Genomic DNA, 57,671 nt, shown 5'->3' with positions numbered 1-57,671 from the left:
TTCATCTCGCCAGATCAGACCAACAAGAAAGAGGTTCCGTCGGTAGAGGATCCGTCTAATGGCTGAGCACCGTCGCAAGCTCAACGCGTCAGGTCCGGGCCTTCCGGAGCAGATACAGCCCTCTACCTGTCCTGGCGGCTCATCATTAGCAGGTTCTGGCGAACAGACGAACCTGGTCGAGCTTATTCCAGCACTGCGGGCGTTCGCACGCTCGCTCAGCGGCAGCATCGACGAAGCTGACGACCTTGTCCGAGAAACGCTGATGAAAGGAATTGCAGATCTCGATGGCCTTGATGGGAGCCGGGTTAAACCGTGGATCTTCGCTACGATGCGCAGGGCTTCCTTGGCCAGGCTTCAAGGCACAGCCTCTCAACCTCGAGAACCCGCTAGTTGCTTGTCGCAACCCTTTGCCGCCGATCCGCGGGGACAGATGGAAACCGGCCCAAAAATCGCTCGTGCCATTGACGTCCTGGCGAGCCTGGAGCGGCAAGCCATCGTTCTGGTTTGCATGCTCGGGCTCTCATGTGAAGACGCCGCCGACGTCTGCGATTGCGACACAGCCACTATCAAAGGCCGGTTACAAGACGCGAGGAAAGGAATGGCTGTCCTGTTGGGCAGCCCCACTAAGCCGGAGAGGCCGAATTGACGACGGGCAAGGCGGGACGGCTTTAGAGCAAGTTGAGTGCTGTCAGACAGCCGTCCTTTAGTTACCCAGGTCGCCGATTGCTCAACCGCAGTTTCATATGCAGCCAGGGAACCATCAGGGAGCCGCCGAGTTCGACCAAGGATAAGCTTGGGTTCCCAACATGGAAGAAATCGGCAAGGCCCAACAGAGGGCCATAGCCCGTCTCATACGTCAGTGGATTTCCTCGGACGCCAGCCGTCGCCAGCTTCGGCAGTTGCTGGATCTGCCGACAGATGCGGACATGCCCCGCGAACATCGGTCATTGCTCGACGAACTCGACCGCAGGGTCGACGAATGAGTGCATGCTTGCTCGCACGAGGGAAATTCCGACAGACACCCGGTCGCGGCGGAGTATTTTCTCGGAGCCCCCGGAACTGCAATTTGCAGTAATCGTTGGTTTATCTCAGCAGCGGATAGTGCAATGCAACGAGCAGCAAAAGAAGCGGGCCGAGTGGCAAAGGGCCAGGAACTTGAGGTTGAACACCTGGTTGAGATCACGGAGATCGATCCCAAGCAGGCGCGAAGGCTTCTTCGCAGGCATGGGGCCGACTGGCCGAAGCTCAGAGACGAGGCGGAAGCTCTGAAGACGGAAGATTAGTCGTCACCTTCCCAGCGGCTGCCGAGAAAGCTGTTCAAGTTCGTTCTCGTCCGTAATCCCGGCTTGATAATAAGCAAGGATGCGCGATGCGCGCCGTTCTCTCTCGGTTTCGGTTTCGTTTTTGATATTGCTGCGTGCCAGGACGCGGCTCAGTACGGCAAGTTCTGATGGGGTATAGGCGTCCCTATGCATCGCATCTCAACTCCCGCGCGGCCCGCCTCCGGAAGGGCCGAGGTGGCCTCAGCTGGTGTGCCAGCTCCGACGCCAAAGAAACAAGAAATCGTAAACAAGCATTCTCCGGCGCGGCCTAACGCTGAACGGGAAAGAATGTTCCGCAGGTTTCGTGGAAGGAGGAAAAACGAAAAACGATGGGGCTTGCTGTGCATTTTGAAGTTGAGAAACGGCGGTTGTGATCCGCGGTAGAAAGAAGACTGTCGCCACTTACATATAGTCGGGTTGGACCTCCGAAAGCCGAGCGACGTCCGATTGTCCCGGCCCCAGGCGATGTCGGTGAACGCGGCCTTGGGATCGGGTCGAAAGCCGCGCTTGAGCAGCATTTCGACCGCCGACGAACTGGAACCAAGCCTCCTCCAACCCTGACTCGAGGTCGAGCAGTGTCATCGGCTCATCTTCGACGAAACGGCGCCATCGTTCACCGCTACCTCGGCGTCAACTTGGTTCCGTCTGATACCCATCGGCGGTGGGTGACTCCGAAGCGTTACGCCACCGCGACATCCAAGCGGAGTGATGAAGGCCCGCCTCGGACAAAACCGAGACGGGCCGAAGCTGCTTTGACAGCCTTGAGGCCAAGACAATGAGGGAGGATTGTAGGCCTGCAACCAAACATTGAGCAGCGGTAAATGTTCCTCGGGGGGTAAGCTCTTTCTTTGATCGGTCTCGGCGGCGGCCCACTCGACCTGTGCATCTTGTTTGCTCAAGATTTCTCCTGATCTGCGGAAGCTTGCTGGATTTGCGTCATCACCTGCCGGGGATCGACATTCTCGGCCAGTTGCGGCAGCTCCTCATCGGCCGGCGTCGAGACATTCAGACGGCCTGTCAAGGCGGCCACCATTTCGATGAGCCGCGTGGTTTCGTGCTCGTTGAGAAGGCTGATCTGGAGGTCCAGTTCCGCTCGGCGCTCGCTGTGTTCGGCCATTCTGTTTTGGTTGATCAGCACGAAAGTGGACAGGAAGATTGCCTCGACCGAGGCGACCATGGCCAGGATCACAAAAGTTGGGTCCCAAGCTGGGATGGCGGGTATCGCGTCAAGGTTGGCAAGAATCCAGGCGACGAGAATTGCGAGATGCAAATAGACAAAGGCCATACTTCCCGCGAAGCGCGAAATGGCGCCAGCAATTCGCGCTTGAACGCCTTGGTCCTCCTCCTGCTGTCGCCTGTGGTCGATCAGGGCCTGGATGTTCTGGTGAAGGACCGACTGTATGTCGGCGGGATGTTGATCGTTCATTTTTTTAAAGCCCGGTTTGGCGGGGATATCATCTGCGGGCCCTCATCGCCGGCTGGTACCTCCGGCGAGACCGAACTCGTCGGCTGGCCTAGGTCGCGGCCGACGGCCCCTTGAAACGAGGAGTGCCGTCCTGCAATCGCGTGGACCATGGCCACCACCGCCTGAGGGGCGCTCTGGTGAACCATATGGCCGGCGTCCGCAACGACGTTGAGGAGGGACCCGCTGACCTCCGCATGCAGGCGTCGTGCTTCCTGCTCCGCGTCGAACAACCGGTCTCCAGAGGCGGCCACGATGCCGGTCGGCACGGCAATATCCCTGTAGCTGGCCTTCGTCAGCAGGGCCGCGGCCAGCATCGATGCCGACTCCGAGCACACGGCGCGCAGTTGGGAGGGGCGGCTGGCGACCTCTTTTGCGCGAGCGGCGAAGTCGGCAGCGACAACCGCCGGGTGAAAGATCTTCTGCATCGCCCACGGCCAGGCAAGCCTCACAAGCGGCGGCAGCAAGGTGTGGCGAAACGCTGTGCCGGCGACCGGCAAAGCCGGAAGTGCGGCCAGCGCAAGATCAAGCCGCGGGGGCGGATAATAATAGCCCGAGACCAGCACGATGCCGGCAATCGAAGGAGAATGCCTGCGCGCCAGTTCGAGGGCTATCCAAGCGCCCCAGGAATGTCCAAGCACCAGATATTTCTCGATGCCCAGCCTGCCGGCGGCCGCATGTATGAGATCGGCTTGATCGCGGGCAGACCACCGCCGGCCGCGCGCCCGTGTGCTTCGCCCGAAGCCCGGTCGATCAAATGCGAGCACCCGATAGCTCTTTGCCGCCTGATCGAAGATGCCACTCGACTTGAAATCCTGCGCCATGGATCCGTTTCCATGCAACAGAATGAGCGGCATGCCAGTGCCGGCTTCGAGAAAATGCAAGCGTATACCGTCAATCTCCATCAAACGCCCGTGCGCCGCCCGGCCGGCGAGCGCACTCTTGGCGCGGACGTGGTTGTATCCGGCCAGTGCCGCCAACGCGGCGACAAGCAGCACGGTCGAGAGCTTCGGTCCATCTCTGTCGAACGCCATGCCAATGCCTGCCAGGAACTGTCTTGCTCGGTTGCCCGCCGTGTCGAACCTTCCTGGCGACAGCTTGTTCCGCCAGACAAAGACAATGCTTTGTAGCCGGCTGAAACGGCTTAGGCGGTAAGCTCTCTATGGGCATGTGACGCGGCAATGGCAGCCTGTCCAAACGCGACGGCTATCTGGTTCAGCGCTTTTACAACGTCACCGATCGCGTACATGCCGTCGACGGACGACTGCTGGTGCTCATCGACCGTGACGTAGCCCTCCGCGCAACATCTCGCGCCGAGGCCCAGGGCGAGTTGGGACCGCACCTTGCAGCCCAATGCCGCATAGACTGCATCGAAGCGGCATGTCGTTCCGTCTTGCAACATCGCCGTACACCCGTCAGCAGCCGGGCTGAGCCTGTCGAGAGTGTGATGGATGAGTATCCCTCTTTCGCCGGCCGCGCGACGCGTGCTGGTTGAAAAGTCCGATGCGTGGGTCCCCAGCATCGTTACATGTGGCGTGAATCGGCTAAGGAAAATGGCCTCGTGCAAGGCTCTGTCGCCCTGCCCGACGACCGCTATCTTCCGGTCGATCACCTCGTATGCGTCGCACACCGGGCAAAGCCGAATGACACCTGCGGCAATTGCCTCCGCCATGCGAGGCAAGACGGGTGTCGTGTCGATAATTCCGGTCGACAGGAAGACCTTACGCGCGCGGATTGTGCCGATCGAGGTCTCAGCGTCAAAGCCTCCGTCGGCAGAGGCCAGCGAAAAGACTTGCCCCCGCATCACGGTTGCTCCGTACAAGCTCGCGTGACGTCGGAGCCGATCCAGAAGATCGGGGCCACTTATCCCTTCGGGAAAGCCCGGACAGTTATGGCTCCTCGGGATCAGGGCGGCACGGGGATCGCCGGCATCGACCACCAGCACGCGATGGCGGAAGCGGGCAAGATACTGGGCCGCGGTCAGTCCCCCCGGCCCGCCTCCGACGATCAGCACATCTTCGGCCTCGGCGTTCGGGTGACTGGCGTGGCTGTCATGCCTGGTTTGTTCCATTGGTGGTGAACTATCTGGATTGTTCGATGTTCCAGCACGACACGACAAGCCAAGCGATCACGCGCCAGTCTGGATCGAACTTGACTGGCGGCCCGGCTATTGAGAAATCCGGGCTTCAGAGCGATTGTGCGCACCTGACCGTCAACATCAGGCAGCGTTGCTGTCTTCCGTTTTCCAATCGCCCTGCCAACGCGCGCGCACGGCAATCATCAGCATGGCCGGTTCCGTCATCCCGGTTTGGAAAAGCCTGATCAGCTCTCTCGAGATGGAATGTGCTGCCGCGGTGTCCGGGAGAACGTCAAACTCCTGGCACATCGCGTCGAAGACCGCACGGAGCGTATCCAGATCATTGGGGTAGAAGGTGTCCGTGCGAATGGGTCGGTAAAGCATCAAGCGTCTCCAACGAGCGAGAGTGCGATGGTCTCCCAAGCAGCGGAGCATTGCCCGCTGACCTCGCGTTTATGCGGCACAGCGCACGATGTGTCGCTAACCTATGATGTACCAAGCAAGTTCGCGTACAAAGAGTCAGGCCCGTGCTCATCCGCTGCCGCGCTCAAACCGCACGGAGCGGTTTCCGGGTCGAAGCACCCTCCAGAAATCGTGTTGGTCGCCTCGATGAGTGCTGATTAGAGGGCTCGCACGCCACACTTGCGAGCAGCGGGCGAGCCCTATCCGCGCAGGAAGGGACATAGCTGCGCGGATCCCATTGGCCGCCCTCGTCAACCAAGGGCTACGCCGATTGCCAGGAGAGTAATCGCCATCGCGAAGACCGGTGCCAGCAACCAGCCTGCCTGGCCAATACTTTTTTCCATGACGCTTTCTCCAAATTTGCGGCGGTCAACGGCGCCGGTCATGTGACGGTTCCTCGATTTTGCTGACGCAGACCTTTTCAGCATCATTCCAAGCCCAAAGTCCGAGACGCAATCGAACTTAGGTACGGGCTCGGAACGTTTCGGATTCGGACACGTTGGGTCCGGGGCGATTATGCCCGAGCTCACAGGAAGGCTGTCACATGAGAATGCATTTCACCGCCGCCGCTGCTTCGTTTCTGCTCCTTGCCGGTGTCGGCGTCGCTGCAGCCCAGGACGTCGTTATCGCGCCTGAACAGGACACGGTCATTCAGGAGTACGTGCACAAGCAGCCCCTCGCGTCCGTGGAAGTCCCCGGCGTCGAACTCAGCGTCGGTGCCGCGCTTCCCGACACCGTCGAGCTTCGCGAAGTTCCCAACGTCAAGTACCGCTATGTCGTGGTCCACAACCGGACAGTTCTCGTGGACCCGGGCACCCGCAAGATCATCAAGGTCTATAACTGACCAAAGTGCGGGTAGGCCCGTCGCTGATTGGGGCGACGGGCTGTACCGATCCAGGAATGGCGATCATAGTGAGCTTCTCGCCATAGGCGAGGTTTGCGACAGCATCGACCATGACCGCAAATGCTGTCAACTTCCTCCCCATTCCGATATCCCGCCTTCACGGCATCCCGATCACGCGTTCACCGGTTCGGCCGAAGCGCCGACTCGGCGACCGCTGCGGTGAACCCAAATAGGAAAGCTAGCGCTCACCTGGCGAGTTGCGCGGCAGACCATTGTGGGCGCGCTCTCCGGCGGTGAGCGTCAGTGGGAGGAAGGCCGGTGCTTTCTCAGCCTGGTAATGGCCGAGCGTCCGACGGTGATCACGCCGCCGCAGTCAGTCCGCACCGTCAACTTGTCGGCTTTGCGATCGATGCGGATGATGTCTCCAACAAGAACGACCTTATCTCCAGCACGGGTTTTAGGTGGAGGGTCAACCGAATAGGGTCGGTCATACGATGGAATGTTTACTTTGGCGCGTCCGCTAGGCAGCATCGTGCTGACCGTACCCGTCAAGGTGACCTCGTCACCGATCTCAAATTCCCGGGGCACGCTATAGTGTAGCATAGACCTCCTCCGGCGCGTTCCTGATATTAATGCCGGCAAACTGACTTGGTTGCGTGAAATCGCAAGTCTCTGCCCCGTTGCCTCCATCAGGCCGAGCACCCCTGTGCCAATGAGGCGGGTAGGAATTGCCGACGCCGCCGATGAAGCATGGATTGATCGCCGCCCATCCAGCGCGCCCCTCAGGGCTGGCTATCTTGTCGAGAACCGCGGCTCGTGACAATTCCCTTACGGAACAAAAGGAGATCAGAGACATTCTTTCCTGCTCAGACAGGAGACCTCAAATGCAGAACCTAACGGACAATGCTGATGTTTCAGCCAATATAGACAAGGACCCTGATGAATGGGTTAGTGGAGACGATCCAATGACGCCATCGCAAGCCTCATACTTGAAGACCCTGAGTGAGCAGGCCGATGACGCCGCGAGCTTCGAACAAGGGCTTAGTAAGGCCGAGGCATCCAAGCGCATCGATGCGTTAAGGGCTAAGCTGAAACTCTAACCGAACCTCCCGCGCTAGCCGTTCAACGCTGGAGACGGCGCAGCGCGTCACTTTGACGGCGCACGATTGCGACTGCCCCACGAAAGCGGAGAAGGCTATTAGCCCATGTACCGTGACGCTGCTATGAGCGAGTCCGATCCTTCTTGCACGCGTCCCGGGATAGGGGCAGCACGTTCGATTGAGTCGCTTCCTCTTCGAGCATCACTAGCTTTGCCCGGATCTCCTCGGGTTCGGCGTGCTCTAACCCGACAACATCGTTTCTGGTCTCTTTCAACGAAACGACGATCTCATCGAGCTTGGCATGAAGGGCGGCGGTGTCCCGATAGCCTTGGATGAGGACAACGCCAGTGATCACGATGGCCGCTACCGACAGGGCATAGGTAACGGCATTCGTTAGGCCGAACGGTACCAGCGCGGTACACAGCACCATCGCTACAACCATGACATAAAAGCCAGGTGGGCGCGAAAGGAAGTCGGCCGTCAGAAAGAGGATGCGATTCATGAGGGGATTCCTGTCGCGTACTCCTTCACGGTTGCGCCAAGGTGAAGAGGGCAACCAGCGCAGCGATAGCAACACAGATCGGTACAGCCGCGAACAGTCCAATCTCAAGGATACGCGTCTCATTATTGCTGAACATCGTGTAACCTCAGTGTATTTGAGGGAACAATGACCAACGATGAGGTCGGTTCCGAATGTTCACATGGGATAGGACCATTGCGGAATTCCATACGACCAAGGTCCAACTCATCAGCCCTCGGCCATGCCTGGAACATCAAACTGCAGTTAAGCGATCGTGTCGAAGCTATGCGGATTTCAAAGGGCGGGTGAAACTGGCAGCCCCGATACGCTGGCTGCACGCGTGGGCAAGCTCAGGGCCAAAATGAAGGCGGCCGAGATCGGGAAGGCGAATTGAAGGGCTTTCAGAAAGTCGTAGCCATCCTCATCCTAAAGGGTGGGCTGGGATGGATGCAGGCGACGATCTGATCCCTGCTCCTTCGTCAATGGTCCGCCAGACGACGCCGTCCCGCAGCCTAAACATTCACGGCAATCGTGCACAGCGAAGTCCGTTAACGATAGTGCCGATTTCGCCGAGGCTTAGGCGTGCACTGAACCAGACCCGCAGCTTGAGCGCTCTTGCCGATCGAAGCTGACTGCCATGGTCCTACATTGCGAAATTCACGATCGCGGCGGTAAGGGCTTCGTCGGTATCATGGGAATGATGCGCAAGGGCGCACAGCAGGCCTCACGGACCGAGATGATTTCGCGTTCGCGACAATCCGCGATGCAGCATCAACCAACTCCTGGGTAGCAAGGCTAAGTGCAAGTGGGCGCTCGAGACTGCCCATAGATGTCCCTCGAAACGGTACGCTCCCAAGCCAGCGCAAAAATTCAGACCAGGCATACGGCCGGAGAGCTAAGTTCGATCACATTCTATATTAGAAGGTGTTGATAAGTTACATTAGAAATATGTTAATAGGGGTTAACCTAGCCTCACTCTCGCCTAAAAGGGTGGTAGGGTCGCTGGTGTGATGTACAGCGTCCTCGAACCATCGATCATGTAGGTAAAAGACGGCGTGTGTGCGTTAAAGTAGGAAGCGGGGACGCCTGTGCTTGCTTAGGAGCGCGGGTGGAATGAAAACAAAAAATACGCGATGAACTAAGGATTCACTGTGGTTATACTACACGGCAAACTCGGCGACGTGTTCGCTGGGAGGGATGCCCTCAACGTCAATTCGGCTGCGCCTCGACCCGTTGAACACCTTAAGGTCTTTGGCTGCAACACCGGTTATGGGTTCCAAGGCGCAGGCCCAACGAGCACTCCCGTCGAAAGAACTCATGTTCGATGGCGAGTTCCACGTTAATCTCACTCGGCGATATCTGGGGCGAGAACATCAAAATCTCCGCTATTTGAAGTCCGTTCGCGGTGCCTAGCTGCGGGGATGATGCATCATGTCGCGCACCGCCGCGAAGCGCGGCAGCGGAATTCCCTATTTCAACCCCAAAGAAGGATCACGGAATGGCTCTTTCCGCACCCACAGGCTTTAATTCTAGCAACCTCGTCTATGAGGAAAACTTCTCCGATTCGGCTCTCGGCAGCGACTGGCGTACCTACATCACAAGCAATGCCGCCAAGGGCTGGGCATGGAATAGCAATGGGTCAGGAGGCAGTACGCCGGGCGGCCCATATAACGCCGACTATGATATGCCGAGCCAGGTGACCCTGAGCAACGGGGTCTTGGATCTCACGGCGGTGCGACAAGCCATCAGCGGCGTGAATCAGGGAGGGACGACACAGACATTCCCGGTCACGTCCGGCGCCGTCAGCAGCTACGGCAACGTCGAATTCAATGGCGGCTACCTTCAGATTGCAATGAAGGCGCCGAGTGGTGACGGCGCATGGCCGGGTCTCTGGCTGATGCCTGGCCAAGGGGCGGGCAGCAGCGGGGACAATTTCGAGCTCGATATACAGGAGGGTGGATTTACCGGTTCAGGGCCGGCAGACCAGAATTTCTCGTGGCACCTCCACGGCCCATCAGGGTGGGTCGGCGGCACCATCGACAGCGGCACGGACCTCACCGCCGGCTTTCACACATACGGCATCAACTGGGATCCCGGCAAATCGATCACCTGGTATCTCGACGGGAAGCAGATGGCGCAGGTGACCAGCTCACAGGTCGCGATCCCGGATGAACCGATGCAATTGATGATGAACAATGGGGTCGCGAATTCGAACGCGGCCGGATGGCATACGGCTCTGAATAGCTCGACCCCTTCGTCAATGCAGATGCAGATCGACCAGGTTCAGCTCTATCAGAAGGCGGGCAGCGGCGACACCGTCACTGGTGCCAACGTCACTCCCGCGACCACGCTGACGACCGAGCCGGCAGTGACGCAGGTCGCAGCTTCACCGGCCACGGGAATCGAGCATACCGACGACTCCATCATGTTGACAGTCGGCTTTAACGAGGCCGTGACCGTCACGGGTACGCCGTCCCTGTCCCTCAATGACGGCGGAAAGGCCAGCTACGTCAGTGGTTCGGGCACGAGCGCGCTCACCTTCCGCACCACGGTCGCGTCGACGGACACAAATACCTCGGCGCTCGCCATTACCGGGGTCAATCTTCCGGACGGGGCAAGCATCAAGGATGGATCTGGTACCGCCGCTAACCTTTCGGGCGCGGTGAAGACGTTCTCCGGTCTCCAGGTCGAGACATCATCGGCAGCCCCAACAACCCCAGTCACCCCGCCATCGACGGCCACTACCACCCCGCCGTCGACGGCCACCACCACCCCGCCATCGACGGCCACCACCACCCCGCGATCGATCGCGCCGATCCTCACCGTCGCAGATCCCACGCTTGACGTGAACGGGCTAGGCGGCAGGGTCGACCTCGGGGTCCAGGTGACAACGACCGACCCCAACGATGTCGTGACCGTTAACGTGACGGGCCTGCCAAAGTACGAGACGATCACCGACAAATTCGATGGTAAGATGTTTAGTGGCAACAACATCACCTTGACGGCCGCGCAGGTCGACAGCGGATTGACGCTGCAATCGAACTACAAGGGCGCGGCTCATCCGGTGGCGACACTCACGCTCACTGCGACGGCGAAAGATCCTGTCACCGGCGCCGTGGCGACAGCCTCGCCGCAGACCATGACCATCACGGATCCTCGGCCTGCTGCCACTACGACCGCAACATCGCCGCAGACGATCACGCAGGCGGATCCTCAGCTTGCTCCCACTACGTCGCTGAGTTCGAGGGCAAGCCGGGGCTCCTCGCTGCTGAACGAGCATCGGGATCTGGTCGCCGGCGCCGCTAGAACCTTGGGGCATCAAGGCGTCGCTAGGGCGGATCATCGGCATTCGACCGGCTCTGCGCTGCTGAACGAGCATAGGGACCGGGGCGCCAGCACCGTTAAGGCCTTGGGGCACCAAGACCTTGCTGGGGCGGATCGTCGGCACGCGACCGTCTCTGCGCTGCCTAACGAGCATAGGGACCGGGTCGCCGGCGCCGCTAAGGCCTTGGGGCATGAAGACGTCGCTAGGGCGGATCATCGGCATGCGACCGGCACGGCCACAGCGAGCCTGGCAAGCCAAAGTTTTGCGCTGCTGAACCAATACCTGGCCGGTCACTCCGGCCGGGTCGATCCCGGTCAGATCGTGGCGTCCTTGTCGAATGGAACCAGCTGGAATCAAGACTCCTATCTGACCAGACCGCATCATTGATCGCCTCCGCACCCAGGGGCTTCAGCCGCTGGGTGCCGAACCCTCAAGTTTGTGAATGCCGAGGAGGAACATTGAACGCGGACGTACCATCCACGAAGGGTTAGCCAGAATGGCGATGCAGAACGAGAATGCCCATACCGCAGACCTTGGACTTCAAGCCCTGGCTCTGTTCCTGCGCGTTCATGGCGTAAATGCTAAGCCCGATCAGATCCGTGATCGCTGCGGCGCCGGCGGTGCGATCGGGATCCGGGCGATGGTTCGCTGCGCCCGCGGGCTCGGGCTGGAGGTCGGCTCGCGCACAATAAACTGGAAGCAACTTGCGAGTGTCCAGCTCCCTGGCATCGCATCGCTGCGGAATGGCGGGTTTCTGCTCCTTGGAAAGGTCAACGATAAGGCAGCGGTTGTGCTTGATCCAACCTCGACCCGTCCGAAGCAGATCACGCGCCCTGAATTCGAAGCAATCTGGGATGGCCGTTTGGTCTTGGTTGGATCAGGGACTGTCGTGAATCGGGTGGTTCATGCATTCGTCGGAATCGGCATGCGCGGACGTGATCTGGCGCGAGGTGCAGGCCATGCCCTGATGCACGCTCGCCATACCTTGATGCGAGCACGTGTCGCCGATCGATGCGATCCACCGCCTCAGGCCGCGAGCGACGATTCCGATGACTCAGGAATACTTGCTCTGGCGATATTGCTGCATTGCCACGGTATCGCGGCCGATCCGGGTCAGATTCGCCACCGCATGGGCGCGGCGCGTGCAGGTGTCACTGAAATCCTGCGCTGTGCAAGGGAGTTCGGGCTCAAGGCCAAGGTACAAAGGACGAGCTGGGTTCGGCTCGCGATTACTCCGCTGCCGGGGATCGCCGTGCTGCGGGACGGTGGATTCCTGATTCTTGGCAAAACCCTAGACGACAAGCTCATAGTTCAGCGCCCATCGTCTCCGCAACCCTATTCATTGACGCAGGCGGAACTTGAGGCGATTTGGGACGGCGACATCATCCTGATGACACGGCGCGCAGCCTTGGCGGACCTCTCTCGGCGATTCGATATCGGCTGGTTCGTGGGCGCGGTCCACAAGTATCGCCATCTTCTCGGCGAGGTGTTGATTGCCTCATTTTTCCTTCAGGTATTTGCCGTCATTTCACCGCTGTTTTTCCAGGTCATCATCGACAAAGTCCTCGTGCATCAAAGCATGAGCACACTCGACGTTTTGGTCACTGGCCTTGTCACCGTGACAGTTTTCGAGGCCATTCTCAGTACGCTGCGCGTCTATCTCTTCGCGCACACGACAAACCGAATCGATGTCGAGCTCGGCGCCCGGCTGTTTCGCCACCTGATGGCATTGCCGATCGCATATTTTCAAACACGCCGCGTCGGCGATTCAGTTGCACGCGTGCGCGAGCTCGAGAATATCCGCCAATTCCTGACGAGCTCGGCACTCACCCTCGTCATCGATCTCCTCTTCACCGCCGTTTTTATTGCGGTGATGTTCTATTATTCCACGCAGCTGACACTGATCGTTCTAGCCTCGTTTCCATTCTACATCGGCATTTCTGCGGGCGTCGCGCCGCTGTTTCGCCGCCGCCTCGATGAGAAGTTCGATCGCGGCTCGGAGAATCAAGCTTTTCTGGTCGAGGCCGTCACTGGCGTCGAGACACTGAAGGCCATGGCAGTCGAGCCCCAGATGCAGCGCCGCTGGGAGGAGCAGCTCGCCGCCTATGTGACCGCAAGCTTCCGCGTGCTGAGCCTGAATAATACAGCAAGCCAGTCGGTGCAGATGATCAACAAGCTCGTCGCCGCCGCAACCCTCTACGTCGGTGCCAGGCTGGTGATCGGCGGCTACCTGACAGTCGGTGAGCTGGTCGCATTCAATATGCTGGCTGCGCGCGTCAGCATGCCGGTGCTTCGGCTCGCGCAGATCTGGCAGGATTTCCATCAGGCCCGCCTGTCGATCGACCGTCTCGGCGACATACTCAACACGATCCCCGAGCCAAGTTTCAGCCCCGGCCGAGCCGCACTGCCGACCATCCGCGGGCAGGTCACATTCGAGCATGCCGCTTTCCGTTACCGCATCGACGGCCCCGAGATACTGCACGACGTGTCGTTCAGCGTCGAGCCCGGTCAGGTCATCGGTATTGTGGGCTCCTCAGGGTCAGGCAAGAGCACCATCGCCAAACTGATACAGCGGCTCTACGTGCCGGAGAGCGGCCGGGTCCTGGTCGATGGCGTCGACCTGGCAATGGTCGATCTAACCTGGCTTCGACGCCAGATTGGCGTTGTATTGCAGGATAACGTCCTCTTCAATCGCTCCATTCGCGAGAACATCGCCCTCGCCGATCCGGCTATGCCCATGGAGCGTGTCATTGCGGCGGCATCGCTCGCCGGCGCTCACGATTTCATCTTGGAGCTGCCCGAGGGTTACGACACCATCGTGGGCGAACGCGGCAGCAGTCTTTCCGGCGGGCAGCGCCAGCGCGTCGCAATCGCTCGCGCACTCATTACCGATCCGCGCATCCTCATCCTCGATGAGGCGACCAGCGCGCTGGACTATGAAAGCGAGCGCGCCATTCAGCAGAACATGAAACGGATTTCTGCCGGCCGAACCGTCTTCGTCATCGCTCATCGGCTCTCGACCGTGCGCCACGCGAACCGGATCATCACGATCGAGCATGGCCGCATCGTCGAGGATGGTACCCATGATGACCTAATCCGCTCGAATGGGCGTTACGCAAACCTCCACTATCTGCAAGCGGGCATCCATGAAGTCCGCTAATCGAAATATCGTCGAGTTCCCCAAAGCCCCGCTTCGGCGCCGCGAGTACGAAATTGCGTTCCTGCCGGCGGCGCTCGAAATCACTGAATCCCCTCCCTCACCGATCGGGCGCGCTATCGGGGCGAGTATTATCGCGATCTTCTGCCTCGCGCTCGTGTGGGCATCATTCGGCACAGTCGATATCGTCGCAACCGCGACCGGCAAAATCGTGCCAGACGGGCGTACCAAGCTGATCCAGCCATTGGAGTCGGGCGTTGTGCGCGCCATTAACGTGCGCGATGGACAGAGCGTGAAGGCCGGTGATGTGCTGATCGAGCTCGACCCCACCATTACGGAAGCCGACGAGGAGCGCCAGAAAAGCGATCTCATTTCGGCTCAACTCGACGTCGCCCGGCTGCGCGCGGCGTTGGCCGAGGATCCGCTTGCGGCCTTTCGCCCGCCGCAGAGCGCGGACGGCGCGGAGATCCAGATGCATCGTCAGTTTCTGATCAGTCAGCTCGCCGAACAGAACGCCAAGCTGGCGGAGATCGAGCGCCAGCAAAACCAGAAGGAAGCTGAACGAGCGACCACTTTAGCGAGCGTCGCAAAGCTGCAGGCGACGACACCAGTGCTACAGGAGCGAGTAGACATTCGCAAGAAGCTCGTCGACCAGGCGCTTTCTTCCAAGATCGACTACCTCTCCGAATATCAGGAGTTGGTCGGTCTTCAGCAGGACCTTAATCTGCAGAACAGCCGGCTGCGGGAAGCCGATGCAGCCATCACGTTGCTAAAGGAAACGAAAGAAAGAACCGTCGCAGAGTATCGGCGCGCGACCTATGACGCACTCGCGAAAGCCGACCAGAGGGCTGCGAGTGCTGAGCAGGAGGAGATCAAGGCAGAGCGGCGTACGAAGCTCCAACGATTGACCGCGCCGGTCGATGGCGTCGTGCAACAACTCGCCGTTCACACGGTGGGAGGCGTGGTTACGCCTGCTCAGCCGCTGGCCGTGCTAGTTCCGAGCGAGACCCATCTCGAGATTGAGGCCATGCTCTCAAACCGGGATATCGGATTCGTCCATCCGGGGCAGAAGGCCGAAATCAAGGTCGACACATTCAACTTCACCCGCTACGGGCTTCTTCATGGAGAAGTGCTCAGCGTGTCATCGGACGCCATAGCTGGCGAGAGGCAGAGCGAGTCGAACGACCGCGTGACGGGCGCAGCGGAGAGCGGGAGGGAACCGAGAGGTCAGGAACTGGAATATGCCGCGCGTGTTTCACTCGACCGTGCGTACATGCAGGTGGACGACAAGCCCGTCAAGCTCGGTCCCGGCATGGCGGTGACGGTCGAGATCAAGACTGGCGCGCGCAGTATCATCGGCTACTTTCTCTCACCGCTGGCGAAATATGAGCAGGAAGCTCTACGGGATCGCTAAACGCGCACGAGCAATCTTGCGGCCCTCGGCAGACATGCTCCATTGGGTGCAATCGGGGCGTTCGGGTTACCCCTCTTCATGAAGGGCGCCCGGGCTCGGCAGCGTGATAGGATTGCTCCCGTGCAATTGCGGAGCGGAAACCGTGACGCCCAACATAGTCGACCAGGCCAAGTCGAACAGGTTCGCCTTCGAAAGCAGTGCGCTCATCAAGGCGGCTGGCTTTTGGGAATACGACGCGCGCTGGTGGTTCGGACATCCAGGTTCAGAGACAGAACCCGAACTCAACCTAATGGACGTGCAGGCGCTCGGGATCGGGCTCGGCGCCTTGATTCAACGAATGGGCGTCGGCCCTGACATCGTCCCTGGGCATGATTTCCGCAGCTATTCCATGGCGATCAGGAAGGGATTGATCTCCGGTCTGATGCCGGCGGGCGGGCGCGTGAGGGATATCGGCTTTTCATCGTGCCCCATGGTCTCTTTCGCGCAGTTCGCGCTCCACGTCCCGTCCGTGGCCATGGTGACGGCGTCCCACAACGACAACGCCCAACGTGGCACTTGGGGTTGGTCAGTGCCTCGTCGAACAAACCGGAAATCGTCGTAGTGGTGGAAAGCCCTGTCTCACCGGAGCGACGTCGCGAAATGGGTCCAGGGTCTCGATGCCGTGCTGCGCCCCAATCGGAGCCTACAACCAGACATTCTAAGGAGCAGCCATGGCACACCGGATGGTAAATTTTGTCATGAGCGGTGGCGTCGGCTCACGATTGTGGCCGCTGTCGCGCGAAGACAATCCTAAGCAGTTCCACGACCTTTCGGGCGACGGCTCCATGCTTGCAAAGACGGTCCGACGCCTCAAGGCGCGGCCGGATAGCGAGACGCCGATCTATCTGATAGCTTCCGAACGACATGCCCACCGGGTTGTCTGCGACATCGTTCCGCTCGGCTTGAACGGCGGCAGACCGATCTTCGAGCCGGTCGGCCGCAATACCGCCGCCGCAGTTGCCGTAGCCACCCTGCAAACGATCTGCGAACATGGCGTCGACGCCCTTGTGCTCATCGTTCCGTCCGACCATGAGATTTCGACGGAATCGCAATTTTGGGAAACCGTCGAGGCTGGCATGCCGGCGGCCGGTTCGGGAAGCATCGTCGTATTCGGCATCAAGCCCACACATTCTGAAACCGGATACGGCTACATTCAGGTCGCCTCAGATGGTGCCGGAGTGCACGCCGTTTCGCGCTTTGTCGAGAAGCCCAACGAGGAGACGGCCCAAAAGTATGTGTCTTCGGGAAAATTCTACTGGAACGCGGGCATCTTCCTATTTCGTGCCGACACCATGCGGAAGGCATTTCTCGACTTCCGGCCGGACATCTGGGAAACGGCCGAACGGGCTTACCAGGCCGCTCGGAGGGACGTCTCGGGAATTTACCTGCCCCAGGTATTCTATTCAGCTGTCCCCTCGACGTCGATCGACTTTGCGGTCATGGAGCATGCACGCGGCATCGCCATGGCGACGGCTTCCTTTCGCTGGAACGATCTTGGATCGTGGCGATCGCTGCTCGAAGCCAGCCCAACGGACCGCGACGGCAATGTTGTCGCGGGCGACGTCGTCGCCATGGATTGCGGCAATTCCTATCTCAGGAGCCAGGACAGGCTGCTGGCCGTTATTGGAATGAAGAATGTGGCCGTCGTGGCCACCTCGGACGCGGTATTCGTCGCCCCGGTCAGCCAAAGTCAGAATGTGAAGAAAGTCGTCGAGCACCTAGAGAAGAGCGGCCGCATCGAGACGAAGTTCACGGCGTCGGAAGACCGGGTCATCACCAGCGGATCATGGCGCAAGCGCGTCGAGCACTGGCTGTTTAAGGAAACATTGCCGCTGTGGTCCACTGCAGGTGTCGACGATATATACGGCGGCTTCCATGAGGCTCTCGGTTTCGATGCAAGGTCGTTGGGCAAACCCAAGCGCATGCGCACGATGGCTCGCCAGATTTACGCTTTCGCGGTAGCCAAGGAACGCGGCTGGGCCGGACCGAGCGACCAGCTGATCGACCACGGCATTGGTTTCATTGCGAAACGCGGCCGGACCGACCGGGGCGGCTGGGTTCGCGCGCTGAACGCCAATGGCGGCGTGGCGAATGCTATGGAAGATGCTTACGACCAGTCCTGTGTGTTGCTGGCCCTCGCCCACGCCCATCGGTGTGGCCATCCCGACGCCCTGCAGCTTGCCCAAGAAACCCTCCACTTCATCGACACCCATCTCGAGGACGGCAGCCTGAATGGTTTTCTCGAAAACCCGGGCTGGAACGGCGTGCGGTGTTCGAACCCCCACATGCACATGCTGGAAGCCTTTCTTGCGTGGCACGCCGTCACCCGGGATCGCTCACACCTGCGCCGGGCGGCACGCATCATCGATCTGTTCCGCTGCCATTTCTTCGACGGGGAAAGCTGGACGCTCGGAGAGTACTTCGACGCGGACTGGCTGCCGTTGCCGGGAGAAAAGGGCCAGTGGACGGAACCCGGCCACCACTTTGAATGGGCGTCGCTCCTGGTTGAGTTCGCAAGGGAAAGTGGCCAGAAGGACTTGATAGGGTATGCGAGGAAGCTCTATTCGTCGGGGATCGCCAGTGGCTTGAACCGCGCGACCGGCCTTGCCTACGCAGCCGTGTCAAGGCAAGGCATCCCACTCGATAGGCTCTCCCGAAGTTGGCCACAATGCGAAGCGGTCAAGGCGGCAGTCTCCCTCGACGGCGTAGGTGGGCCGGATTTAAAACCCGAGATAGAGGCCCGCGTCGCACGCCTCTTCAGGTGGCATATCGATTCCGCACCGCTTGGCCTTTGGGTCGACAGGATAGACGAGCGTGGGAGGTCAGTTGCGACGGAGGTTCCCGCGAGCATTTTCTACCACCTGGTCACAGCCTTGGTGCAGTACCTGGACAAGACCGGTGGGCAGGTAGAAGCTTTCCCGCTGCCAGTCGCCGAAACAGGCACCCCCTTTGCAGGCAGGTCTGCGCCTAAATTAAACGTTGCATAGCTTGCGCCACGACAACGGATCGCTCAGCCGGAGCTGATCTATTTGCCAGAGGGGGGGGCACGCCACCGCTGCCGGCCGCCCGATGGCGCGATGGAACGAACTCACGCCAGGTGCTCATCACCACGGACTTTGAACCGACAACAGCACGCCGCCGGCGGCAGCGGGTGGACTGGTTGCGCACGCGGTCATGTGACGGTGCCAGCTCTGGCAGCGTCGGCGTTTCACCATTCGGTCACCAAAACGCAGGGCCGGAAGCGGCGATTATCTTCGCTGCGACTGAACCCGTGGAAGGCTGTCGAGCTTCCCCGCGATCAACTCCAGGATATGGTCTATTGCGGATAGCGCTACGGCGATATGCTCAAGCGCTTCGGCAATTTTTTCGTCCGTCTTCATCGGTAATATCGGGCGTAGCCACAAAAGAACGGACAACATTTAGTGGTCCAGATTTGCCTATGCGCTGCATTGGTCTTCCTTACAAAGAGGACACCAGACCACGAACCGGAAGGATGCGCGAATCCTTTAGTCCTAGCGCTACCCATCCGTAGGGGACGGACCGGCATTAACTAATTTAGCAACCTCTCCCTTGAAGCCCCGGCTTCGGCCCGCATATCCCCGTATATGCCAGGTAGGGACATTTCCATCTTCGATCTCGACACGCTACGCGAGGCTTTTATGAAGTCTGTCCGCGACAACAACGTCTCGCCTGGCGAATGGGGCGAACATGCCCAATGGTTCATTCAACAGTTGGCGGTCCACAAACTTTCGGAAGCAGCGGTTAGTCAGATCACCGGAGAGCCGGACGATAGCCGGCCATAGAAAAGCCCCGGCGCTTGGGTCTGCACCGGGGCTTTTGACATGTACGCTTTACATCAGCATGTCCGCTTATAAGCATGTGCTGATATGGTGAAGGAATGGTGAATGGGCAAACCTAGCCAGCGTTTAATCGATTACATGAGAGGGCGTCCCGCGCTACAGGCCGTGTAGCGGAACTTTTATTTTCATGCGATTTGCGCGGACATCGCCGGGTCTGGGCGAGAGCATGGTCCGGCCATATGATGGACGTGGTCACCCTCGCAATGAGGCGATCGGCGGTCAGGCCGAATGGCGAACATCCGGAGAGCTTCCATGCGATTGCTCATTATCGAAGACCACCCGGCGATGCGTGACATTATCGCCGGCTATTTCAGGGAACGCGGCTTTGCCGCTGACGCCTATGCACGTGGTGAGGATGCGCTGGCTGCAACGGCAACGACTGCCTATGACGCGGTGGTCCTCGATCTCGGTCTGCCAGACATGGACGGAATGGATGTCTTACGCCGGCTGCGGGCCGAAACAGCGAACCGCCCGCCAGCCTTGATCGTAACCGCGCGCGATAGGATCGAGGACCGCATCGGCGGTCTTAATGGCGGCGCGGATGATTACATCGTAAAACCGTTCAACCTGGCGGAACTCGAAGCGCGCATCCGCGCGGTACTGCGGCGGCCGGGCGTGCGCCACGAGGCGGCCTATCGATATGGCGATGTCAGTTTTGATCCCGCCTCGCGCACCGCTCAGGTAGCCGACACGGCCCTGGATCTCTCACGCCGTGAGGCCTCCGTTCTTGAAGAACTGATCCGCGCCCGGGGCCGCATCGTCGTTAAGGACATGCTGGAAGATCGTCTTTACGGCTTCGAGCAGCAGGTGAGCGGCAATGCTCTCGAAGCTGCTATCTCCCGATTGCGGCGCAAGCTTGCCGACGCCGGATCGGCTGTCGGCGTCGACGTCAACCGCGGGGTCGGCTATCGGCTCAAAATCGGAGGTCCTTCATGAAGCTGTCACGCGAGAGTCTGCGCGGGCGGTTGGTCTTGTCCATGCTCATTGTCTTCGGTCTCGGTCTTGCCACATCGCGGATGCTGCGCCACGAGGGTCCCATCCGGGAACCCTACCAAGATATTCTGGTCCTCATTTCTTCGACCCTGTGCGCTGCGGCCCTGAGTTGGATCATCATTGCCTGGAGTCTGCGCCATCTTGCTTCGGCATCGCGTGAGGCGGCGATTGTCGGCCCCGCCAACCCCGGTGTACGCATCTCGATGAAGCGGTTGCCGGAGGAGATTCGGCCACTGGTCGTGGCGGTGAACGGCGCGCTCGACCGGCTGTCGCAAGCCTATGAATTGGAGCGGCGCTTTGTCGCCGATGCTGCGCACGAATTGCGCACGCCGCTTGCCGTCTTGAGCCTGCGTCTACAGCGCGCCAAACTCGACCAAAATCCTGATTGGCCTGCGATCGACAGCGACGTCTCAAGCCTTCATAGGCTCGTGGAGCAATTGCTCGACCTCGCCCGCAAGGATCAGGTGCAGCTTGCTTCGATCGATCTTTCTCGTGTCAATCTTTCGCGTATTGCGCGCGAGGCAGCGGCCTCCATTATCCCGCTTGCTGAAGAAAGACACCGGGAGATCGAGGTCGATCTGCCGAATTCGCTTCCCGTGCGCGGCCGCGCCGACGATCTGCGCGACATGATCCGAAACCTGCTCGACAATGCCCTTATACATGGAAGCGGCAAGATCAGGCTCATCGGCGAACTGGCCAACGAGCCGGGTGGGCCGGAGATCTGGATGACAGTGAGCGACGAAGGCAAAGGCGTGCCCGACCAGCTTCGCGACGCAGTCTTCGAACGCTTTCGAAAAGCCGACACAGAATCGCCGGGACATGGGTTGGGCCTTGCGATCGTTCGGGAAGTGGCTCGTACGCATGGAGGCTCTGTCCGCTTCCTTTCCGGATCGCCAGCGCGAATTCGCGTCAAATTGTCGGTCGTAAAAGTCGAAGACAGATCACGAGTCTGAAGTAGCGGAAACATTTAGGTACGCCTGGCCGCGCCGCACGCCGCCGCTGGCAGGCCAGGGCGAGGCTGCCAACCAGTGATGCGGCTTTCTATTGGCTCTACGAACAAAGGCTTCGACGTCAGGTGCGCGAAGATCCGGTGCCGGATCACGTCGGCATCATCCTCGATGGTAATCGCCGATTGCCCAGCGACGCGGCTATAGCGAGCTCCGACTGGCCTACGAACTTGGCGCCGAAGTCCTTGCTGCTGCATCGACCTTAAAGTCCGCTCCGTCACGCTGTGGGCTTTTTCGATCGACAATATGCGCCGTCCCCCGGCGGAGGTGTCGGCGATACTGACGGCCGTAGAGAAAAAGATCGCCGCGCTGGCCGAGGATCCTTCGACGCGCCGGCAGGGCGTTCGATTCAAAGCTGTCGGCCGGCTTGAGCTTCTCTGCTTCGACGGTCGACGTGCTTCGACAAGCCGTGGAGCAGACCACCGACAACGATGCGCTTATCGTGATCTTTGCGATCGCCTATGGCGGCCGCGAGGAGATCAGTGACGCGGTTCGCAACCTCATTCGAAGCCAATGTCGAACGTGGGCGCGACCTCGACGCGATCATCGACGAATGAGCCCTGGAGCGATAGACGAATGGCTGTACACCGCCGGCCTGCCCGATCTCGATCTCATCATCCGCACGAGGGGTGAAATCCGCTTTCGGGTTTTCTCCTTCGGCAGAGCGCCCGAAGCGAGCTGCATTTTTCCGATGTGAACTGGCCTGAATTCCGGAAGCTCGACCATTCGCGCCTTCCAGCGCCGGCGACCCGGTTTGGCAAATAGGATTGTCTGGATCCTTTGCCTTTCACGGCTCCTTTCCGGGCCAGCGATCGAATGCGATCTTCGAGAAGCCGGGCCAGGACTGGGCCCCGGCAAGCTATCGATGCACTCCGAATCAGAGGAAAGACGACCCAAGGTTCTGGAAGGAGAGATGTGCTCGTCAGGCTCCCGTCAGGTTCGCCCGTTATCCAGTTGAACAGGCGGGGCCGTTCGCGTTCATCTCCGGGCAGGCAGTCTTTCCAGGAAGGAATCTCGCATATATGAGCACTCCCGGCATACGCCTGCTTTTCGCGCCTGTGCCGACCGCCACCGCATTGACGGCATGGGAGTGGCTTTCATACCAGCCAGCGCCGAGCGCAGCTTCGCCCGCCCCTGCCCCGATCAGTCGGGTCAGTAACGAAAACAGGCTGACCGTCGTAACGCTCGACGACGCCCAGAAACGCAGCGGCATCGAAACCGACGCGCTGGTAGCGATATCTTCTCGGCCTCAGTCTTGGCGTCGTGCTCTGGGCCTACACATGGGTTTCACGCAAGGCTTGCTCGCGACGCTCGTCGCCGAGACCGCGCCGGTGCAACTGTGGGGGAACCGCCTTAGGCGTGTTCCACCGGATCATCTGCCTGGCACTACTTCTCGCGAGCTGGCGCGCTTTGGGACGCGGCTGGGCCGCATGGGACAGTTCTAGCCGGCGCCGGCTTCGCCGCGACAACTGTCGGTCGCCACGGCGCAGTTATCACCAACGCCTACATCCAGTTCCAGGCCCAAAATACCAGCACCGGCGCGCTGTGTCGCTCCTGATCCAGGCCAGGACAGCGAAGAAGCCCTTCCTCTTCGAGAAAGTGACAAGCAACGATGGGCTTCTTGGATGATCTGGCGTAGAGCTGGCCGACCTGGCGCAGCGCCTCGGTCAGGTGGCATCCAAGCCACCGAGGCTATCCGTCATTGGGCGCGAGGTTGCGGAACCGACGTCGGCCTTGTTTCGTTCCACCTTGCCCTCCCCTTCTAAGGAACAGCTCGACGTCGTTTGGCTGGGCGTCCAGGGTTAGTCGGCTGATTGGACACCTCCGGAGGTACTCACGGCGAAAATCTCCTGATTGATCAAGAAGAGCGGGGGAAAGTATGTCTGCCCACCCAGTCTATGGCTTCCTCGACCGTGTCAAAATTCCTGTGCTGCCCACTCAGCAACCCAAAGCCCGTCTCGAGGAACCATTTTCCTTTCATGGAATAGGCCTCCTCGTCGATGCAAGTAAGGACTGCAACCAGTTGATCGAATTTCCAAACCAAGAGCCCAGATTCTCCGCCTTCGACAGTGCCGATCCGGGCTTTGTCGAGCGAAAATCCAGGAGCAATTTTTTCGATGCGCATCTTGATGCAACCTCGACTTCGCAGAAGTAGTGAAATCTGTAGCCCTGAAAAACGGCTGCTTGTTTCCTGATCTTGCCGTGAATATCTCGCCGGCCAGCCTGTGACCTCTCGGAAGTGCTTCGCCGGGCAGAAAACTTTTTCTCCCCGGGTGAGTTCAAGCCTTTTCGCTCATCATCACAAGTATTTTCGGCAGAGAATGGACCTGCCGAAAATGCCTGCCGGACCTTCGGTTTCGCGCAACACTCACGCTCAGCGAATGTAACCAGTCCGGATGATCTATCAAGATGTGGACGGCATTCACATCGGATGAAGCATTCTCGAGTGGTACCCCTTTTGTGCTTCAATTAGCTCTTGCGGATCATGAGAGGGCAGAGGCCCGCTGCCTGACTCGGGAGTGAGCACGTCATGATTCATCGCCCAAACTGCTGCCTGGGTACGGTTGCGGACCCGAATTTTCCGTAGGATCGCTTTGACGTGTGCCTTCACTGTGGCCTCCGCAATGTTAATTTTGCGCGCGATGGTTTTGTTAGACTCCCCCCCGATTAAGCAACGCAGAATAGTTTTCTCGCGATTTGACAAAACAGACCGCTCTGTCTCCCCGCTTTCAGTTTCGTAGCGCACGTTTGCTGGCTCGGTTGCCGCGATAGTTTTTACGTCGAGCCTAATTTCTTGGATACAGGTTGAGGTTTCCGCAGGAAGAACTGTCTGCCCAAGCATGACCAGTTCAAGGGCCTTGATGAAGGTTTCGCGAGCGGCGACTTTCGTCAAATATGCGTCGGCCCCCGCGCGAAAGGCGGAAACTACATCATTCGATCGACAGTGCTCGCCCAGCGCAACGACATGGCTCGACGCATAAACTGCTTTGAAGTCGGCAATTTGTGTGAATCCAGCGTCCTCATCAGGAGCGTCGAGATCTATGATGAGCAAGATGGGACGCTGCTGGGATAGCGGTTTTTGGAGAAGATCGTAGACAGAAGCCGCGGAGGAAAGAATACGAAACTTTTCTGCTTCTAGGATGCGAATAAGGCCTTCTCTTAGCAACTCGCTCGGCCCGACAAGCACCGTCGTAAAGGACTGTCTCATGATTGGCTCTTTGTATGCACCAAGCGCTACGCGCCATCGCCAAACCCCCACGCATACTTTACGCCCGCAATCGCAGCAGCGAAAATACCCTCCTTAGGCTCGCAAATGCCCTCTTTAGGCGTAGAGGGGCCGTCAGGGTCTACCCAGATCCTCAACCACAGGCGTACATCGGGTTTGCGGCGAGGAGCCATCAATCATTCTCATGTTGAGTATTCCCATGTTCAGTATTCTGCCGCGAGTTCGCCCAGGGCGGTGTTTATCCGGAAGGAGTGCCCACAAAGGGACAGTTGTGCCGCTGGCGGTGAAAGGCCACGATCAGGCAGAGCCTTCCTCGGCTCGATCAGTTCGGGACGGGATGGCATCTCCAATAGCGAAAGACACGCGCAATGGCCATGGACACAAGTCGCAATTCCGAACCGGTCGCTTCCTCGCCACAAGCGACCCGCCGTGGGGAAATGAAAGCCGTCCTGTTTGTTCTGGGACTCTCCGGGGTCGCCGCCATGGGAGCTGTCAAAAACTGGGAGGCCATTAAGCACGCCTCCGGACCCGCTGTGCAGAAGATCCAGGACGTCTCTGATGCCGCGGCGCAGAAGGTCGAAGTCGTCTCCGGTGCCGTGGCGCAAAAGGTCGAGGATGTCTCCGCACCTGTGATGCAGAAGATCCAGGATGTTTCCGGAACCGTGGCGCAGATGGTGTCTGCCGCGATCGATAACTGGCAAGATCAACGGGGTCAAACCACGGCCAACCGCTCCCGCGCGATCGTGTCCGGCACCGATGCGTCTGCCGCGACCGCGACCATGGTCGAACGAACCCCCGCGCCCACGAATCCCGGCGCCGAGCGGTCGCAAATTCTCAGCACGGAACCGGACACGTCTGCCGCGACGTTGGTCGAACGGAGCCCCGCGCCTAACGTCGCTTCCAACGCCGAGCGCCCCGGACCGCTCAGCACGGCGCCAGACGTGTCAACCGGGAGTCTGTTCGGCGTCGGTGACCGCCTCAAAGTCGCGTTCTTTGAGCGCGTCGTGGTGGAGGAAGATAAGTGGGGGGCAGTGTCCTCCGCCTCGGCCCTGAGCGGCATCCAGCAGCGTCCGGAACTGAGCGGCGAATATACTGTGCAAGAGGACGGCACGATTTCTGTGCCCTTGCTCGGCTTCATTCCGGTCGCGAACCGATCGGCGCAACAAGTACAAGCCGACCTGGTGGAAACTTTCGATCGACTGTTGGGCCGCAAGGGGCTGGTCAATATACTGTCGCTGGAGCGCTCGCCCATTTACGTGCTGGGGCCGGTCAAGAATCCAGGCTCCTTCAAGTACACGCCCGGCATGACGATCCTGCACGCCATCGCACTGGCCGGCGGACTCAATCAGGGCCAGAGCGAGCCTTGGCAGAACATCGAAGCCGTGCGTGAAACCCAGAAGCGGGGCGGGGCGATCGATGCCATAGTGAAATTGCTCGCGCGTGCGGCAGTGCTGGAGGCCGAGCGCGACGGCACGGCGCCCAAGACCCCCCCGCGGTTGCTAGAACTGGCCGGCGCGACCGAAGCCACCAACCTCATCAACGAGCAGAGCGACCGGCGTAAGGCTGTCACGGTGGCGCGCAAGTATCGCGAACGCGCTACCCTGGATGCGCTGGAGACAGCCAAGCAAGACGTCATGGCGTATGGGCAAATGGACTCTCTCGACGAACTCGTCAAATTGCGCCAGGAGCGCGTCAACAGTACGCGCATGCTCGTGAACCGCAAAGTTCTCAGCACGACGGTGTTGGACCAGGTCCAGAGCGAGTTGTCCGACGCGGAACAACGCCGGCGGGAGGCCCTCAACCAGTACGCGTCCGCCAGGCAGCGCCTCATTTCGCTCGAGTCTCAGGTGTTGCAAACCCGCGCCGACGCCAGGAACGATCTGGAGGTGGAGATTGAAGCAACGGACAGCCAGATCGCGGCCAATGTGCGCGAGTTGAACGCCAGCGAAGGCGTCCTGTACACGTTGCCGGCGACCCGCGCCCAATTTGCGGCCCAGTTCGCGCAGGACGCCAACAGGGTTACCTACCAAATCGTGCGGCAATCGGCAGCCGGGCCGGTCAGCATCCAGTCCATGGGAATGACGGTGTTGCGGCCAGGTGACCTCGTCAACATCACCGTGGGCGAAAACCAGCCAAGCGAGCGGGATGGTTCGTCAGTCCAAGCCTCCTCACCGAGCGGCGACAGATTGCCGGGCGCGAGCACTCTCAACGAGCTAGGGCACGGCCCTGTGGTTGCGGAGCAGATGATGGGTCCGAATTGAGACCTCTAGCAACCGGCCGGGTATCCTGCACTGGGCACGGCAATTTGCCTTCCAGTGCGGATACTGGCATGCCCGCAGCAGTCTCTCAGAAACGGCCTGCGCGGTTCGGTTCCCTGCGCAGTCCATGCTTGAGCTTGGCGGAAAAATATCGAATCGGCGAAGTATCAGAAGAAGATCGGTCTATGTCGGGATCTCTTAATGTCTCACTTGTCGATGCCGAACCCTATCGCGCGGCTTCAGACGAGCATGCCGTGCCTCGAGATACGGTCATCGTTGTTACTGTGGAGAGCTTGCACAACATTGCGAAACTTGAGGCCGATTGGAAAGCGCTCGAAACGCGAGCAACCCACTCATTCTATCTGTCCTGGCTCTGGATGGAAACTTGGCTAAGGCATCTGCCGAGGAGCACGCAGCCGCGCGTGCTTGTTGCCCGGGCCGCAGGCAAGATCGTTGGCTTGGCGATTATTTGCAGGCGGAAGGCATGGCGTTTTGGACCGCGTGCTCGATCGCGTTGGCTGCTCCATGAAACTGGAGATGTTCGTTTCGACCGATTGTGCGTCGAGTACAACAATATTCTTGCAGAGCAATCCATGGCCGACGCCGTTCGAGTGGCGTGCCTCGATGCCTTAGCGCGCCACTTGCGCCACTCTGACCAGCTGGTGCTCTCCGCGATTGAGCCGGACTTCGAGTTGGCCGCATGTCGAGTTGCGCAGCGTGCTGGACTCATCGCCGAGTTGAAAGCGGAGGACACGGCGCGGTGGATTGATTTTGCCAAAGTCCGGCAGATAGGGGGAAATTTTCGTGCCACGTTGGGGCGCAATACGCGCCAGGCAGTGAGCCGCGCCATGCGGTTATATGCGGAGCGTGGCCTCATTGAGTTCCGGACCGCGGAAGCGACATCGGAGGCGCTCGTCGCGTTTGATTCGCTCGCCGAACTTCATCAGGCGCGGTGGGGGCGCAAGGGAGCCTTTGTCAATCCTAGCTTCCGCCGGTTTCACCAGGAACTCATTGCGCGCGGAGTTCCCACCGGGGCCGTCCGCATCTCGCGGACGTTGGCTGGAGACCAGACAATCGGGGTCTTGTACAACTTCGTGCATGACCACCGCGTTTTCAATTATCAAAGCGGGTTTCTCTATGAGCGCGATTCCCGGCTCAAGCCCGGGCTTGTGAGCCATGTGCTGGCTATTGAAGACAGCATCATGCGCGGCGAGCGCGGCTACGACTTCCTGGCAGGTTCCGCCGGTCACAAGTCCCACTTGGCTAATGCGGAGCATGCGATGCGATGGATCACTATCGCAAGAGACAGCTTGGAGCGCCGCGTCGAGGCGAAGCTGCGGCAAACCAAGCGGGTGCTAGGGACCATTGCTACTCACTTGAGACAGGCCGCGCCTTGAGGTTGGGCCAACGAAGGAACTCACAATCATGTCTGGGGCAGCTTCTTGGACCATCGATCGGCGGACTCATCCCTAGCACGAGGAGAGGCTGGATCCGTCTAATCTATGTTTCAGCGTGGCGGAATTGGTAGACGCACCGCACTGTTCAGGCGACGCCGAAAGGCTTGTAGGTTCGAGTCCTACCGCTGGAGCCATAGATTTGGACAAAGTCGATCTGATATCCGGGATCACAGTTGACGGGTTGGAGGTCCTGGCGATCACGCTCGATGCGGAGCGGAACGTCATCGGCGAGACAGTTCTTTGCCTCAACGATGAGGAGCGTCGCCGCGCCGAGGGGTTGAGACGGGGGTCGGATCGCCGCCGCTTTGTGGCTACCCGTGTCCAGTTGCGCCAGATTCTCGCTTCCAAACTAGGAATCCCGCCCTCCGAGGTAGAACTGGTATATGGGCGCCTGGGCAAACCCCGCCTCTCACCTCGCATGCCTGCTCACGATTTGTGCTTCAGCGTCTCCAGATCCGGAGATGTCGCGGTAATCGCCCTCTCGAGTGGGCACGAGGTCGGGGTGGACATCGAAGCAGTTCTCCCTGTTCCCGAAGCCGACGAGATTGCGGCGCTCTGCTTTTCCGCCTCCGAATACGGTGCCTACGCCGCGCTTGGTCCGGAAGACCGGCTGGAAGGATTCCTTGGGCACTGGACCCGAATGGAGGCCGTTTCTAAGGCCTTGGGCTGCGGCCTGGGACAACTCCTTTCCTGGCAGGAAAGCGATTGGGCTGTCCGCCGGTTCGTACCGAAACCTGGGTACATCGGAACTGTGGTAGTCCGCAATTGAGTGGTAATCCAGAATTGAAAGTGTCCGCGCTGCCATCAGCGACTACGATGCACTGCAGATACACGGAACTGGACAACGAGAAAGCTTGGGCTCGACAACGGCACAGCAGTTCCATGCCTTGTCCCGGGCCTACAGAGAAAAGACGGCAGTTTCACAGAGGAAGCCGCCATGCTGGAGCAGTCGGGTAGCGGGACCACTTCAGCTCCCTCTTGAATGATAGACAAACTGATCGGAAGGCCCCTATGTCTTCAGGCGTGATGCAGTTTCCGGAGCTTCTCGCAAACCTCGCGGTCAAGGACATCAAGCTTTGGGTAGAAGAGGGCGACCGGCTGCGGTGCAACGCCCCAGTTGGCGCGCTGACGGCCGAGTTTCGAGACCAGTTGCGGGACCGGAAGGGCGAGATCATCGCGTTTCTGAAAATGGCCAAGGCGGCGGCCCAGCAACAGCCTGCAATCATTCCGCTCCAGTCTGGCGGAACACGCACGCCCATTTACGCGGTACCCGGGCATATCGGTGCGCCCTTCTCGTTCTCCGACCTATCGAAGCACATGGGGAGCGATCAACCGTTCTACGCACTACAGCCGTCTGGCTTCGATGGGCAGAGTGAGCCGATGGACCGCGTCGAAGATATCGCTGAGTACTTCGCCCGCCAGATCACCGAATTTCAGCCCACGGGTCCGATGATCATCGCCGGCTACTGTTCGGGTGCTGCGACCGCTTTCGAGCTGGCGAAGATCCTGGGCCAGCGCGGAGCGGAGGTCCCATGCGTGGCGCTCTTTGGCCCTCTTCATCCTGCCACCTATCAGGAATTGCCGCGCCTGCTCTATTTCTTTGCTAAGGGGGGCGCCGATTCGTTCATGCGCGAGATCGCGAAATTGCCGACATTCGGGGCCCGTGTGCGCCATTTCGGCAGTCGCCTCCGGAATCTCGGCGTGCGCGTACGCGCACTCGTGCCCCTCGTTCGCAAAAACAAAGAGCCTTTCGCGACAGATCCGGTGCTGGCCAGCAGGGCTCGGCTGAAATCCGCGGCGATCACCGCCTTGCGACGGTACATTCCCACTGCGTATTCGGGTCGAGTATGTATATTTCTTCCAAACAAAGCCTGGCTGCGATCGGGTGCGGCCCCGCATCTATGGCTTCGGGTGGTGCCGCATGCCGAATTTTATTTCGGGCCCGAGGACTGCAATGATGGCCTTATGCTGGAGGAACCGGACGCACCTGCCATCGCGGAACTTTACCGCCACGCAAGCCAAAGCTGAGCCATTGACGTGATTGGATTTTTTGATGTTCGCGATGGGAGCGTATCTCATGAATGAAGTCCTACCTATCGCGGCGAAGGACGTAGCACTTCCCCTGCAGAAAGATGCCCATCATCAGGCGCTGGTTGTCGAGTACAACTCCACGGCAGCGCCCTACCCGTCGGACAGAACGATCGTCGATCTCTTCCGCGACCAGTCAATGCGTAGTCCTGACGCTGAAGCGATCCGCTTCGGCGACGCAACGCTGACATACCAGCAGCTCAACGAGCGCTCCAACCAGATGGCAGCGCATCTGAGCTCGATCGGCGTTGGGCCGGCTCAGGTTGCCGTTGTGTTCATGGAGCACTCCATTGAGGTCGTCGTGGCGATTTTGGGCGTCCTGAAGGCCGGCGCTGCCTATGTGCCGGTGGATCCGGCAACACCGAGAGGGCGTCTGGCAACAATCCTGAAGGACATTGCCAATGGGACCGACGGGCGGGCGCCGGTGGCGATTACCCAGGCGCGACTGCAATCCGGTATTTCCCCGGACCTTGCCGACATTTTCGTGCTCGACGCCGATTTCGGGTCGATCTTGAATCAGCCGGACTTGGCCCGAGCGTCCGCCGCCACTCCGGAGGGCGCCGCCTATATCATCTTCACCTCCGGCTCGACCGGCACGCCAAAGGGCGTCGTTGTCGAACACCGGAACTTGGTGAATTACATCTGGTGGGCGGCTCACGTGTACGGCTCCCGAGAAGGTGTCGCATGGCCGCTTTTCTCATCCCTCGCCTTCGACCTGACGGTTACAACACTCTTTACGCCACTTATCACCGGCGGCCGCATCGTCGTCTATGTTGGTGATCCCGGAGTCGAGAGCATGGTCGTGCTAAAGGTCGTCGACGACAACGCGGTCGATATCATGAAGCTGACGCCGGCGCATCTCGCGATGATCCGGAATTGCAACCTTGAGACGACAAGGCTGAGCAAGTTCATCGTCGGTGGCGAGGACTTCAAAACCGAGTTGGCCCGCGCCATCACTAAAGCCATTTCTCATCCTGTCGAAGTCTACAACGAGTACGGACCAACGGAAGCCACTGTGGGCTGCATGATTCACCGTTTCGACATCGACCGGGATCAATCTGCATCGGTGCCGATCGGCGTGCCGGCGGCCAATGCTGGCATCTATGTCCTTGACCAGGCGCATAAGCCCACCGCACCCGGCATTATCGGTGAGATTTTCATTGGCGGCGACGGCCTCGCGAGAGGCTATTTCAATCGGCCTGAACTGACGGACGAGCGCTTTCTCACCGCCATCGATCCACGGGATGGGTTTTCGAAGTTGCGGCTGTACAAAACGGGCGATCTCGCCCGCTGGAACTCGGAGGGACGGTTGGAATTTCTCGGGCGCGTCGATCATCAGGTGAAGGTTGGTGGCGCGCGTATCGAGCTGGGCGAGATCGAAGCGCGGCTTCTCAAGCACCCGCACGTTCAGGAATGCGCTGTCGCCGCCATCGCAAACTCGATGAAAAAACCAGCAGCGCCAACAATAGGCGAAATCGGCGATGCCGAACAGTCAAAGCCCGAAGACGGCATCTCACGACTGGTGGCCTACTACGTCTTGTCGAAGCCCCTGACCGTGGCTGACCTGCGCGCGCACCTTGCCGAAGAACTGTTGGAGTCTATGATTCCCACGCACTATGTTTGCCTCGAACGGATGCCGCTCACGTCCAACGGCAAGATCGACCGCTCGTCGCTTCCCGAGCCGACGGCGGAACACTTACAGTCTGCGCAAGAATTCGCCGCTCCCTCGACCGAAACCGAGAAGACTCTGGCGGCGCTGTGGAGCGATCTCCTGAAGGTCGAGTCCATCGGACGTCACGACAACTTTTTCGGCCTGGGCGGGGAATCGCTCCTGGTAATGAGGGCAGTATCGCGCATGCGGAAGGTCTTCGGCGTTGACGTGCAGCTTCGCAACCTCTTTGAGCGGCCGACGCTAGCCGAACTGGCGGAAGTGATCGATGGTATGCGTTGGACTGCCCATTCAGAAGCCACTTCCGTGTCGGAGGGACCGAGAGAGGAGCTCGAACTTTAGCTCATAAGGCTCTCCGATTATCCGGGCAATCGGGGGGAAGCTTTTTGGACTCATGACAGATCGGATGAACATGTTGGACAAAGCTTGGGCATCGGCGCGAGAACCGGGGCTGCCTTGGGCGGCGGAGGAGTACGAACTCTTGCGCGACCAGGTGCGCAGGTTCGTGGACGAGGAGATCAAGCCCCGTGCGGATCACTGGGAGGATGACGGATCCATTCCCCGTCCGATCCTGCGCCGCATGGGCGAGCTCGGCTTCTTCGGCATCCGCTACCCTGCCGCGTATGGTGGTGCCGACATGGACGCGGTCGCATCGACCGTGTTCGCCGAGGAGCTCGGGCGCTCGACCTATGGCGGCGTTGCCGATGCGATACTGGTCCATGCCGAGATGGCATCTTTGTATGTCTTTAACGACGGCACCAAAGCCCAGCGGGAACGCTGGATGCCCAGCATCATCAGCGGGGAGGTGATCACCGCGGTCGCCATCACTGAGCCGGATGCGGGCTCGGACGTGAAGGCCATCCGCACGCGCGCGCTGCGAGATGGCGATTCCTATGTGCTCGACGGCACGAAGCTCTACATCACGAACGGGGTCCATGCGGATCTCTACTGCGTCGCAGCCAAGACTGATCCCTCGGCGGGAAGCAACGGGATCACCATGTTCCTCGTCGAGAAGGGCACGCCAGGCTTCAGCGTCGCCCGCGAGGTTGACAAACTCGGCTGGCGCTCCTCTGATACCGCGGAGCTCGTCTTCGACGGCTGCCGAATCCCCGCCGAGAACGTGCTCGGCGCGGAGGCACAGGGCTTCTACTCCATCATGCGCAACTTCCAGAACGAGCGCCTTGTCCTCGCCGCCATGGCCATAGGGATGGCCGAGGCCGCAATCGATGTGACCCTCTCCTACGTGAAAACTCGCCGCGCGTTCGGAGGCGCCCTATGGGACATGCAGGCGATCCGTCAACGTATCGCGATGCTCTCCGCGAAGGTGGAGGCAGGCCGTGCGTTTCTCTATGCGACCGCTTGGCGCATGGACGCTGACGACGATCGCCTGCGCGAGACCTCGATGCTGAAGGCCCTCTGCGGTGAACTTGTCAACGAAGTATTGTACGCCTGCGTGCAGTTCCATGGCGCTATGGGCGTCATGCGAGGCAGTCCGATCGAGCGCATCGCACGCGACGCACGCATCCTATCCATCGCCGGTGGCGCGACAGAGGTGATGCTCGAGGTGGTCGCATCTACGTCGTGAGTCCACTGCGGCAGTGAGGATATCGCTGTGGTGTTACAGCAGCAGACAAGGCTGCCGACGCTGCAGGAAGCGTAAGCCAAGTGCGTCGCGCCCCCTGCCAAGAGCGCCTCCAAGGTGGCTGAGTCGAGGCGGCCGGTCGGCAACGCGGATAGGAAGCGCCGCGCATCTCGCGATCAATGGACCCTGGTTCCGGTGCGCCAGCTCAGTTCCCTCCAAATTGACGCGTCGCTTCCAAATCGCATCATGGCTGGACCGGCGGCGTGGCGGGTCGGTCGTGCGCGGGGCCGGCGGCAGAATCCAGTTTCGCGAAGGCCAAAATGATGGCCGCACATGCGCCCTCAATGGTTGTGGCAAGCGTCCAGCCCAAGACCAGGCCTTGAAGTCCGTCAAGCTTCGCCCCCGCGATTACCAGGAACAGCTCCAGCAATCCGCCAAGCGCGAACCAGCGAGATGCCTTGCGCATCTTGTCGGCTAACCGCGCCAGGGTGCAGGCATGAAATTTGAGCGTCGATCCCAACAGGCTAAAGCCGAGAAAGCGCAGGCTCGAACCGGCGATTCCAGGATAGGTCGGATTGAAGACCGCAAGGATCGTTTGCGAATAGGTGAAAATGAAGAGGGCGCAGACAAGCGAGAAGAGCAATGACGTCATCACCGATAAAAGGATGTCGTGTCTGGACTGTTTTGGGCTCGCTCTCACTACGGGGAAGAGCACCGTGGCCATAGCTGCGGGAATCAAAGAGGCGATGGTGACCAACATCCATAAGGATACGAAGGCGGCATTGATGGCTGGGGACAGGACGGTCAGCACAAGGTAGGGCATGATAAGGCCGGGGGCTTGCAAGGCCACGTCGAGTGCGTAGTGGTCAAAGATCTTGCTGCGCAGCGTGTTGAGTAGCTGGAAATCGGGAGGTCCAACGAGGCGCCGCGCGCCGCCGCGGGTCAACAGGTCCACACCCATGAGGGACGCTAGCAGGCCGGCCACCCAGCTCAGAAGAAGAGCGGCATGGGAGGTGTAGCCGCCAGCCACTGCGACAGCGATCAGCATCAGCTTCAACGTGCCGAACAGCATCTGTCGGATCATTTTGCCAGTGGCGCGCAGATTGCCCAGGAAGGCTTGGTCAGCCAGGATGGCGAGAACGGTCAGACCGCAACCGAGGAGGAACGCAACACCCTCAAGCCAGCCGCCGATCAGGCCGGTCGAGCTGCTCAGGTACGCATGCCCGACGACGAACACCAAGGCCAGGGCGACCGCCAGTGTCACGCCGACGCACACTGCTGCGGCCACCAGTCCGCGCTCCTTGCCGGGATTCCGGACGATCTCGCCCACCAGCATGGTCCCGAGCCCCGCCTCGCCCAGCGTGCCGATAAGCCCCATTACGGACAGGAGGGCGGAGGTGTTGCCGATCACCTCCGGCGGAAATAGCCGCGCTGCGAGCCACCAATAGACAAACCCGAGACCGGCCGCTGCGATCGTCCCGATTGCCAGGGCGCCGGAATTCATCACGAGCGCGGCGCTCTTTCGAAGCTCGCGGCGCACACGAATGATGGCCGTTCCGGCGCGGTCTACCGACATAATGGCTGTCCCGACCCGTGCTGCGCCGGCACAGCGGACCTGCGGGCTGCTGGGCGCAAGACGTCCCGATAGACCTGCTCGATCTGGGTCACGACCGCTCCGGCCTTCAGTCGCTCGACCCTGGCGAGGCTCCTCGTCTCCAAGCGGGCAAGCAGGGCGCGATCCTTCAGAAGTGTCTGCATCGCATTGGCGAGGGCGTGCGCGTCGCCGCTCGGCACGAGAAGGCCTGTTTCGCCATGATCGACCATATCCGGCATCCCGCCGACGTCGGTTGCAACCACTGCCTTTCCGGACGCCATCGCTTCCATGATCACCGTCGCGCAGGCTTCTGGCCCCACCGACGGCAGCACCCCGAACAGAGAGCGCCGCCAAGCGTGCATGATGGCGGAATGGGGCCACATGCAGAAGACTCGGACGTTCGGGGGGAATTGGGTTGGCGTGTCGGCGACCCGGCGCCCGATCAGGACCAATTGCGGCGCCTGATTGAGGCTGGCATACGCCTGCAGGAGAACGTCAATACCCTTGAGGCGCGTCAAGTCGCCAACGAACAGGATGAACCCATCTCCCGGGAGCTCCCGCAGGCAGGCATCTTCGGGGCCAAGCACTGCGACATCGTCGGGCACGAAGTTGGGGATGACCTCGTAAGGGGCGCGGCCTTGGGTCAGTCCGTTGTAACGTGCAACCGCGTGGCTCACCGCGATGAAACGGTCCACCACGCGCCGAGCGGCGAAGCTCGACGCCCAATTACCTAGTGTGGTCGCGGCTGCCTTCACCGCTCCGTAGTGCCTTGTGGCGCAAGGCAGGCACTTGGCCGGTGCCGGGCCGCTGCAGAGACGCGCGCCCAAATGCATAAAGTTCTTCTTGGCGCAGACAAGGCCGTAATCGTGGAACGTAACCACAAGGCGTGCCCCATTCAGACGTTTGAGCGGCAGGAAGGACGCGTAAATCCAGTTGTGGGCGTGAACGATGTCCGGCTGCTCCCGGGCTACCAGCCGATTCAGGGCAAGCATCAGTTCGGGATCTGGGAACGGCGGTGCATGGCGGCGCTTGGGGTCCACGTGAAGGCCGGACAGACGCTGAAGCGTTCCGCGCAGGCGGTGCACGCGGACCGCGCCATCCAGCTCGGTTTCGGGCGATCCGGGGTGCATCAAGGTCCCGACGCTGACATGATGGCCTCGCTGCGCCAGCGCTGCGCCCAGATTGCGGACGTGCCGCTCCTCTCCCCCGATTACCGGAGGATAGAACTGCGATAGCAGCAGGATGCGCATAGATCGAGCCTCATTTCAGTTGCGCGGCACCAGCGTCGAAACGCTGCGATAGAGCCTGTTGTCTTCGGGTCGGTAGAGTCGTGCCTCGGCCTTCTGGCGAGTTGCCAAAGCGGGCACCGGAATTTCCCGCGTCCAGGTGTCGCCCGGCGCCACGGCGACCGATCGCAAAACGGCGAACGGTTGCCCGTCAAGGGTGACTTCCACGTCGAACCGCTGAGCTTGGGTCTCCGCGCTTCTGATGCCGACTGTGATCCGGCCGGTGTTGCCGGGGGGCGACGGCAACAACCAGAACTCGGTGTATTTGAATTCCCGATGGGCTGCTTCGTCCCGTACGGCCAGCGCATAGGCCCCGGTCGCCACAAGCAGCGCCAGCATAACCATGGTCCCCTGCCAAAACCGGACCCGCGCCAGAGCCGGCCAAGCTGGCAGGTCGGGACGGTCTCGGTGGACCGCGGCCACCAGTGCCGCCGCGGCCGTCACGGCCCAGAACCAAAGCGACCAGCCGAGCGGCGTGAGGAAGTCTGCGGCGTTCAGTACAAAGCCCCCGGCGATACCGGCAGAGAGGCTTGCTCCGACCGCGTAGACGAGGTGTTGCAACGCCGAGGTGGTCCTGACGCCAAAGGCCCGCAGCACCGTGTGGCCCGAGACGAGGAACACCATGGGCACGCTCAGGACAGTACGGAGGAGCAGATTGTCGGTGGTGGCGACAACCGCTACGACGGCTCCTGCCCACAGGCACGCGGCCGGTAGGTCATTCTTGTTACAAATTCTCATGCAACCCCCTTACGTCATAAATGACGATCGAGCCGTTGTCGTAGATACGGGTGACGCCCTTCACGTCATTGAACTTTAGCAGCGCTGAGCCAGAGATCGGGGTTCCCTGACGCCGTTGCCAAGGCTGAAAGTAAAACCCGAGCACCGGCGGGGCCGTGCTCAGGCGCAGGTCGACCAGCAGGAAATCGATGTCGCTTCCCGCCAAGCCCCAAAACTCCCCTGGCCCCAAAGTCTCGGCCTCAAATATGCTCGCGGGATCGACGCCGTCTTTGATCTTGACCCTGACGTCCTGCCGGCCGTAGCTCGCAAGCAGAATGCTGTTGATGCGGTCGGAAATGAAGCGGTTGCCAGCCCCGAGCCATTCCTTGGCCCAGCGTGCCGTTTCGATCCCCATGGGCTCAATTGATTCCTGATCTGCCGCCACCCTATAACGCCCATCGATAGGGTTAATTGCGGAGCTCGCGACGCCTCCCAATACGATGACGGCCAGACCGGCGGCCGGTGCAATGCGGCGCCACCCGCGCGGCGCAGGGCCCTGCCAGAAGTGGACGACACTTACCGCGACGACCAGCCCGACGCCGAGGAATACGAACGTTCCCATGCGGTTGCCGATTTCCCATCCGATGACGGTCAGTCGGAAGGCCACAGAGATCGGCAGCCCGAAGGCCAGGAATGTGAGGAGCATGAGCCGGCTGTCCCGCCAGCGGCATTTGGAAATGTCGTGGATCGCACCCCAACTCGACCGTGCCCCACTCTGCGCTGCCATGGCCAGCGATCGAAAGAATCCGGTTGCCAGGCCAAGTGCCAACAGCAGGAGTGCCAGCAAAGTAGTCAGCTGCAAGTAGAGGGCCTTGGTCGGCGCTTCGAGATGTTGCGACGTTGGGGTGGCCGCGCCAAGGATCTTCCCAAGCAATGTGTTGAACCCGGCCTCGATCACCGGACCGAGATAGCCCGCCAGAGGGATGCCACGGGCCTGCATCCACAGGAACGGGAGGGCTATGGCCAGGATCGCCGTGAGGCCCACGCCGATCTTCGCCTCAATCCGCATCGGATCGCGCCTGCGCAAAGCCTCAAGACACGCCAGCGCCCCGAAATAGATGGCCGCGAAGGCGGCCGAGATGTGATGTGTGACCGCCAGACTTGCCAACAGAACGGCAATCAGCCCCAGCGACTTCAGCCGAGGTCGCCCGACGAGATCCTTGGACGCTGCTTCGACCGCAAAGGCCAGCACACATAGTACGATGCCGAGGCTCTGGTAGGAGAAACTTGAGTCGAACAGGAAGAAGGTCGAGCAGCCCATGTAGACCAGACAGGCGATAGCCGCGATACGCGAGGATCCGGAGATGCTTTCGAGGAACAGAAACAGGGCCCCGATGAATGTGCCCTTGAGGACGGCCAATAAGAGCGTGCCTGCCACAAGCAAAGGCAGACCGGTCAGATCGGCGATCGCCGTCGTGAGTATCTCCAGAGCGGGATACGTTGGGCCGATCGGGAAAAGCGCGTTGGGCAGGAACAGCCGGCGGGCAGTGATGAGATCCTCGGCTGCGATCCAGTGCAAGAACTCGTCGTAACCGCTGAAGCTCGTCGGGGAATAGACCTTCTTGCAGTAGAATAGAGCTTCGGCAAGCAGGAATAGAAGGAAAAGGCGCTCCCCCCGGGCTGTTGTCGGCCAGGCGATACGGAAGCTGGTCGGAACAACGAGGAGGACCATACCGGACCAGAAGAGCGGCGGCGCCACGTCATACCCGCGGCGCCCGGCCGCGTGCCCGGCCACGACCAGGAGCAGCGCCACGGCGACCGTCAGGCACAGAATTGCCATCGATCCGGATTTGGCCCGTTGCGACGGAGCCTCAACGCTGCCGCCGCGAAGGTCGGGGCCGATGATGGTTGACACGAACCGCATCCCGGCCTGGAGCGGGTTGATCCTGGTTCTCGCGGTGGAATGAGTCTGCATCATCAGCGTCATGTCCTCGTCGGAGGAGGCCACCATGTCACGCCACCGGAGGGCACGCGGACCGTGGATCGGCTGCTCAGGACATCGCAATAGACGTTGCTCAGCGCTTGCGCGCAGGCATCCCAGTCGGGCAGCGCCAAATCCGGGACCTGCCGATCGGCCTCCAGTTCGTCGGCCATGGCCGCGGCCAGCTCTCCCGGACCAGCATTGCACCGTATCGCCCGGCATACGCCGTTGCCGGCCAGTTCCCGCAGACCGGACGTGTCGCTGACGAGGACCGGACGGCGCAGCGACAGCGCTTCCATTACGGCAACCGGATGGGCTTCGTAGTCGCTGAACAGCACAAACAGCGCGGCGCTCGCCAGGAGATCTGCCATTTTTTGCCGCTCGGATCCGGGGATACCCCCAATTGTGACCCGCGTTTCGAGGCCGAGCGTCGCCACGAGGCGCCGCAATTCTCCCTCGTACGGGCCTGTACCGACAATGTGCAGTCGGACGTCCGGAACCCGGCGCATCATTTCGGGCAAGGCCGCGATCGCCCGGTGATGGCCCTTGTAGCGCTCAAGCCTGCCACCCGAGACGATGAGGTGCGGATCGACCTTGACGCCGGGGCTAGGAGCCGGCATCTCGGCGCCATTCGGGATGACGACAAACCGACCCCGCGGCACGCCCATCCTCCGGCTGAAGAAGTCGGCTTCGAATTCGGAGACGCCGATTAGCCGCGCGGCCCGGCTTACCAACGGCCGCAGCAGCATATGCTGGGTTCTGCGCAGGGCGTTGCGCAGCCGGGAGGAATGCCCGCCGCTGTGGAAGGTCAAGACGAAGGGCAGGTGCCCGCGGACGGCCGCGAGCAGTCCGATCGGCACCACGAAGCTGCTATACCCCTGGAAGTGAATCAAATCCCAAGCTCCGCGCCGGATGGCGGTGTAAATGCCGGGGGCCACGTAGAGATCCAGCTCCCTTGGCCAGGCCGGCACGCGCAGCACACGCATGCCGCGCACCTCCTCCTCAACTGGCAGATCCCCCGTGGGATCGGTAGTGAGCACGTCGACCGCGTGGCCATGCGCCACCAAACGGGGACCGACCTCCTGGATGTGAGTTTCAGTGCCGCCCATGAAGGGATAGCAGCGAGCGGCAACCATCAGGATTCGCATCAGGCTTATCCGCCGTCATCACAGGTTGTCGCGGCCCGCCCGTGTTGTTGGTACACCCGCTCACGCAAGATCGTCTTGAGGACGCGCCAGCCGTCCGGGATGGCGCGCAGATGGCTCACTCCACTGATGCGCGAAGCCTCGAAACTCGCCACCTCGACGATATTGAGGCGGTTCTTCAGGGCCCGGACGTTGATGAGGGTCTCGATCTCGAATCCATCACAGTCGCAATTGAGCGTACTGACGTGCTTTGTCCAGAACGCTATGTAACCGTAGCATAAGTCGGAGAACCACCCCCCATAGAGCAGCCGTACGAACAGTGTCAGCCCCCAGTTGCCGAACATTCGGAACAGCGACATGTCGTCGGTGCCGGCGCCCTGGATAAAGCGTGAACCCTTGACGAGATCCGCGCCGGCCATCAGTGCACTGACAAAAACGATCGCCTCCTCCGGGACCATGGAGCCGTCAGCGTCAAGCATGACGATGATGTCGCCTGTGGCGGCCCTGAAACCCGCTTGGAGGGCGGCTCCCTTGCCCCGCCGGGGCTCCATGACCACCTTCACGTCTTCGCGTAGGCGGCGCGCGACCGCGACTGTGTCGTCGGTCGAACGGCCATCCACGATGATGATCTCGTGCGCCCAGTTCGGGATGCGCGGCAGAAGCCAAGGCAGGTTCTCGGCTTCGTTGAGTGTCGGCACGATGAAGCTGACCCGGGGTAGAGCTAGCGATTGCCGCAGCTCGAAATTGATTGAGTCAGACGGCGATACGGCACTGACGGGGGTAAGAACACTGGAGAGACCGGCATTCATGACAACACCGTAACGGCGAGCGAGGGGACCCAGGGGCCGGGTTGGAACCACGCCAAGACTGTCGAAAAAGGTCCGGCGAGATGATGGGCCGAATGACAGATCCCGCCAAACCGGGACCGAATTGCAGCCACGCGGCCGGGTGCAACTGTTCTAATCATATGCAAACTCCCGGAGATGGCGAAAGATGAGATGAAAGAAGATCGAGAGATTGAATCCATCGAACCTCTCCTGGCTTGTGTAAGACCAGCATTGCTGATGCGGCTGCGCTAAGGAAGCATCAATAGGTGGTTAGAGAGCGCCATATGTGACTAGCTCTTTGTGGCTATCTCTTCAGGTTGGTCCCGGCGAAACCACAAGGGCAACTGCATGGCAGCGGCACGGTCTTTGTCAGCAGCTGCGCCGGAGGCGGAGCTAAAGAGCCGACAAGGTCGCGATGCCATCAACGCGAGCGCACACGATCAACGCGAGCGAAGACGACCTATGATCGCTATCCAGATCCGAGTGACAGGCTCTCTGAGCAAACGATGCAGCGGACGTCGCCTGCGCGATAGCGTGCGCAATACGGGCATTGTCACTCCCCGGGAGCCGCGAGCTCCGCAGGCTCACTTCTCCATTCGGCCGTGTTTTCCGAACTACCCCTTAATCTTGCGCGCCAGAATGGGCGAGGAGGCCCGGCGCTTCCTAGGCGCCGCCGCGGGCCCGACCGGTTGGCCACCCGGACGAGAGAGGGACCGCCCATGCTGCGCCAAGGTCGACACGTCGGCTCCAAGCAGCTGGTACGAGGTCGTGACCTCGCGCAATCCCCGGACATGACCGAACAGGTCGATCACCTCCAGGCCGGACCGGCGGTTGTAGGTGTGACATCCGAAAGGGCCGGACCAAATGCGACCGACCGGGGTCTGGGCAAATTCCGACGCGCCGAGTGCATCGATCCGGCAGAACGTCACCGCGCCGCCATAGCGGCGAGCACAGTCCTGGACCGGGCGAAGCGTGCGCCCGCCGTGTCGGATGACGGCACCTGCGGGGCGGCTGAGCGCAGCATCAAGCAAAACGGGGTTTGCGGCATGGGGCGTCCAGGGGCCCGTCAGGCTTTCGGCACGGTAGAGGCTGAGGACATCCCAGGAGGTGGACCTCCACAGCCTTGGGCTGACGAAAAACCAAAAGCCGCCCTCATGGCGCAGCGGCGTGGTGTCGTAGCCCTCAATGCCTTCCAGGAGGCAAGCCTCCCGCTTCCACCGGTACGGGAATTCGATTGCCCTGTAGAGACTGACATTCCTGACCGCCCCCGATTCGGGGATCATCCAGATCTGTCCGTCCTGCTCGAACACGAACGGGTACGACAGGTGGTGCGGCTCTTCCAAGACGATCTGGGGTGCGCTGGCGGTCCCGCTGCGGTCCGCTTTGATGACCGCGATGCACCCCCGGTTCTTTGTGTAGAGGTACTGTTCGACGAAGATGTAATCCTGACCCTGATGCCGGAATGGGAACGGGTCGGCAAGGAAGCTACCTGAGTCCCCGGTGAGCACGCGGAAGGCTGCTTCGCCCTTATCCAGCAGGCTCGCTGCCTGGTCGAAGCGCCAGCCAATCCCCCACGATCTGCCGCCTCTGGCCAAGCTGTCCAAGAACTGGAGTGCCTTCGATGCCACCGTGCCATAAACAATGGCCGAAAGCGCGCCGAGTGAAGGCACGGCCGCCGGTGGGCCCGAGACACCGGACACAGCTGAACTGGGTTCCTCGCGCAAGGCCTTTAGGATCAGCGCCACAGCGCAGGAGAGGACGCTGTCTAGAGTCGCCGCGAACACTTCACGGTCCACGCTGGCCGGACGCGCCGTCCACGACTCCGACGGACGCGCCGTGTCGTGCAGCTCTATGAGAAGATCCTGATCATTGGCCAGAGCGGCCATGACTCCGATCTCACCAGCTAGACCGTTGAAGAGCGGGGTAAGCACGCGCCGTCCTGACGGCAGCGGCTCCTCTCCGCTCAAATCAATTAGCACATCCACTCCGTCGGCCGAGGGCGGCGGCAGGGACCGCAGCGCCGCCTCGACCGGGTCGGTGGCACCTTTGACACGGTAGCCATAGAGTAGTCGTTCGAGTTGGAGCAACAGACGGAAGACCACCGGCAGCGGGCGGCTGCCGGCAGCCAAAGCGCAGGAGACATCGTTGCCCGGAACTTCAGCAAGCGCCTCTGCCAGCCACAGATGCCAGCGTAGCGTCCGCGACGGATCGAGACTCAAGCAAATGCGCATTGTTGATCTCACCCCGGATTTCAAGAAAAACGACAGCTTTGACAGCAAGCCCCAGCCAAGCGCCACTATGCCCGATTGAGGGTGGGCTGTGCGAGGCCAGATGAGGTAATCCTTAGGGGTCGTTGCACTCCGGGCCCGGCGCGAGCCAACATGCAGGATGATAGTTAGCTGGCAACGGGCGAGATACTGGCTGCGCAATGGGGGATTGTGTGCGCTCCTGTCCATGTCTGTTCTATCAGCCGCGAGCACCGCGCCCGATCCACCGGCAACGTCGTTCATAAAGACTTCCGGAACGAACTTCACGTTGGACGGCGAGCCGTTCTTCGTCACGGGCGTAAATAATCACTATCTGACCTACGGGTCTAAGGATGAGGTCACCCGCGTTCTCGACGATGCGGTGGCGATGCGCGCCAATGTGGTCCGCACCTTCCTCCAGCCGGTGATCGGGTCGCTAGATGGACGCGTCGCCACGATATGGGATTGGCAGCTTGAAGGGGAAGCCAGCAACCTCGCGGTCAAGGGCACGTACCTGCTCTACTGGGATCCCAGTCAAAACAGCATGGCAATCAATGACGGCGCCAACGGCATGCAGAAGGTTGATTTCCTCATCGCCGAGGCCGGCAAGCGGCACCTCAGGCTGATTATCACTGTCCTGGATTTCTGGGCCTTCACGGGCGGCGCCCAGCAGATGCGGGCTTGGTATGGGAGCCGCGACGAGGCCACGTTCTTCTTCAGCGACCCTCGCACGAAGCGGGACTACCGCACATGGGTCCGCCACGTTGTTCAGCGCGTCAACCCGCTCACCGGACTTGCCTACCGGGACGACCCGACCATCATGGCTTGGGAGTTGATCAACGAAGGCAATGCGAAGCCCGAGGCCCTGCGGCTGGCCTGGACCGCCGAAATGTCGGCCTACTTCAAGTCCCTCGATTCCAATCACCTTGTCAGCTCAGGGAATGCCAACATTTTCGATCCCAAGTTAGCTGATTTGACCATCCCGAGTATCGATTTTGGGACCTGGCACGGCTATCCGGTTTACTACAACCTCACCATCCAGCAATTCAACGACATGATCCCCGAGTTCTGCCAGCTGGGGGCCCGCGCCAAAAAGCCGGTGCTTCTGGAGGAATTTGGCCATGCCCGTTCCAACAAGAACGCGGCTGAAGCTTACGCCATGTGGCTCGATACGCTGACGCGTGATCGCAACTGCGCCGGCTGGATGGTGTGGCGGCTGGTCTCGCGGCAGGACAGCGGCCGCTATCCCGTCGACGAACACGACCAGTTCGATATCCATAATGACGGCGGGGCGCTCTGGAACATCCTCAAAGCCGCCGCGGCTCGGGCCACACAGACACGCGACACCAGCCCGGCCCCCGAAAGCGGTCAGCAGTTGCCATGACCGAGGCCTCCGCCGTGACCTGCGCCTGCACGCTCGACGGCTCCGGCGACTTTAAACGCCGGTGTCAGGGCGGCGCGAACCTCGGCTCTGGTCATGGCGAAACAGGCTCGCGGGAAGGCCGAATCCACCCGGCGATAGCCTGGCGTGTCAAAAAGCGTCGCCCTGATCATCGAAGAGTTTGGACTGATATCGGAAGCTCAAGTCGGGAGATTTATTAGATGCGTAGTCTGATGCTTGCGCAATCCCATCCGCCGATTGGCGTTGGCCAGGACGGCCACGTCCCCAAGCTAGGGATCGAACTTGCCCACCGCGGTCGTGACGTTGCCTTTGCCACAACCGGCCAGCCTGTATCGAAAACCCGGCAGCCCGGGGAAGGCGTAAACAGCGAACGCCGGCAGAGTCGCCGCCCCCCCACGATCTCGGTGATTATCTGTGCTTATACCGAGGAAAGATGGGAGCTTATGATTCAATCAGTGGCCTCGGTTCAGGAGCAGACCGTGCAACCCTGCGAGATCATCGTATGCGTCGACCAACCCCTGTTCCGCCGTTGTGTGGCCTACTGGGCTGACTTGGCCGCATCTGCCCCTCCGGTACTGGTGATCCAGAATAAGCATGACGGGCACCTGGGGTCGGCCCGAAACACGGCGGCTGAGGTTGCCACTGGAGAGATCCTGGCGTTTCTGGATGACGATGCGGCGGCCGACAAGGACTGGCTCGAGATCCTCACCAAGCCGTACCAGGATGACCAAATCGGCGCCGTGGGCGGGCGCCCCTTACCGGTTTTCGAGGCTGACCGCCCGGCATGGTTTCCGGTGCAGTTCGACTGGGTGTTCGGATGTGCTTATGATGGCCTGCCGACCAGCCGAGGCCCCCTGGCTCACCTGATAGGAGCCAACATGTCGGTACGGCGGATCCTCCTCGAGCAGGTGGGAGGGTTCCATTCCGACAACCACGACGACATGGATATGTCCCATCGCGTAGCGCACATCAAGGGCAGTGAGGCGGTTATCTATGAACCGGCGGCGATCGTTCGCCACTTTGTACCCGCCTCGCGGCTGACCTGGAAGTACTTCTGGCGCCGCTGCTTCTTCGTCAACAAGGGCAAGCTCGAGGCTTTTGCGCAGATGGGCGAGGCCGCCACACTTGGTGCAGAGGCCCGCTTCGTCCGGTACGCCCTGACCAAGGGCCTGCGCCAGGAGATTCTACAAGCGGCCAAGGGTGACGCTCGCGGGCTGGCCCGGTCGGCGGCAATAGTCGCTGGCGTGGGGCTGGCCGCGGCGGGCCACGTCGTCGGCCGGATCGAGCTGGCGCGGCGCCTGCGTGGGCGGCGCCAGCAGGCAACCAAGCAGATACTGGACACAGTCGCGCAAACCGATGGGCGCGGAAAGTAGATGCCGTCGTCAATAATCATTGGTTCGGGCCCGGCCGCAGCGGCAGCCGTGTTGGCGCTATCGGAAAAACCGGACGAGAAGATAACCGTGTTCGATCCGGGCACCGTGCTGGACGCCGAAGCGCAGGAGGTAATCTCCAGGCTGTCCAAGCTTCGTGTCGACAATTGGGATGAGAACGACGTACGCCGCGTGAGCCTGCAGCCCAAGCGGGTCCAATCCGATTCGTTGCCTGAAAAGAGAAGCTACGGATCCGATTTCCCATTTGCCAATATGGGCCAGCTCGACGGCGTCAAGTCAGAGGGCAGAGTCAACTCGTCTGTCATCTCGAGTGCCTACGGGGGATTCAGCAATGTCTGGGGGGCCCAAATCATGCCCTTCAGCGCCGCCACGTTCAAGGGATGGCCGTTCGACTTCTCGGATATGGAAGAGCACTATCGGACGATCCTGGGCCACATTCCTTTCGCTGGAGAGTCCGACGATCTCGAGGAGTGGTTCCCGCTCATGGGATCCCCGGCCCCGCTGCCGCCGCTGGCGCCACGGACCCTAATGGTCTTGGCGAATTACGACCGGCACCGCGATCGAGTGCGCGCCAACGGAATAACCATGGGCCGCTCCCGGCTCGCCTTCTCGGCGCCCGAATGCCAGCCCTGCGGCCTATGTATGACGGGATGCCCGCGGTCGCTGATCTTTTCGGCGTCGCACAGCTTCGATCGCTTCAGACAAAGCGGGAGGATCGACTACCACAGCGGGCTACTCGCGGTACGGGTCGACCAGGACGGCGACACGGCCGTCGTTCAGGCCCGGGAGTTGTCGAGCGGCCGGATGCGGCGATTCACAGCCGACCGGGTCTTCGTGGGCTGCGGAGCAATCGGGACCACCCGGCTCATCCTAGGCTCGCTCGGATCCGCCCAGCCGGTAGTACACCTTTCGGAATCGGCTCAGTTCGTTCTTCCAATGATGTCCATGAGGCCGACCCCCGACCCACGTACAAGGCAGGACTTCACACTCAACCAGTTCACCATGGTAATCGCCCGGGACGAGGAGGGCTTCGATGTCTCGCAGATTCACTTCTACCCCTTCAACCAAGCGTACAGCGATGCGCTTCCCGGCTTCCTTCGACACCGGGCCGCCGCCTTTGCGACCGATCGGCTCCTGAGCCGGTTGACGGTAGGCCTGGGCTACCTGCCTTCCTGGGCATCACCTAAGGTCCGGATCTGCGCTCAAGTGTCCGCAGCCCCTGATGAGCTACCCCAGATAACTCTCAGTTCAGATGGTTTCGGCGAGGCGAAGGACGTTCCTCCCATGTTGCGTGACGTGATAAATCGGATCCGCAGGGCGGCACCTTACCTCGACTTGTGGCCGGTCACGCCGCGGATGCTATGGTCGGGCGCGGCCAAGAGCTACCACTTCGGCGGCAGTTTTCCACATGCCAGAGAGCCGGATTCTGGAAATGCGACGACAGACCGCCTCGGGCGGCTGGCGCGCTGGGACCGGGTTCATCTCATCGACGGATCGGTTTTCCCAAATGTTCCGGCTACTACCTTTACCCTGACCGTGATGGCCAATTCTCATCGCATTGCCAGCGAAGCGATGCAGCTGACGGGTTGAGTGTTCATATGCGGGTCGGTATCACCGGAGCCAACGGATATGTCGGGACCATCCTGCGTGCCTCATTCGCCGAACAGGGGCATGAGGTCATCGCGTTTGCCCGGTCGAACTGTGTGACCTCCGGAAATGCGGCCGGCGTCGCCGAGTGGCGCCCTTACGACATCAAGCGCCCACCGTCGGGGGCCGCTTTCAGCGACCTAGATGTGCTTATCCACGGTGCATGGGACCTGAGTCTCGTCAGCGCCGGCGACGTGTGGGGTGTCAATGTCTCCGGCTCGCAGCACCTCCTGCGCAATGCTATCGACGCAGGGGTTCGCCGGGTCATCTTTATCTCCTCGATGTCCGCCTATAAGGGAACCCGACAGTTGTACGGTCAAGCGAAACTGGCCTGCGAGCGCACCGCCAGCAGCCTGGGAGGTGTCTCGACCCGCCTCGGACTGGTGTACGGCCCCGGGTGGGGCGGCATGGCGGGCGCGCTTCGCAAGCTCAGCAATCTGCCGGTCACACCTCTCATCGGGGCGCGCTCCTATCAGTTCACCGTGCATGAGGCGGACATGGCAGCCGCCATGGTGGCTATCGCCGAATCGGACATGCCCCTGCCGGAACCGGTAGGGCTGGCCAATCCCGAACCGGTACCGTTCCGACGGCTCATGAAAGAGATCGCCGCATCACAAGGCAGGACACTGCGCGCCGTCGCCGTGCCCTGGCAGCTTGTCAATGGCGTTCTCAAGGCAGCTGAGGCCCTGCAAATCCCCCTTCCCTTCCGATCCGACTCCATTCTTGGGCTCGTGCATCCGGCGGCGGAGGTGCCCGGTGTGGAGCGGCTCAAGCAGTTAGGAATAGAGTTTCGGAGCTTCTCGCTGGACTGCGTTCGACTCTCCTCTGGAAAATTGCGTCGATACTAGTCAAGACCCACGCAATGCGCCTGAGACAGCAACGGCGAAGTTCTGCAAGTCAGCACGATCGCAAGGATCTGCGGCAGCACCCTGCTTTCCATCTGGGCAGTGCCATGCGCCGAACGCCTTGAGCTCGGGCGCTCTTATCGGGTCGCTGCAAGGCGAGCGGGTATCAGCCGGTGGGGTTTGCAAAATGGGGCTACTCCTGAGGAATGATCGCGGGCCGGTGAAAATCATGCGATGATTCAGCAAGACGCATGAGGTCTTCGAGCGCAGAGCTTGACGCCGAGCTCGGTCGAATTCCCCGGTCTCCAGCGATGAAGGCTGGCAAGCATGTTGTCGTTGAGAACCGAGAGCTTGGCACAAGAGGAAGCAATCGCATTGGGTGAACGGCACGCCATTTTGGTATCGGGAGTTGCGGGCTTTGTAGGAAGCAGGCTTGCACGAAATTTTATTGACCGTGGACATACCGTCTTTGGCTTTGACAACCTGTCGCGAGGTTCCCGGGAAAACCTGAACGAGCTTTCCACGCGTGAGAGCTTTATTTTTGAGAAAGTCGATCTCGCAGACGCGGGTGCCGTGACAAGCCGCTTTATGAACTGTCACAGTCGCATTCCGATTTCCGAAGTCTGGCACATGGCTGCCAATTCGGACATTCCCGCAGGCATTGCCGATGCCTCCGTTGACCTACGCGATACCTTTTTATCCACGTTCAACTTATTGGACGTGATGAAGGAGGCGCGGGTTCCCTTCTTTGCCTTCGCATCCAGCTCAGCCGTCTATGGCGATTTGGGGGAGGCTCCGATTAGAGAGGATGTTGGGCCGCTGCTGCCCATCTCCAATTACGGGGCCATGAAGCTCGCATCAGAAGCCTTAATCAGCGCTGCCGTTGAGAACTGGTTAGCTCGAGCCCTGATCTTTCGCTTTCCGAACGTCATCGGTGTTCCAGCAACACATGGCGTCATTCTTGATTTCGTGAGAAAGTTGAGGGTCTCACCAAATAAGCTGAATGTCCTCGGATCGGGGCGGCAACGTAAGGCATATCTTCATGTCAATGATCTGATCGATGCGATTGTCTATCTGCGTGCAAACGCGTCCGAGCGGCTGGGCTACTACAATATCGGTCCCGAGGACAAAGGAGTAACCGTTAGCTTTATAGCGGAAACAACTGTCGAGGCTGTCGCACCGGGCGCGGGGATCGAATACGGAGCCGAAGATCGCGGTTGGAAGGGGGATGTTCCCCGGTTTTCCTATGACATAGCAAAACTGCGTGCGCTCGGCTGGCGGCCCCAGCTTGATTCGGCTGACGCTGTTCGAAAAGCCGTCGTAGAAGTCGCGCTGCAGGAAGGACCCCTGTGATGCAGGCCGTTATACTTGCGGGTGGTCGAGGCACGCGGCTCAGGGGCCGGATCGGTGATTTACCTAAGTCGTTGGCCAACATTGGTGGCAAGCCGCTTCTTGAGCATCAAATCCTCCTCGCCAAGGAACACGGGATTACGAGGATGTTGATCCTGGTGAACCACGCAGCCGATCAAATTATGGAATTTTGCAATCAGCGCAAGAATTGGGGAATTGACGTTCGTTGCGTAAATGACGGAGCGCCTCGAGGGACAGCTGGGGCAGTTTTGGCCGTTTTGGATCTGCTCGACGACGATTTCCTGACGATCTACGGCGACACAATGCTCGACATCGACCTGACCCGGTTTAAGTCCTTCCATGAGAAACACACAGCGGCAGCGGCAACAATTTTCACCCACCCGAATGACCATCCGCACGACTCCGACCTGATAGAAACATCGGAAGAAGGCATGGTTACCGCGTTCCATCCATATCCTCACGATCCAGATTGCTATTATCCAAACAAGGTCAGCGCAGCGCTTTATTACATTCGAAAACAGGCCCTTTTCCGGTGGCGCGCGGCGGCACCTCCGCTCGATTTTGGCAAAGACCTATTTCCTGAAATGCTTCGGGCCGGCACGGAAATTAGAAGCTACAGCAGCCCTGAGTACATAAAAGACGCGGGAACCCCCACGAGACTGGACAAGGTTTGCGCCGACTTCGAATCGGGCCGCATTGCTCAAGCCTCACTCGCTTCCCCGCAGAAAGCCGTCTTTTTGGACAGGGATGGGTGCATCAATGTTGACCATGGACACATTGATCGTCCCGAACGCTTCGAATTGATTGAAGGAGCTGCGGCCGCTATCGCTTGTTTCAACAGGGCCGAATACCGGACAATCGTCGTCACCAACCAACCCGTCGTGGCGAGAGGTGATTGCTCTGTACGAGACCTGCGGATGATCCATAACAAAATGGAAACTGAGCTTGGCCGCAGTGGAGCATTTGTTGATGCCATCTATTTCTGCCCGCACCATCCAGATCGCGGCTTTGTTGGTGAGGTGGAAGCGCTGAAGATCCGCTGTGAATGCCGCAAGCCTTCTACCGGGATGGTTGATAAGGCCGTCGAGGCATTCAATATCGATCGCAGTCAATCGTGGATCATCGGCGATTCCTCTACCGACGTCGCTCTCGCGAAACGGTCTGGCATCAGATCGATCCTAGTCGAGACGGGCGCAGGCGGGTGGGACAGAAAATACCAGGTCATGCCCGACTATACGGTCTCAGATCTGTTTGAGGCCGCCAAATTCATCCTCACTGTTCATCCGCTCTTGATAGACACAGCATCTGATCTGATCGCGCATGTGAAGCCGGGCGATGTTTGTTTTGTGGGAGGGCTCGCCCGGAGCGGCAAGAGCGCTCTTTCCAGTGCTATTGTGGAAGTCCTTCGCGGCCGCGGCCTCGATGCGCAAGTCGTTGCTCTTGATCGCTGGATACGCTCCGGCGCCGGTCGCGAACCAACGGGGATTGGCCGCTACAATGTGGACGAGGCGAGGAAGGCCCTGGGTCGCTTGGTGGGAGTTCATTCCCGCAAAACGCATGACCTGCCTCATTACGGACAGCTGAGCAGGCTTTCGCATCCGAGATCAGAAAAGATAACCATTTCTCCGGAGACCGTCCTGGTCGTCGACGGAGCCGTCGCCCTTTCGCTGTCCGATGTTGTTTTGCGCGGTCGTGCACACACGTTCTTCGTAGATATCGATGAGGAGCTGAGGAGATGCCGAGTAACGCGAGAATACTCTCAGCGAGGTGTGCATCGGCAAGGTGCAGCGAGTATCTACCGTTCCCGCCAAGAGGATGAGGCGCCGATCGTGCTTGCATCGCGGGCGAGTGCTAATCATTGCGTCCAATTGCGGGCGATCGAACTGATCGAGGCGGTCGGATGATTATTAGCCAGACGCCGCTTCGAGTCAGCTTTGTCGGGGGTGGCAGCGATCTTCCTGCCTTCTATCGGGAGGAAGGTGGCGCCGTCCTGAGCGTTGCTATCGACAAGTATGTCTACGTGAACGTGAACCGTAAATTCGATAACGGCACCCGAATCGCTTACTCCAAAACGGAAGAGGTAGAGAGCGTCGCGAATATCCAGCATCCAATCGTAAGGGCGACGATGGGTTATCTTGGAATCCACGGAGGCGTCGAGATAACAACCATCGCCGATATTCCATCGAGGGGAACAGGACTTGGGTCATCGAGCTCTTTTACGGTTGGCCTTCTGCACGCGCTGAACGCGTTTCGGGGACAATATGTCTCGAAGGCAAAGCTCGGCGCTGATAGTTGTTGCATTGAGATCGAACTCTGTGGAGCGCCCATTGGGAGGCAGGATCAATACGCCGCAGCCTTCGGCGGATTGAATCTTATCGAGTTTCATTCAGATGATAGCGTCTCGGTGTCGCCGGTCATATGTCCACGTGAATTTATTGCTTCAATCGAGAAGCAAGTTCTTGTGTTTTACACTGGTATGACGCGCAGTGCGTCCGACATTCTCGTGCGCCAGTCGGAGGGCATCGCAAGAGCGCCGGACAAGCGCAAAGCGCTCAGGCGGATGGTCGAGCTCACATATCACCTTCGTGATGAACTGCATCAATGTAATCTCAACGCGTTCGGCGAAATCCTCCACGAGAATTGGGTCTTAAAAAAGAGCCTCTCCGAAGAAATCACGAATGATGCGATCGATGGCTGGTACCGGACAGCGTTGCAGGCAGGCGCTACGGGCGGCAAGCTACTCGGGGCAGGCGCGGGAGGTTTTCTCATGTTCTTCGCGCCTCCCGATCGCCACGACGCAATCAGAGTTGCTCTCGGGGAGCTAAAGCACTTCCCTGTGAAGTTTGATTTCGCCGGGAGTCGCATCGTCCATTATCAACCGACATCGGAGGCCGTCCAATGAAACATTTTGGTGGAAGTGCTCAAGCAACCGATATCGGAGCAGGCCGAACAAACCCCGTAGGCGGCAGTGCCCAAGCTTATTTCAAGAAACTTGAAATAGTGCTGGCTTCACTAGACCACAAAAGCTTTGACAATGCAGTGGCCTTGGTCGCGCACGCCCAGGAGGATGGAAAGCAGATCATCACGCTTGGAAATGGTGGCAGTTCCCTGACAGCGCTGCATTTCATCACGGACTGGAATAAGAGTATCTATCTATCTACAAAACGCCCCTTTCGTGGTCGGACGCTGGTCGACAATGTTGGCCTTACATTCGCGTACGCGAATGATGTTTCTTTCCAAGATGTGTTTGTCGAGCAACTGAAGAACATTCTCAATGAGGGCGACTTAGTCATTGCAATTTCGGGAAGCGGAAACTCGGAAAACGTTTTGCGTGCCGTTCGATACGCTAATGATCATGGCGCAGTTACGTTGGGTCTTTGTGGATATGGCGGAGGTACGCTCAGGCAAATCGCCCAACACGTGGTTTGGGTCAACGTGAATGACATGCAACTAGCGGAAGATATACATTCTATGTTCGGTCACGTCGTTATGCAGTGTCTTTGTTTTGCAAGCACCCAAAAGTGGGGCGATCAGCAACGACCGGGCGGCGCTGCCCAGTGCATCAATCCAAATGAGGCTGCAGCCGAAGCGGGCTGGCAATCCTAATCGAGAACAAGCGATGACGCATTATCGGCTATACGTTCTGGACGAACACGGTCAATTCAAGGGCGGGGTCGACCTTGCCTGCATGGACGACGCTGCAGCGAAAGAGCACGCCAGGCAGTTAGCGGACGCCCACGAGGTGGAGCTTTGGCGACTGGTTGCGCGATTCAAAGCAGACAATCCGCGAGGTTCGCCCGGGGCGGGGAAGCGCTCACGCGCCGTAGAGCCACATTCGAGCCATTTCAACAAGCCGCTTAAGCGTCCCTACTCTCCCTTTGGATCCGGTTGGGCGTCTTGGCGCTGTCCAGAACTTCAAAGAGATGATTCCGATGCAAGCACGTGGGCGTTGCTATGAACGGCCACTGTAGGGGAGCTACGCTCGATAACGTCGGCTACCTTCACGCTCTATCTTCGCACGTGGATGACGCGGACATCGGCTGTGCCGTTAGCGCAGTCGCTCAGCAACAGGTCTAGAGACTGGACTACGGCCAACGCCGCAACGGCGGAGGCCAACCGCATTGGCGCGCATACGCCGATCGAACCTCCAGCTCCAAAGGCTTGAGAACTCGTGCGCCGCGCAGCATCGGAACTTCTGGGTCTCTACAAGCTCATAGGCAAACGATCGTCCCTGACCACATGCCTTTGCAGGAATGATATGTGAAGTCTTGCCGAGAGGGAGTCCGACTGAAGTCAGCCGGCAACAAACGCAGCAGTAGTTTCCACTGACCGCCTGGCCTCAAACCTTTCTTGGAGGCCTTGAGGTCGCTAGTGGCCGCGCGCCGCGCGCCAGACTCAGGCGGTGCGTCAGTCTTCATCACCTCCCGTTTGATGCGTCACCGGCGCGTCTTTGAAGAGCCGCCCCTGATCCTCGACGTCAAGACCGGGCCGCCGCCGGCGAAAGCGGCAGGCCAGAGTTGACCGGTCGTGTCGTGGAGCGCAGCCGGCTGCGGAACCATCGGCACGCGGGTCCGTTACGGTGTTCACGAAACGCGAGGGCTAACGTGGACAGAGAAGACGATGCGTCGCCAGTCGCTTCCGGCGTTGAAGGTCTCGATTACGTCCTTCGAGGTGGCTATGCGAAGTTCCGCTCTCATCTCGTCGAGGGCAGGCCTGGATCCGGCAAGACGACGATCGGCCTGCAGTTCCTGATCGAGGGCGCTCGCAACGGCGAGACATGCCTTTACATTACACTCTCGGAGAGCAGGCGCGAGCTGTTGTCGGTCGCCAACCGCCATGGCTGGGACCTGAACGGCATCGAGATCCTCGAACTGGTGCCGCCCGAGCTCAGCCTGGACCCCTCTCAGTTGCAGACGCTGGTGCATTCGTCCGACCTGGAGCTTGGCGAAACCGTGCAGTCGGCCCTTGCCGAGATAGAACGCATAAAGCCGGACCGGGTGGTGTTCGATTCGCTGTCGGAGATTCGGCTGCTGTCGCAAGGCTCCTTGCGCTACCGCCGGCAGGTGCTTGCGCTGAAAAGCTTCTTTCTGCTCAACAATGCCACAGTGCTGCTGCTCGACGACTTAACTGCCGAGCATGACGATCTCAACCTGCATTCGATTAGCCATGGCGTTATCCGAATGGAGCAGCTGTCGCCGACCTATGGCGGCGAAAGACGGCGCCTGCGCGTCATCAAGATGCGCGGTGTGCAGATCCGTGGTGGCTTCCATGACTTCGCCATCCGGGCCGGTGGCGTCGTGGTGTTTCCGCGGCTTGTCGCCTCCGAGCACGAACTGGGCGCGCACGGCACGCCGGCGACAAGCAAAAGCTCCCTGGACGCACTGATCGGTGGCGGTCTCGATCGCGGTACAAGCACGTTGCTGATGGGGCCTTCCGGCATCGGCAAGTCGAGCATCGCCAGCACCTACGCCCATGCAGCACTTGCGCGCGGCGAGCGAGTGCTGGTGCTGCTGTTCGACGAAACCAAGCGCATCTTCCTCGCCAGGGCGGCTGGCTTGGGCCTGGATTTTGCCCGTTACGCCAACGACGGGTCGCTGCTGCTCGAGCAGATCGATCCGGCCGAGCTTTCGCCTGGTGAGTTGTCGACGCGTATCCAGTCGGGGGTGGAGCAATCGGAGGTGAGAATGGTCATCATCGACAGCCTCACCGGGTATCTCAATGCCATGTCGGAAGAGCAGCACCTGCTGCTGCAGATGCACGAAATCCTGACTTACCTCAACCAGAAGGGCGTGGTCACCATCCTGCTTCTGGCCAATCACGGCCTGATCGGCCACATGACCGCGCCGGTGGACATGACATATCTCTGCGATGGCATCATGCTGCTGCGGTTCTTCGAAAGCGGCGGGCGCCTACGCCGCGCCATCTCGGTGGTCAAGAAGCGTGTCGGTCCGCATGAGGATACGATCCGCGAGTTCAAGATCAGCGGCACTGGCGTTACCGCGGGCGTGCCGCTGGAGGAGTTTCGCGGCATCCTGACTGGCGTGCCATTTTTTGAGGGCAAGCAGTCCGACCTGCTCAAGGACAAGGCATCGTGAGTCCAGCGGAGACCTCCGTCCTGGTGCTTACTCCGGTCGGACGCGACGCCCAGATTGCCGCCTCGATTTTGGCGGCGAGCAAGATCGACGCGCACATCTGCACGTCACTAGAGGACACCTTGCCGTTGCTGGATCAGGCTCAGTGTCTGGTGGTTGCCGAGGAGGCCCTGATCAACGCGGACCGAAGCCGCCTTGCGGCATGGGTCGAAAAGCAGCCGGCATGGTCGGATTTTCCGATCGTGCTTTTGGTGATGCGCGGGACCGATTTCGACCAGCGGCTGGCCTTTCTCGATCGCTACCTTATCGTACTGGAGAGACCCTTCCTGGCGTCGAGCCTGACCAATTCCGTACGCTCGGCGCTGCGCGCCCGCGCCCGCCAGCTCGAAGTCAAATCTTATATCGAACAGAAGCAGGAGGTTGCAGACCGTCAGAAGCTTCTCATCCGCGAGTTGCATCATCGCGTCAAGAATACACTTGCCAATGTGCGTGCTATGATGGGAGCAACCGCCAAGTCGAGCGGCAACATCGAGGATTTCATGAGAGACTTCTCGGCCCGGATCGTCTCTCTGGCCGACACTCACTCCATGCTGACCGACGATTATTGGCAGACAGCTTCATTGCACAAACTGCTGGAGCGGGAGCTTCGCCACTACGAGACGCGCGACACGCCTCGCATCGTGCTCGAAGGCCCCGAGGTCTCGCTGATCGCCGACATTGCGATCCCCGTCGGCATGGCATTCCATGAACTTGCCTCCAACTCTTCCAAGTTCGGCGCGCTCTCGCGCCCGCTCGGTCGGCTCGACGTGCGCTGGTCAGTGGGCAGGTCGGGCGACGCGCGGATCGTCAATCTCGACTGGAAGGAACTGGACGGCCCCAACGTAGAGCCGCCAACACGGCGCGGTTTCGGCACGACGCTGCTGGAGAAGGTGGTGGCCGTTCAATGCGATGCCAGCATCCAGCTGAATTATCTTCGGGAGGGCCTGCATTTCACCATGGCGCTGCCATTGCGCGAGAGCAGGCTGGTGCCGGCTTACTCATGATGCCAGCAATCCCGCTTTGGCGATATTCCGAGCAATGCGTCGCTGATATTGATGGCATCAGAAAATTCCTGGATGAGCAGATGACATCGAATTCAGATAAGGCGGAGACGGTCGAGCAGTTGCTCGAAACGCCGGACCTTGCCAGCGCGCTGGAAAGCGAACAATTCAAGAAGTTCCTCGACCAGGTGCCAATTGCAATCGCCGTTTCGGATGTCAGCGGGC

Annotated in this window: 45 protein-coding genes, 1 tRNA gene and 3 pseudogenes; 33 read left to right on the top strand and 16 right to left on the bottom strand. The window is 60.2% G+C overall.

Annotated features, from left to right (window positions below):
- Positions 1 to 58 precede the first annotated feature (58 nt).
- The 3 genes from M653_RS01000000132985 to M653_RS1000000135790 all read left to right on the top strand — a co-directional run bounded on the left by M653_RS01000000132985 (position 59) and on the right by M653_RS1000000135790 (position 1,283).
- A complete protein-coding gene (locus M653_RS01000000132985) occupies positions 59 to 646 on the top strand; it encodes a sigma factor-like helix-turn-helix DNA-binding protein (RefSeq protein ID WP_051442731.1) in 588 nt (195 codons plus the stop codon).
- Positions 647 to 806: 160 nt separating this feature from the next.
- Complete coding sequence (locus M653_RS1000000136790) at positions 807 to 983, top strand: hypothetical protein (protein ID WP_156938220.1); 177 nt, start codon at positions 807 to 809, stop codon at positions 981 to 983.
- A gap of 123 nt (positions 984 to 1,106) precedes the next feature.
- On the top strand, positions 1,107 to 1,283 hold the full coding sequence (locus tag M653_RS1000000135790; RefSeq protein ID WP_084636757.1) for a hypothetical protein: 177 nt from the start codon (positions 1,107 to 1,109) through the stop codon (positions 1,281 to 1,283).
- Positions 1,284 to 1,286: 3 nt separating this feature from the next.
- Here M653_RS1000000135790 and M653_RS1000000135785 read toward each other — a convergent pair whose 3' ends face one another.
- The 6 genes from M653_RS1000000135785 to M653_RS1000000138110 form a co-directional block, all read right to left on the bottom strand.
- Positions 1,287 to 1,475 carry a hypothetical protein gene (locus tag M653_RS1000000135785; RefSeq protein WP_084636756.1) on the bottom strand — a complete coding sequence of 63 codons (189 nt, stop codon included), beginning with the start codon at positions 1,473 to 1,475 and terminating at the stop codon, positions 1,287 to 1,289.
- 742 nt (positions 1,476 to 2,217) lie between these two features.
- Positions 2,218 to 2,748, bottom strand: a complete 531-nt coding sequence (locus M653_RS0118690) for a DUF1003 domain-containing protein (protein ID WP_027144703.1) — start codon at positions 2,746 to 2,748, stop codon at positions 2,218 to 2,220.
- Positions 2,745 to 3,782, bottom strand: coding sequence for an alpha/beta hydrolase (locus M653_RS01000000132980; protein ID WP_245262221.1), 1,038 nt, complete (start codon positions 3,780 to 3,782; stop codon positions 2,745 to 2,747). The genes M653_RS0118690 and M653_RS01000000132980 overlap by 4 nt, the downstream gene beginning before the upstream one ends.
- A 146-nt stretch (positions 3,783 to 3,928) precedes the next feature.
- Complete coding sequence (locus M653_RS0118680; RefSeq protein ID WP_027144702.1) at positions 3,929 to 4,855, bottom strand: NAD(P)/FAD-dependent oxidoreductase; 927 nt, start codon at positions 4,853 to 4,855, stop codon at positions 3,929 to 3,931.
- A gap of 147 nt (positions 4,856 to 5,002) precedes the next feature.
- The gene (locus M653_RS0118675; protein WP_027144701.1) at positions 5,003 to 5,245 is read right to left on the bottom strand and encodes a hypothetical protein; all 243 of its coding nucleotides are present in this window, start codon (positions 5,243 to 5,245) and stop codon (positions 5,003 to 5,005) included.
- Between the two features lie 329 nt (positions 5,246 to 5,574).
- A complete protein-coding gene (locus M653_RS1000000138110) occupies positions 5,575 to 5,709 on the bottom strand; it encodes a hypothetical protein (RefSeq protein ID WP_280940108.1) in 135 nt (44 codons plus the stop codon).
- Positions 5,710 to 5,867: 158 nt separating this feature from the next.
- Between M653_RS1000000138110 and M653_RS0118665 the strand changes: the two genes are divergently transcribed.
- Together M653_RS0118665 and M653_RS0118660 are read left to right on the top strand one after the other, a co-directional pair.
- Positions 5,868 to 6,167, top strand: coding sequence for a DUF1236 domain-containing protein (locus tag M653_RS0118665; RefSeq protein WP_027144700.1), 300 nt, complete (start codon positions 5,868 to 5,870; stop codon positions 6,165 to 6,167).
- 884 nt (positions 6,168 to 7,051) lie between these two features.
- Positions 7,052 to 7,267 carry a DUF3072 domain-containing protein gene (locus M653_RS0118660; protein ID WP_027144699.1) on the top strand — a complete coding sequence of 72 codons (216 nt, stop codon included), beginning with the start codon at positions 7,052 to 7,054 and terminating at the stop codon, positions 7,265 to 7,267.
- Positions 7,268 to 7,388: 121 nt separating this feature from the next.
- Here the strand turns inward: M653_RS0118660 and M653_RS01000000132975 are convergent, their stop codons facing one another.
- On the bottom strand, positions 7,389 to 7,769 hold the full coding sequence (locus M653_RS01000000132975; protein WP_051442729.1) for a low affinity iron permease family protein: 381 nt from the start codon (positions 7,767 to 7,769) through the stop codon (positions 7,389 to 7,391).
- 1,516 nt (positions 7,770 to 9,285) lie between these two features.
- Here M653_RS01000000132975 and M653_RS1000000135005 point away from each other — a divergent pair.
- From M653_RS1000000135005 to M653_RS1000000137770, 10 genes and pseudogenes are all read left to right on the top strand, one after another.
- On the top strand, positions 9,286 to 11,499 hold the full coding sequence (locus M653_RS1000000135005; RefSeq protein ID WP_051442728.1) for a glycoside hydrolase family 16 protein: 2,214 nt from the start codon (positions 9,286 to 9,288) through the stop codon (positions 11,497 to 11,499).
- 109 nt (positions 11,500 to 11,608) lie between these two features.
- Complete coding sequence (locus M653_RS0118635; RefSeq protein WP_084636754.1) at positions 11,609 to 14,272, top strand: type I secretion system permease/ATPase; 2,664 nt, start codon at positions 11,609 to 11,611, stop codon at positions 14,270 to 14,272.
- On the top strand, positions 14,259 to 15,683 hold the full coding sequence (locus tag M653_RS0118630; protein ID WP_027144697.1) for an HlyD family type I secretion periplasmic adaptor subunit: 1,425 nt from the start codon (positions 14,259 to 14,261) through the stop codon (positions 15,681 to 15,683). The genes M653_RS0118635 and M653_RS0118630 overlap by 14 nt, the downstream gene beginning before the upstream one ends.
- A 142-nt stretch (positions 15,684 to 15,825) precedes the next feature.
- A pseudogene (locus M653_RS0118625) lies at positions 15,826 to 16,224 on the top strand (phosphomannomutase/phosphoglucomutase); the annotation flags it as partial.
- Positions 16,225 to 16,393: 169 nt separating this feature from the next.
- A complete protein-coding gene (locus M653_RS01000000132960) occupies positions 16,394 to 18,709 on the top strand; it encodes an AGE family epimerase/isomerase (protein WP_051442727.1) in 2,316 nt (771 codons plus the stop codon).
- 1,125 nt (positions 18,710 to 19,834) lie between these two features.
- Positions 19,835 to 20,518 (top strand): response regulator transcription factor, encoded by a 684-nt coding sequence (locus M653_RS0118605; RefSeq protein ID WP_027144694.1) that lies wholly within the window; start codon positions 19,835 to 19,837, stop codon positions 20,516 to 20,518.
- On the top strand, positions 20,515 to 21,528 hold the full coding sequence (locus M653_RS01000000132955; protein ID WP_051442726.1) for a HAMP domain-containing sensor histidine kinase: 1,014 nt from the start codon (positions 20,515 to 20,517) through the stop codon (positions 21,526 to 21,528). The genes M653_RS0118605 and M653_RS01000000132955 overlap by 4 nt, the downstream gene beginning before the upstream one ends.
- Before the next feature lie 463 nt (positions 21,529 to 21,991).
- Positions 21,992 to 22,279 carry an undecaprenyl diphosphate synthase family protein gene (locus M653_RS1000000134540; protein WP_198028805.1) on the top strand — a complete coding sequence of 96 codons (288 nt, stop codon included), beginning with the start codon at positions 21,992 to 21,994 and terminating at the stop codon, positions 22,277 to 22,279.
- The gene (locus M653_RS1000000136780; protein ID WP_245262223.1) at positions 22,261 to 22,347 is read left to right on the top strand and encodes a hypothetical protein; all 87 of its coding nucleotides are present in this window, start codon (positions 22,261 to 22,263) and stop codon (positions 22,345 to 22,347) included. Before M653_RS1000000134540 ends, M653_RS1000000136780 begins: the two co-directional genes overlap by 19 nt.
- Positions 22,348 to 22,853: 506 nt before the next feature.
- A pseudogene (locus tag M653_RS1000000137770) lies at positions 22,854 to 23,140 on the top strand (hypothetical protein); the annotation flags it as partial.
- 300 nt (positions 23,141 to 23,440) lie between these two features.
- Here M653_RS1000000137770 and M653_RS01000000132945 read toward each other — a convergent pair.
- Together M653_RS01000000132945 and M653_RS01000000132940 are read right to left on the bottom strand one after the other, a co-directional pair.
- Positions 23,441 to 23,707, bottom strand: coding sequence for a hypothetical protein (locus tag M653_RS01000000132945; protein WP_032935513.1), 267 nt, complete (start codon positions 23,705 to 23,707; stop codon positions 23,441 to 23,443).
- Positions 23,708 to 24,004: 297 nt separating this feature from the next.
- Entirely contained in the window at positions 24,005 to 24,790 is a 786-nt protein-coding gene (locus M653_RS01000000132940; RefSeq protein WP_051442725.1) for a response regulator transcription factor, read from the bottom strand.
- 386 nt (positions 24,791 to 25,176) lie between these two features.
- Here M653_RS01000000132940 and M653_RS0118575 point away from each other — a divergent pair, with 386 nt between their 5' ends.
- The 7 genes from M653_RS0118575 (at position 25,177) to M653_RS0118545 (ending at position 33,865) form a co-directional block, all read left to right on the top strand.
- On the top strand, positions 25,177 to 27,069 hold the full coding sequence (locus tag M653_RS0118575; RefSeq protein ID WP_084636751.1) for a polysaccharide biosynthesis/export family protein: 1,893 nt from the start codon (positions 25,177 to 25,179) through the stop codon (positions 27,067 to 27,069).
- A gap of 128 nt (positions 27,070 to 27,197) precedes the next feature.
- Positions 27,198 to 28,463 (top strand): GNAT family N-acetyltransferase, encoded by a 1,266-nt coding sequence (locus M653_RS01000000132935; RefSeq protein ID WP_245262220.1) that lies wholly within the window; start codon positions 27,198 to 27,200, stop codon positions 28,461 to 28,463.
- A 109-nt stretch (positions 28,464 to 28,572) separates the two neighbouring features.
- A tRNA-Asn gene (locus tag M653_RS0118565) sits at positions 28,573 to 28,657 on the top strand.
- Between the two features lie 5 nt (positions 28,658 to 28,662).
- Complete coding sequence (locus tag M653_RS01000000132930; RefSeq protein ID WP_245262219.1) at positions 28,663 to 29,292, top strand: 4'-phosphopantetheinyl transferase superfamily protein; 630 nt, start codon at positions 28,663 to 28,665, stop codon at positions 29,290 to 29,292.
- Between the two features lie 242 nt (positions 29,293 to 29,534).
- Complete coding sequence (locus M653_RS0118555; protein WP_027144690.1) at positions 29,535 to 30,551, top strand: thioesterase domain-containing protein; 1,017 nt, start codon at positions 29,535 to 29,537, stop codon at positions 30,549 to 30,551.
- A gap of 49 nt (positions 30,552 to 30,600) precedes the next feature.
- Positions 30,601 to 32,622, top strand: a complete 2,022-nt coding sequence (locus M653_RS0118550) for a non-ribosomal peptide synthetase (protein WP_245262218.1) — start codon at positions 30,601 to 30,603, stop codon at positions 32,620 to 32,622.
- A 52-nt stretch (positions 32,623 to 32,674) separates the two neighbouring features.
- Complete coding sequence (locus tag M653_RS0118545) at positions 32,675 to 33,865, top strand: acyl-CoA dehydrogenase family protein (protein WP_348626244.1); 1,191 nt, start codon at positions 32,675 to 32,677, stop codon at positions 33,863 to 33,865.
- A gap of 241 nt (positions 33,866 to 34,106) precedes the next feature.
- Here M653_RS0118545 and M653_RS0118540 read toward each other — a convergent pair whose 3' ends face one another.
- The 7 genes from M653_RS0118540 to M653_RS1000000134990 all read right to left on the bottom strand — a co-directional run bounded on the left by M653_RS0118540 (position 34,107) and on the right by M653_RS1000000134990 (position 43,922).
- Positions 34,107 to 35,438, bottom strand: a complete 1,332-nt coding sequence (locus M653_RS0118540) for a hypothetical protein (protein ID WP_027144687.1) — start codon at positions 35,436 to 35,438, stop codon at positions 34,107 to 34,109.
- Positions 35,429 to 36,706, bottom strand: coding sequence for a glycosyltransferase family 4 protein (locus M653_RS01000000132925; RefSeq protein ID WP_084636750.1), 1,278 nt, complete (start codon positions 36,704 to 36,706; stop codon positions 35,429 to 35,431). Before M653_RS01000000132925 ends, M653_RS0118540 begins: the two co-directional genes overlap by 10 nt.
- 15 nt (positions 36,707 to 36,721) lie before the next feature.
- Positions 36,722 to 37,366: a hypothetical protein gene (locus M653_RS0118530; RefSeq protein ID WP_027144686.1), complete on the bottom strand. Its 645-nt coding sequence runs from the start codon at positions 37,364 to 37,366 to the stop codon at positions 36,722 to 36,724.
- A 100-nt stretch (positions 37,367 to 37,466) separates the two neighbouring features.
- A complete protein-coding gene (locus M653_RS01000000132920) occupies positions 37,467 to 39,470 on the bottom strand; it encodes a hypothetical protein (RefSeq protein ID WP_051442720.1) in 2,004 nt (667 codons plus the stop codon).
- Positions 39,443 to 40,588: a glycosyltransferase family 4 protein gene (locus M653_RS01000000132915; RefSeq protein WP_051442719.1), complete on the bottom strand. Its 1,146-nt coding sequence runs from the start codon at positions 40,586 to 40,588 to the stop codon at positions 39,443 to 39,445. Before M653_RS01000000132915 ends, M653_RS01000000132920 begins: the two co-directional genes overlap by 28 nt.
- Before the next feature lie 5 nt (positions 40,589 to 40,593).
- Positions 40,594 to 41,394 carry a glycosyltransferase family 2 protein gene (locus tag M653_RS01000000132910; RefSeq protein ID WP_084636749.1) on the bottom strand — a complete coding sequence of 267 codons (801 nt, stop codon included), beginning with the start codon at positions 41,392 to 41,394 and terminating at the stop codon, positions 40,594 to 40,596.
- Between the two features lie 632 nt (positions 41,395 to 42,026).
- The gene (locus M653_RS1000000134990; RefSeq protein WP_156938219.1) at positions 42,027 to 43,922 is read right to left on the bottom strand and encodes a hypothetical protein; all 1,896 of its coding nucleotides are present in this window, start codon (positions 43,920 to 43,922) and stop codon (positions 42,027 to 42,029) included.
- A 25-nt stretch (positions 43,923 to 43,947) separates the two neighbouring features.
- Here M653_RS1000000134990 and M653_RS01000000132900 point away from each other — a divergent pair, with 25 nt between their 5' ends.
- From M653_RS01000000132900 to M653_RS1000000137765, 11 genes and pseudogenes are all read left to right on the top strand, one after another.
- Complete coding sequence (locus tag M653_RS01000000132900) at positions 43,948 to 45,042, top strand: beta-mannosidase (protein ID WP_156938218.1); 1,095 nt, start codon at positions 43,948 to 43,950, stop codon at positions 45,040 to 45,042.
- 218 nt (positions 45,043 to 45,260) lie between these two features.
- Positions 45,261 to 46,433 carry a glycosyltransferase gene (locus M653_RS01000000132895; protein WP_198028804.1) on the top strand — a complete coding sequence of 391 codons (1,173 nt, stop codon included), beginning with the start codon at positions 45,261 to 45,263 and terminating at the stop codon, positions 46,431 to 46,433.
- Positions 46,434 to 48,041, top strand: coding sequence for a GMC oxidoreductase (locus M653_RS0118495; RefSeq protein WP_027144685.1), 1,608 nt, complete (start codon positions 46,434 to 46,436; stop codon positions 48,039 to 48,041).
- 8 nt (positions 48,042 to 48,049) lie between these two features.
- Positions 48,050 to 48,946 (top strand): NAD(P)-dependent oxidoreductase, encoded by an 897-nt coding sequence (locus M653_RS01000000132890; RefSeq protein WP_051442716.1) that lies wholly within the window; start codon positions 48,050 to 48,052, stop codon positions 48,944 to 48,946.
- Between the two features lie 324 nt (positions 48,947 to 49,270).
- Positions 49,271 to 50,296, top strand: coding sequence for an NAD-dependent epimerase/dehydratase family protein (locus M653_RS0118485; protein ID WP_084636748.1), 1,026 nt, complete (start codon positions 49,271 to 49,273; stop codon positions 50,294 to 50,296).
- Entirely contained in the window at positions 50,296 to 52,218 is a 1,923-nt protein-coding gene (locus M653_RS01000000132885; protein WP_051442715.1) for an HAD-IIIA family hydrolase, read from the top strand. Before M653_RS0118485 ends, M653_RS01000000132885 begins: the two co-directional genes overlap by 1 nt.
- Positions 52,215 to 53,216 (top strand): GHMP kinase, encoded by a 1,002-nt coding sequence (locus M653_RS0118475; RefSeq protein WP_027144683.1) that lies wholly within the window; start codon positions 52,215 to 52,217, stop codon positions 53,214 to 53,216. The genes M653_RS01000000132885 and M653_RS0118475 overlap by 4 nt, the downstream gene beginning before the upstream one ends.
- Positions 53,213 to 53,920 (top strand): SIS domain-containing protein, encoded by a 708-nt coding sequence (locus tag M653_RS01000000132880; RefSeq protein WP_084636747.1) that lies wholly within the window; start codon positions 53,213 to 53,215, stop codon positions 53,918 to 53,920. The genes M653_RS0118475 and M653_RS01000000132880 overlap by 4 nt, the downstream gene beginning before the upstream one ends.
- Before the next feature lie 998 nt (positions 53,921 to 54,918).
- Positions 54,919 to 56,409, top strand: a complete 1,491-nt coding sequence (locus M653_RS0118465) for an ATPase domain-containing protein (RefSeq protein ID WP_027144682.1) — start codon at positions 54,919 to 54,921, stop codon at positions 56,407 to 56,409.
- Positions 56,406 to 57,449 (top strand): sensor histidine kinase, encoded by a 1,044-nt coding sequence (locus M653_RS0118460; RefSeq protein WP_027144681.1) that lies wholly within the window; start codon positions 56,406 to 56,408, stop codon positions 57,447 to 57,449. The genes M653_RS0118465 and M653_RS0118460 overlap by 4 nt, the downstream gene beginning before the upstream one ends.
- Positions 57,449 to 57,671, top strand: a pseudogene (locus tag M653_RS1000000137765) (hypothetical protein); the annotation flags it as partial. The gene M653_RS0118460 and the pseudogene M653_RS1000000137765, both read left to right, overlap by 1 nt.

The sequence above is a fragment of the Mesorhizobium sp. WSM3626 genome (genome assembly GCF_000513935.1).
GTDB classification, from domain to species: domain Bacteria; phylum Pseudomonadota; class Alphaproteobacteria; order Rhizobiales; family Rhizobiaceae; genus Mesorhizobium; species Mesorhizobium salmacidum.
Note: the sequence above shows the minus strand (reverse complement) of the source record. Positions and strands in the feature narration are given on the sequence as shown.

Coding starts and splice junctions, on each gene's coding strand:
- M653_RS01000000132985 (WP_051442731.1), top strand. CDS start 59: ATGGCTGAGCACCGTCGCAAGCTCAACGCGTCAGGTCCGGGCCTTCCG.
- M653_RS1000000136790 (WP_156938220.1), top strand. CDS start 807: ATGGAAGAAATCGGCAAGGCCCAACAGAGGGCCATAGCCCGTCTCATA.
- M653_RS1000000135790 (WP_084636757.1), top strand. CDS start 1,107: ATGCAACGAGCAGCAAAAGAAGCGGGCCGAGTGGCAAAGGGCCAGGAA.
- M653_RS1000000135785 (WP_084636756.1), bottom strand. CDS start 1,475: ATGCATAGGGACGCCTATACCCCATCAGAACTTGCCGTACTGAGCCGC.
- M653_RS0118690 (WP_027144703.1), bottom strand. CDS start 2,748: ATGAACGATCAACATCCCGCCGACATACAGTCGGTCCTTCACCAGAAC.
- M653_RS0118680 (WP_027144702.1), bottom strand. CDS start 4,855: ATGGAACAAACCAGGCATGACAGCCACGCCAGTCACCCGAACGCCGAG.
- M653_RS0118675 (WP_027144701.1), bottom strand. CDS start 5,245: ATGCTTTACCGACCCATTCGCACGGACACCTTCTACCCCAATGATCTG.
- M653_RS1000000138110 (WP_280940108.1), bottom strand. CDS start 5,709: ATGACCGGCGCCGTTGACCGCCGCAAATTTGGAGAAAGCGTCATGGAA.
- M653_RS0118665 (WP_027144700.1), top strand. CDS start 5,868: ATGAGAATGCATTTCACCGCCGCCGCTGCTTCGTTTCTGCTCCTTGCC.
- M653_RS0118660 (WP_027144699.1), top strand. CDS start 7,052: ATGCAGAACCTAACGGACAATGCTGATGTTTCAGCCAATATAGACAAG.
- M653_RS01000000132975 (WP_051442729.1), bottom strand. CDS start 7,769: ATGAATCGCATCCTCTTTCTGACGGCCGACTTCCTTTCGCGCCCACCT.
- M653_RS1000000135005 (WP_051442728.1), top strand. CDS start 9,286: ATGGCTCTTTCCGCACCCACAGGCTTTAATTCTAGCAACCTCGTCTAT.
- M653_RS0118635 (WP_084636754.1), top strand. CDS start 11,609: ATGGCGATGCAGAACGAGAATGCCCATACCGCAGACCTTGGACTTCAA.
- M653_RS0118630 (WP_027144697.1), top strand. CDS start 14,259: ATGAAGTCCGCTAATCGAAATATCGTCGAGTTCCCCAAAGCCCCGCTT.
- M653_RS01000000132960 (WP_051442727.1), top strand. CDS start 16,394: ATGGCACACCGGATGGTAAATTTTGTCATGAGCGGTGGCGTCGGCTCA.
- M653_RS0118605 (WP_027144694.1), top strand. CDS start 19,835: ATGCGATTGCTCATTATCGAAGACCACCCGGCGATGCGTGACATTATC.
- M653_RS01000000132955 (WP_051442726.1), top strand. CDS start 20,515: ATGAAGCTGTCACGCGAGAGTCTGCGCGGGCGGTTGGTCTTGTCCATG.
- M653_RS01000000132945 (WP_032935513.1), bottom strand. CDS start 23,707: ATGCGCATCGAAAAAATTGCTCCTGGATTTTCGCTCGACAAAGCCCGG.
- M653_RS01000000132940 (WP_051442725.1), bottom strand. CDS start 24,790: ATGAGACAGTCCTTTACGACGGTGCTTGTCGGGCCGAGCGAGTTGCTA.
- M653_RS0118575 (WP_084636751.1), top strand. CDS start 25,177: ATGGCCATGGACACAAGTCGCAATTCCGAACCGGTCGCTTCCTCGCCA.
- M653_RS0118555 (WP_027144690.1), top strand. CDS start 29,535: ATGTCTTCAGGCGTGATGCAGTTTCCGGAGCTTCTCGCAAACCTCGCG.
- M653_RS0118550 (WP_245262218.1), top strand. CDS start 30,601: ATGAATGAAGTCCTACCTATCGCGGCGAAGGACGTAGCACTTCCCCTG.
- M653_RS0118545 (WP_348626244.1), top strand. CDS start 32,675: ATGACAGATCGGATGAACATGTTGGACAAAGCTTGGGCATCGGCGCGA.
- M653_RS0118540 (WP_027144687.1), bottom strand. CDS start 35,438: ATGTCGGTAGACCGCGCCGGAACGGCCATCATTCGTGTGCGCCGCGAG.
- M653_RS01000000132925 (WP_084636750.1), bottom strand. CDS start 36,706: ATGCGCATCCTGCTGCTATCGCAGTTCTATCCTCCGGTAATCGGGGGA.
- M653_RS0118530 (WP_027144686.1), bottom strand. CDS start 37,366: ATGGTGTTCCTCGTCTCGGGCCACACGGTGCTGCGGGCCTTTGGCGTC.
- M653_RS01000000132920 (WP_051442720.1), bottom strand. CDS start 39,470: ATGGTGGCCTCCTCCGACGAGGACATGACGCTGATGATGCAGACTCAT.
- M653_RS01000000132915 (WP_051442719.1), bottom strand. CDS start 40,588: ATGCGAATCCTGATGGTTGCCGCTCGCTGCTATCCCTTCATGGGCGGC.
- M653_RS01000000132910 (WP_084636749.1), bottom strand. CDS start 41,394: ATGAATGCCGGTCTCTCCAGTGTTCTTACCCCCGTCAGTGCCGTATCG.
- M653_RS1000000134990 (WP_156938219.1), bottom strand. CDS start 43,922: ATGAACGACGTTGCCGGTGGATCGGGCGCGGTGCTCGCGGCTGATAGA.
- M653_RS01000000132895 (WP_198028804.1), top strand. CDS start 45,261: ATGCGTAGTCTGATGCTTGCGCAATCCCATCCGCCGATTGGCGTTGGC.
- M653_RS0118495 (WP_027144685.1), top strand. CDS start 46,434: ATGCCGTCGTCAATAATCATTGGTTCGGGCCCGGCCGCAGCGGCAGCC.
- M653_RS01000000132890 (WP_051442716.1), top strand. CDS start 48,050: ATGCGGGTCGGTATCACCGGAGCCAACGGATATGTCGGGACCATCCTG.
- M653_RS0118485 (WP_084636748.1), top strand. CDS start 49,271: ATGTTGTCGTTGAGAACCGAGAGCTTGGCACAAGAGGAAGCAATCGCA.
- M653_RS01000000132885 (WP_051442715.1), top strand. CDS start 50,296: ATGCAGGCCGTTATACTTGCGGGTGGTCGAGGCACGCGGCTCAGGGGC.
- M653_RS0118475 (WP_027144683.1), top strand. CDS start 52,215: ATGATTATTAGCCAGACGCCGCTTCGAGTCAGCTTTGTCGGGGGTGGC.
- M653_RS01000000132880 (WP_084636747.1), top strand. CDS start 53,213: ATGAAACATTTTGGTGGAAGTGCTCAAGCAACCGATATCGGAGCAGGC.